Origin of the sequence: Lacrimispora struthionigena, assembly GCF_048627165.1 — a bacterium.
GTDB lineage: Bacteria > Bacillota > Clostridia > Lachnospirales > Lachnospiraceae > Lacrimispora.
Genome location: NZ_JBMBWP010000001.1, coordinates 1,844,840 through 1,902,510, shown reverse-complemented (window position 1 = coordinate 1,902,510; position 57,671 = coordinate 1,844,840). Strand labels below are relative to the sequence as shown.

51 protein-coding genes and 2 tRNA genes (2 of these 53 running past the window's edge) are annotated in these 57,671 nt (G+C 41.5%); 15 read left to right on the top strand and 38 right to left on the bottom strand.

Annotation, left to right across the window (positions count from 1 at the left end; all coding sequences use genetic code 11):
- Positions 1-542, bottom strand: the 5' portion of a protein-coding gene (locus ACOAOT_RS08530; protein WP_420216582.1) for a carbohydrate ABC transporter permease. The gene continues 235 nt to the left of window position 1, outside the view; only the first 542 of its 777 coding nucleotides appear in the window; it begins with the start codon at positions 540-542; its stop codon lies beyond the left edge, outside the window.
- A gap of 73 nt (positions 543-615) precedes the next feature.
- A complete protein-coding gene (locus ACOAOT_RS08525) occupies positions 616-1,977 on the bottom strand; it encodes an ABC transporter substrate-binding protein (RefSeq protein WP_420216581.1) in 1,362 nt (453 codons plus the stop codon).
- A gap of 327 nt (positions 1,978-2,304) precedes the next feature.
- On the opposite strand from ACOAOT_RS08525, the gene ACOAOT_RS08520 reads away from it, so the two are divergent.
- Positions 2,305-3,165: a helix-turn-helix domain-containing protein gene (locus ACOAOT_RS08520; RefSeq protein WP_420216580.1), complete on the top strand. Its 861-nt coding sequence runs from the start codon at positions 2,305-2,307 to the stop codon at positions 3,163-3,165.
- Here ACOAOT_RS08520 and ACOAOT_RS08515 read toward each other — a convergent pair.
- From ACOAOT_RS08515 to pduL, 6 genes are all read right to left on the bottom strand, one after another.
- On the bottom strand, positions 3,162-4,688 hold the full coding sequence (locus ACOAOT_RS08515; protein ID WP_420216579.1) for a glycoside hydrolase family 43 protein: 1,527 nt from the start codon (positions 4,686-4,688) through the stop codon (positions 3,162-3,164). The two genes, ACOAOT_RS08520 and ACOAOT_RS08515, sit on opposite strands and share 4 nt — an antisense overlap.
- Positions 4,689-4,697: 9 nt before the next feature.
- Positions 4,698-6,209, bottom strand: a complete 1,512-nt coding sequence (locus ACOAOT_RS08510; RefSeq protein WP_420216578.1) for a sialate O-acetylesterase — start codon at positions 6,207-6,209, stop codon at positions 4,698-4,700.
- 191 nt (positions 6,210-6,400) lie between these two features.
- Complete coding sequence (gene rpmF, locus ACOAOT_RS08505; RefSeq protein ID WP_097006282.1) at positions 6,401-6,583, bottom strand: 50S ribosomal protein L32; 183 nt, start codon at positions 6,581-6,583, stop codon at positions 6,401-6,403.
- A gap of 2 nt (positions 6,584-6,585) precedes the next feature.
- Positions 6,586-7,113 carry a YceD family protein gene (locus ACOAOT_RS08500; RefSeq protein ID WP_104436140.1) on the bottom strand — a complete coding sequence of 176 codons (528 nt, stop codon included), beginning with the start codon at positions 7,111-7,113 and terminating at the stop codon, positions 6,586-6,588.
- 114 nt (positions 7,114-7,227) lie between these two features.
- The gene (locus ACOAOT_RS08495; RefSeq protein WP_420216577.1) at positions 7,228-8,421 is read right to left on the bottom strand and encodes an acetate/propionate family kinase; all 1,194 of its coding nucleotides are present in this window, start codon (positions 8,419-8,421) and stop codon (positions 7,228-7,230) included.
- Positions 8,422-8,441: 20 nt separating this feature from the next.
- On the bottom strand, positions 8,442-9,011 hold the full coding sequence (gene pduL / locus ACOAOT_RS08490) for a phosphate propanoyltransferase (protein WP_420216576.1): 570 nt from the start codon (positions 9,009-9,011) through the stop codon (positions 8,442-8,444).
- 162 nt (positions 9,012-9,173) lie between these two features.
- On the opposite strand from pduL, the gene ACOAOT_RS08485 reads away from it, so the two are divergent.
- Positions 9,174-10,439, top strand: coding sequence for a nucleotidyltransferase (locus ACOAOT_RS08485; RefSeq protein ID WP_420216575.1), 1,266 nt, complete (start codon positions 9,174-9,176; stop codon positions 10,437-10,439).
- On the opposite strand, the gene ACOAOT_RS08480 is transcribed toward ACOAOT_RS08485, so the two are convergent.
- The 9 genes from ACOAOT_RS08480 to ACOAOT_RS08440 form a co-directional block, all read right to left on the bottom strand.
- The gene (locus ACOAOT_RS08480) at positions 10,434-10,940 is read right to left on the bottom strand and encodes an NUDIX hydrolase (protein ID WP_420216574.1); all 507 of its coding nucleotides are present in this window, start codon (positions 10,938-10,940) and stop codon (positions 10,434-10,436) included. The genes ACOAOT_RS08485 and ACOAOT_RS08480 overlap by 6 nt on opposite strands.
- Positions 10,941-10,975: 35 nt before the next feature.
- The gene (locus ACOAOT_RS08475) at positions 10,976-11,320 is read right to left on the bottom strand and encodes a phenylpyruvate tautomerase MIF-related protein (RefSeq protein WP_420216573.1); all 345 of its coding nucleotides are present in this window, start codon (positions 11,318-11,320) and stop codon (positions 10,976-10,978) included.
- A 75-nt stretch (positions 11,321-11,395) separates the two neighbouring features.
- Positions 11,396-12,562, bottom strand: a complete 1,167-nt coding sequence (locus ACOAOT_RS08470; RefSeq protein WP_420216572.1) for a class I SAM-dependent methyltransferase — start codon at positions 12,560-12,562, stop codon at positions 11,396-11,398.
- 2 nt (positions 12,563-12,564) lie between these two features.
- Positions 12,565-13,929: a PFL family protein gene (locus tag ACOAOT_RS08465; RefSeq protein ID WP_420216571.1), complete on the bottom strand. Its 1,365-nt coding sequence runs from the start codon at positions 13,927-13,929 to the stop codon at positions 12,565-12,567.
- Positions 13,930-13,968: 39 nt separating this feature from the next.
- Positions 13,969-14,241 (bottom strand): ACT domain-containing protein, encoded by a 273-nt coding sequence (locus ACOAOT_RS08460; RefSeq protein WP_104436132.1) that lies wholly within the window; start codon positions 14,239-14,241, stop codon positions 13,969-13,971.
- 14 nt (positions 14,242-14,255) lie between these two features.
- The gene (locus ACOAOT_RS08455; RefSeq protein ID WP_420216570.1) at positions 14,256-15,053 is read right to left on the bottom strand and encodes an MBL fold metallo-hydrolase; all 798 of its coding nucleotides are present in this window, start codon (positions 15,051-15,053) and stop codon (positions 14,256-14,258) included.
- Positions 15,054-15,059: 6 nt separating this feature from the next.
- Positions 15,060-15,641, bottom strand: a complete 582-nt coding sequence (gene coaE / locus ACOAOT_RS08450) for a dephospho-CoA kinase (protein WP_420216569.1) — start codon at positions 15,639-15,641, stop codon at positions 15,060-15,062.
- A gap of 16 nt (positions 15,642-15,657) precedes the next feature.
- Entirely contained in the window at positions 15,658-18,189 is a 2,532-nt protein-coding gene (gene polA / locus ACOAOT_RS08445) for a DNA polymerase I (protein WP_420216568.1), read from the bottom strand.
- A gap of 8 nt (positions 18,190-18,197) precedes the next feature.
- Positions 18,198-18,548, bottom strand: a complete 351-nt coding sequence (locus tag ACOAOT_RS08440; protein ID WP_170823560.1) for an anti-sigma factor family protein — start codon at positions 18,546-18,548, stop codon at positions 18,198-18,200.
- A 181-nt stretch (positions 18,549-18,729) separates the two neighbouring features.
- Between ACOAOT_RS08440 and ACOAOT_RS08435 the strand changes: the two genes are divergently transcribed.
- The 9 genes from ACOAOT_RS08435 (at position 18,730) to upp (ending at position 27,161) form a co-directional block, all read left to right on the top strand.
- On the top strand, positions 18,730-19,746 hold the full coding sequence (locus tag ACOAOT_RS08435; protein ID WP_420216567.1) for a polysaccharide biosynthesis protein: 1,017 nt from the start codon (positions 18,730-18,732) through the stop codon (positions 19,744-19,746).
- Positions 19,743-20,873 (top strand): polysaccharide biosynthesis C-terminal domain-containing protein, encoded by a 1,131-nt coding sequence (locus ACOAOT_RS08430; protein ID WP_420216566.1) that lies wholly within the window; start codon positions 19,743-19,745, stop codon positions 20,871-20,873. The genes ACOAOT_RS08435 and ACOAOT_RS08430 overlap by 4 nt, the downstream gene beginning before the upstream one ends.
- Positions 20,874-20,876: 3 nt before the next feature.
- Positions 20,877-22,007, top strand: a complete 1,131-nt coding sequence (gene wecB, locus ACOAOT_RS08425) for a non-hydrolyzing UDP-N-acetylglucosamine 2-epimerase (protein ID WP_420216565.1) — start codon at positions 20,877-20,879, stop codon at positions 22,005-22,007.
- A 10-nt stretch (positions 22,008-22,017) separates the two neighbouring features.
- Positions 22,018-22,854 carry a glycosyltransferase family protein gene (locus ACOAOT_RS08420; RefSeq protein WP_420216564.1) on the top strand — a complete coding sequence of 279 codons (837 nt, stop codon included), beginning with the start codon at positions 22,018-22,020 and terminating at the stop codon, positions 22,852-22,854.
- A complete protein-coding gene (locus tag ACOAOT_RS08415; protein WP_420216563.1) occupies positions 22,855-23,847 on the top strand; it encodes a CgeB family protein in 993 nt (330 codons plus the stop codon).
- A 173-nt stretch (positions 23,848-24,020) separates the two neighbouring features.
- Positions 24,021-24,103 (top strand) — tRNA-Leu (locus ACOAOT_RS08410).
- A gap of 266 nt (positions 24,104-24,369) precedes the next feature.
- Positions 24,370-25,104: a DUF4163 domain-containing protein gene (locus ACOAOT_RS08405; RefSeq protein WP_420216562.1), complete on the top strand. Its 735-nt coding sequence runs from the start codon at positions 24,370-24,372 to the stop codon at positions 25,102-25,104.
- A 72-nt stretch (positions 25,105-25,176) separates the two neighbouring features.
- On the top strand, positions 25,177-26,502 hold the full coding sequence (locus tag ACOAOT_RS08400; RefSeq protein WP_420216561.1) for a uracil-xanthine permease family protein: 1,326 nt from the start codon (positions 25,177-25,179) through the stop codon (positions 26,500-26,502).
- A gap of 29 nt (positions 26,503-26,531) precedes the next feature.
- The gene (gene upp, locus ACOAOT_RS08395; RefSeq protein ID WP_097006321.1) at positions 26,532-27,161 is read left to right on the top strand and encodes a uracil phosphoribosyltransferase; all 630 of its coding nucleotides are present in this window, start codon (positions 26,532-26,534) and stop codon (positions 27,159-27,161) included.
- A 72-nt stretch (positions 27,162-27,233) separates the two neighbouring features.
- On the opposite strand, the gene ACOAOT_RS08390 is transcribed toward upp, so the two are convergent.
- From ACOAOT_RS08390 to ACOAOT_RS08380, 3 genes are read right to left on the bottom strand one after another with little or no spacing between them, the layout of a single operon-like run.
- On the bottom strand, positions 27,234-28,565 hold the full coding sequence (locus ACOAOT_RS08390) for a sodium-dependent transporter (RefSeq protein ID WP_420216560.1): 1,332 nt from the start codon (positions 28,563-28,565) through the stop codon (positions 27,234-27,236).
- Positions 28,566-28,572: 7 nt separating this feature from the next.
- Entirely contained in the window at positions 28,573-29,256 is a 684-nt protein-coding gene (locus ACOAOT_RS08385; RefSeq protein WP_277407485.1) for an LbetaH domain-containing protein, read from the bottom strand.
- Between the two features lie 12 nt (positions 29,257-29,268).
- A complete protein-coding gene (locus ACOAOT_RS08380; RefSeq protein ID WP_420216559.1) occupies positions 29,269-31,323 on the bottom strand; it encodes a DNA topoisomerase in 2,055 nt (684 codons plus the stop codon).
- A 196-nt stretch (positions 31,324-31,519) separates the two neighbouring features.
- On the opposite strand from ACOAOT_RS08380, the gene ACOAOT_RS08375 reads away from it, so the two are divergent.
- Positions 31,520-32,005 carry a YbaK/EbsC family protein gene (locus ACOAOT_RS08375; protein ID WP_420216558.1) on the top strand — a complete coding sequence of 162 codons (486 nt, stop codon included), beginning with the start codon at positions 31,520-31,522 and terminating at the stop codon, positions 32,003-32,005.
- Positions 32,006-32,034: 29 nt separating this feature from the next.
- Positions 32,035-32,712, top strand: coding sequence for a CPBP family glutamic-type intramembrane protease (locus ACOAOT_RS08370; RefSeq protein WP_420216557.1), 678 nt, complete (start codon positions 32,035-32,037; stop codon positions 32,710-32,712).
- 19 nt (positions 32,713-32,731) lie between these two features.
- Here the strand turns inward: ACOAOT_RS08370 and ACOAOT_RS08365 are convergent, their stop codons facing one another.
- The 5 genes from ACOAOT_RS08365 to ACOAOT_RS08345 all read right to left on the bottom strand — a co-directional run bounded on the left by ACOAOT_RS08365 (position 32,732) and on the right by ACOAOT_RS08345 (position 40,235).
- Positions 32,732-33,619: a DMT family transporter gene (locus ACOAOT_RS08365; protein WP_420216556.1), complete on the bottom strand. Its 888-nt coding sequence runs from the start codon at positions 33,617-33,619 to the stop codon at positions 32,732-32,734.
- 76 nt (positions 33,620-33,695) lie between these two features.
- The gene (locus tag ACOAOT_RS08360; RefSeq protein ID WP_420216555.1) at positions 33,696-34,754 is read right to left on the bottom strand and encodes an aldose epimerase family protein; all 1,059 of its coding nucleotides are present in this window, start codon (positions 34,752-34,754) and stop codon (positions 33,696-33,698) included.
- A gap of 66 nt (positions 34,755-34,820) precedes the next feature.
- Positions 34,821-35,909 (bottom strand): aspartate-semialdehyde dehydrogenase, encoded by a 1,089-nt coding sequence (asd, locus tag ACOAOT_RS08355; RefSeq protein WP_420216554.1) that lies wholly within the window; start codon positions 35,907-35,909, stop codon positions 34,821-34,823.
- A 160-nt stretch (positions 35,910-36,069) separates the two neighbouring features.
- Positions 36,070-38,304, bottom strand: coding sequence for a DNA gyrase/topoisomerase IV subunit A (locus ACOAOT_RS08350; protein WP_420216553.1), 2,235 nt, complete (start codon positions 38,302-38,304; stop codon positions 36,070-36,072).
- An 11-nt stretch (positions 38,305-38,315) separates the two neighbouring features.
- The gene (locus ACOAOT_RS08345) at positions 38,316-40,235 is read right to left on the bottom strand and encodes a DNA gyrase/topoisomerase IV subunit B (RefSeq protein WP_420216552.1); all 1,920 of its coding nucleotides are present in this window, start codon (positions 40,233-40,235) and stop codon (positions 38,316-38,318) included.
- 156 nt (positions 40,236-40,391) lie between these two features.
- Here ACOAOT_RS08345 and ACOAOT_RS08340 point away from each other — a divergent pair.
- Positions 40,392-40,462 (top strand) — tRNA-Gly (locus ACOAOT_RS08340).
- Between the two features lie 99 nt (positions 40,463-40,561).
- Here the strand turns inward: ACOAOT_RS08340 and ACOAOT_RS08335 are convergent.
- Positions 40,562-40,960 (bottom strand): tyrosine-type recombinase/integrase, encoded by a 399-nt coding sequence (locus ACOAOT_RS08335; protein WP_420216670.1) that lies wholly within the window; start codon positions 40,958-40,960, stop codon positions 40,562-40,564.
- 600 nt (positions 40,961-41,560) lie between these two features.
- Here ACOAOT_RS08335 and ACOAOT_RS08330 point away from each other — a divergent pair.
- Positions 41,561-41,845, top strand: a complete 285-nt coding sequence (locus tag ACOAOT_RS08330; RefSeq protein WP_420216669.1) for a DUF6076 domain-containing protein — start codon at positions 41,561-41,563, stop codon at positions 41,843-41,845.
- Positions 41,846-42,152: 307 nt separating this feature from the next.
- On the opposite strand, the gene ACOAOT_RS08325 is transcribed toward ACOAOT_RS08330, so the two are convergent.
- The 12 genes from ACOAOT_RS08325 to ACOAOT_RS08270 form a co-directional block, all read right to left on the bottom strand.
- Positions 42,153-42,740, bottom strand: coding sequence for a hypothetical protein (locus ACOAOT_RS08325; protein ID WP_420216551.1), 588 nt, complete (start codon positions 42,738-42,740; stop codon positions 42,153-42,155).
- Positions 42,741-43,167: 427 nt separating this feature from the next.
- On the bottom strand, positions 43,168-43,761 hold the full coding sequence (locus tag ACOAOT_RS08320; protein WP_277407480.1) for a lactate utilization protein: 594 nt from the start codon (positions 43,759-43,761) through the stop codon (positions 43,168-43,170).
- Between the two features lie 98 nt (positions 43,762-43,859).
- Positions 43,860-45,194, bottom strand: coding sequence for an FAD-dependent oxidoreductase (locus tag ACOAOT_RS08315; RefSeq protein WP_420216550.1), 1,335 nt, complete (start codon positions 45,192-45,194; stop codon positions 43,860-43,862).
- Positions 45,178-46,233: an SGNH/GDSL hydrolase family protein gene (locus tag ACOAOT_RS08310; protein ID WP_420216549.1), complete on the bottom strand. Its 1,056-nt coding sequence runs from the start codon at positions 46,231-46,233 to the stop codon at positions 45,178-45,180. Before ACOAOT_RS08310 ends, ACOAOT_RS08315 begins: the two co-directional genes overlap by 17 nt.
- Entirely contained in the window at positions 46,230-48,209 is a 1,980-nt protein-coding gene (locus ACOAOT_RS08305; RefSeq protein WP_420216548.1) for a heparinase II/III domain-containing protein, read from the bottom strand. The genes ACOAOT_RS08310 and ACOAOT_RS08305 overlap by 4 nt, the downstream gene beginning before the upstream one ends.
- A 12-nt stretch (positions 48,210-48,221) precedes the next feature.
- On the bottom strand, positions 48,222-49,829 hold the full coding sequence (locus ACOAOT_RS08300; RefSeq protein ID WP_420216547.1) for a response regulator: 1,608 nt from the start codon (positions 49,827-49,829) through the stop codon (positions 48,222-48,224).
- The gene (locus ACOAOT_RS08295) at positions 49,814-51,670 is read right to left on the bottom strand and encodes a sensor histidine kinase (RefSeq protein WP_420216546.1); all 1,857 of its coding nucleotides are present in this window, start codon (positions 51,668-51,670) and stop codon (positions 49,814-49,816) included. The genes ACOAOT_RS08300 and ACOAOT_RS08295 overlap by 16 nt, the downstream gene beginning before the upstream one ends.
- 99 nt (positions 51,671-51,769) lie before the next feature.
- Positions 51,770-52,654 carry a carbohydrate ABC transporter permease gene (locus ACOAOT_RS08290; protein WP_420216545.1) on the bottom strand — a complete coding sequence of 295 codons (885 nt, stop codon included), beginning with the start codon at positions 52,652-52,654 and terminating at the stop codon, positions 51,770-51,772.
- Positions 52,655-52,665: 11 nt separating this feature from the next.
- Positions 52,666-53,601, bottom strand: a complete 936-nt coding sequence (locus ACOAOT_RS08285; protein ID WP_420216544.1) for a carbohydrate ABC transporter permease — start codon at positions 53,599-53,601, stop codon at positions 52,666-52,668.
- A 75-nt stretch (positions 53,602-53,676) separates the two neighbouring features.
- Positions 53,677-55,125, bottom strand: a complete 1,449-nt coding sequence (locus ACOAOT_RS08280) for an ABC transporter substrate-binding protein (protein WP_420216543.1) — start codon at positions 55,123-55,125, stop codon at positions 53,677-53,679.
- 193 nt (positions 55,126-55,318) lie between these two features.
- Positions 55,319-55,594, bottom strand: a complete 276-nt coding sequence (locus ACOAOT_RS08275; RefSeq protein WP_420216542.1) for an acylphosphatase — start codon at positions 55,592-55,594, stop codon at positions 55,319-55,321.
- Positions 55,579-57,671, bottom strand: the 3' portion of a protein-coding gene (locus ACOAOT_RS08270) for a bifunctional diguanylate cyclase/phosphodiesterase (protein WP_420216541.1). Its footprint extends 73 nt past the window's final position; the window shows 2,093 of its 2,166 coding nt (coding positions 74-2,166); its start codon lies off the right edge, out of view; its stop codon occupies positions 55,579-55,581. Before ACOAOT_RS08270 ends, ACOAOT_RS08275 begins: the two co-directional genes overlap by 16 nt.

Genomic DNA, 57,671 nt, shown 5'->3' with positions numbered 1-57,671 from the left:
TGAGCCATATAAAGCATCATATTCTGTCCAACGTACTGCCACAAAGCAACACAACCGATCACCCACATAGGAAGAGGGATGAATCCTTTGGTGTCAAAAAGCCAGTTGGGCCCCTGAATACCAAATGTGCTCAAAAGATTATTAATTCCTATTTTAGGATTAAAAAGAAACGCCCATAAAAGACCAAGCGCAGCTGATGAAAGTACACAGGGAAGGTAGTAAATATTTTTAAATAAGTTCCTGCCTGCCTTAATATTGGTCAGTAGAACCGCCAGGAATAAACCAACGATCTGCTGGGTCACACCAGAGAAAAGCATAAAAAATATGGAGTTTTTCAAAGCGATTTTCATGGTCTCATCACTGGTGAATAAATCGATATAATTTTTCAATCCGACAAAATCCGGTTTCGTCAGTCCCGTATAATTACACAGGGAATAATAGATAACCTGGATAATCGGAACAAATAAAATCAGAGTAAATAAAAGGAATGCCGGCGCAATAAAAATAAAAGCCGCTTTTCTATCCTCCAATAGCCTGTTCATATGGCTGCCTCTCTTTCTATAATGAGGGTATGCAAAGGCGTTTATGCTTCGCATACCCTCATCATTCTGTCAATTATTTTTTCCAGACGTTTTTATTATAGAAATCCTGTACTTTCTGAAGTGCCTGCTGTGGTTCTGCATTACCGAGGAATACATCTACCATGGCTGCATCAAAGGTATCTCCTGCTTCTACGCTTGCCAGTGATTCATTATAAAATCCTAATGTACCAGTTACGTTCTTTAAGATATCGTTGATATAAGCAAACTGCTTTGGAGCTTTGTCATAGTCAATTGACACTTTGGTAACCGGAATCTTGCCAGCTACTTCTGCGGTATATTTCTGAGCAGTGTCATCGGTGAACATCTTCATAAGTGCAAGGGCTGCTTCTTTATGCTTTGTGGTTGAACTCATAACAAGATTATCTGTTTTTACGATCATACGGTTTGGATCTGAGCCGCCCTCAATAGCCGGGAACTGGAATACGCCGCATTTGCCTTCAAATTCCGGATTGTTTCCATTGATCTGAGCAATTGCCCATGATCCCTGTACCAGCATGGCTGCGTCTCCATTGTAGAAGTTTGCAGTTGCCTGATCATTGGAATCTCCAGCTGCAGTGTCCTGGAAATACTGGGAAAGTTCTTTTAATTTCGTTGCTGCATCAACAAATGTCTTACTGGTCCATTCAATCTTGCCTGCATTTACATCAACCAGATTATCCGGTCCGCCTTCACGGTCACAGAGATAACCGGCTATCATGGAAAGGCACCATGCAGTACCTGCAGAACAGGAAATTGGTGTATAACCAGCTTCTTTGATTTTTTTACATGCTGCAAGCAGTTCGTCATAGGTCTTTGGCACCTCAACTCCTGCCTTTTTAAAGATGTCTGTATTATAGAATACACAGGCAGCTGCAAAGTTGGTAGGAATTGCCATTATCTTTCCGTCATATGTAATACGTTCAAAAATACCATCTGTAAAATTACCATACCACTGCGATTCCTGGTTTTTCAAAATATCGGTCAAATCTGCTGCTGCACCAGATTCCACATACTGAGTCAGATTAGGACCTGGATTGCAGATAAATACATCAGGTGTATTGCCTGAAGTAACCAACGCATTTAGTTTTGTCGGGTATTCCTCCAGATTCGTTGTAACCACGTTGCAGTAATATTTCCCCTTATACTGTTCATTAAACCGGTCTATAACCTGCTTGTACCCCTTGCTGATTAAATCTTCTGTAGCATTTAAATCGTCCCAGAACATCCATGTAATCTGCTCTTCTTTCCCCGTTGCTGTAACAGATCCGGAAGTAGTCTCTGTGGTGGCGCCTGATGATCCAGCACCTCCGCCAGTATCTGTAGATACTGAACATCCTGAAAGTGACCCCAATACAAGTGCAGCTGCCAAAAAACCCGAAACAAATCTCTTTACCATACCTTTCCTCCTTAACAATCTTCGCATTATTTGAAGCAATTATGATATGTATTAACTCTATCAGAATTTTGTCCGTTTTTCTTTATAATTATTGCCTGTCTATTATCAAATATTGCTATTTGTAAATTTTATACATACTTTGCTTTTGAACGTAATATACATAATACACTTTTTTAACCAGGCTTTTTTGTGTTATTTAACTACCATAAAATTAAAATATGCCTATTTCACTATTTTATATTGATATTTATTGTAGTATATTTTATAATTTTTACAAACAACAAAAGCAATTATTCATTATCATTAATATTATGGGGAGGTTTTACTTTGATTGAAAATCTGAAAGGTACTCATGAGACTGTAAATTATAAAGAATATACCAATATCCGCCTATATGACAACACCCAGGCAGAAGACTATCCTTCCCACTGGCATACTCCCCTTGAAATTATTATGCCTCTTACAGGCAAATACACCATCGTTTTAAGCACTCACACCATTGAATTAAAACCGGGTGATATTATTTTGATCTGTCCGGGAGTCATTCACGCCTTGAAAGCGCCCAAATCAGGACGGCGGATTATATTTCAGGCTGAGCTTCCCATGTTTCATGAAATCAAAGAGCTGGAATCCATACTTACGCTTTTAAATCCTACGTTCCTTGTTACACCGGAACTTTATCCCTCTGTCCATGACCAGCTCCATCAGTATATGCTGGAAATTTTAGAAGAATACAGGAAGGACATGCCTCTCACAGAAACAAAGATTTACTCAAGGCTTCTGGAAATGTTTGCTCTGATTGGGCGAAACCATACCCAGCAGGTCAGTTCTCTTGATATAGGCAACATTCAGCAAAAAAAATATGCAGAGAAATTCATTTACATCTGCAATTATATCAGCAGCCACTGCACAGAGGAATTAACCTTAGAGGAAGTTGCATCCCTCCTTGGCTTCAGCAAATATCATTTTTCCAGGCTGTTTAAACAATTTGCAAATATATCATTTTATAAATATGTCAATAAAAAGCGGATAGCTGTTGCCGAAACGCTGCTGATTAATCCTCAGCTTTCTGTCACTGAAGTAGCACTGCGCTCCGGCTTTTCCAGCCCCTCCGCCTTTATACGTATGTTCAAAATCATTAAATCCTGTACACCTACGGAATTCCGCCAGATGTATATACAGAATTAATCAAAAAAGTGGACATGAAGCGGTCCAAAAACTGCGAAATGGTCAGAAGCTTCATGTACGGAAGAAGCATATACCCCTACAGTGCAGCCGGTGAATCCACCGGCTTTTTGTGAACAGAGATCCCCTATATGGAAGGGCTGACCTGCGATCTGATTATCAATTTCAACAGACATTGTCTGGTCATGCCCCAACAGCTTAATTTCATGAATCCTGCCGGTTACTTCTGTTCTGCCTTTCTCCTCCCAATCATCCCCTTTTCGAATGATCGTTACCGCTTCCAGCTGTCCTTCTCTTTCACAAATGACAACTTTTACATAATGGGTTTCATTGTAAAAATAAACAAGCCCCGCTTCCTCCGCTCCTTTTGGCTCAGACTCTATGGTTACCTGGATATGGAAAGTTCTGGATAAAAGCCGGATCCCTACATAGGCAGGAACGGACAAATCTTCTATGGTTACAGGGAGGTAAGGAAGTTGCAGGCTGCCGGCTCCGGTGATTTTTAGAGGCAGCCGGGATGGGTGATCTCTTAAACCAATAAAGCGCATATCAAGGGGATCTGTCCACTTCATATCGGACTCAGACGGTAAAACCTCTTGCTCTTTATCCGAAGAGGAAACCTCTAGGCACTCAGGCACCTTTCCCAAACCGGGACTCACCACCGGCCAGCCATCTTCCCATATTACATCTGTAAGAAATGTCTCTCTGCCTAATTCAGCACAACCATTTAAGGGTCTTGTACCAAGCATCACCATAAACCATTTTTTATCCGGAGTCTCAATCAGATCTCCATGCCCGATACACTGAACCGGGTAATTATGTCCCAAATGGCGGTGGGTTAAAATCGGATTATTAGGGCAGGCCTCATAGGGGCCATAAAGACTTTGACTTCGAGCTACCGTTACACTGTGATTAAACTCCGTCCCTCCCTCTGCAAGAAGAAGATAATACATGCCTCCAATTCGGTACAGATGAGGTCCTTCCGCCCATATCGTACGTTTCATGCTTCCATCAAACAATACAACTGGTTGTTTCACCAGCTTTTTCTCCTCTAAGTCAAGCTCCTGAATCCATATCTCACAATCACCGTAATAAGCCGGATGTTCCTTTGTGCGCTGACCGATATAATAGCAGGTATCTTCTTCGAAATACAGACTGGGATCAATTCCTGGCGCATTCTCCAGAAAAACCGGGTCTGACCATGGGCCTTTTGGATCTGTGGCAGTAACATAGAAATTTCCGCCTGCAGATACATTGGTGACAATTACATAGAACAATCCCTTGTGATACCTGATTGTGGGCGCATAAATTCCCTGGGAAACTCTGGCCCCAGTAAGACGAAGCTGCTCCTTCCGTTCCAGAACGTGTCCGATTAAAGTCCAGTTTTTTAAATCACTGCTTTTAAATACAGGGATACCAGGTGCATATGCAAAGGTAGAATGAACCATGTAGTAATCATCAGAAATCCTGCATATGGATGGATCAGGATAAAAGCCTTTTTGTATTGGATTGATTGTATTTACCATGGCAGCCTCCTAAATAACCACAGCGGCAAATGGCTTTACAGGAAGATCTGCTTCGTTAAACAGATTAACTTCACAGTACCCCTCTTTTGCAAACCTGATTTCAACCGGTTCTTCTGTCAGCGTTTCAAAAATCAGCAGCAAATCCTGATTCAGCTTAAAATCTTTTATTTCAATTAAAATACCGCCCTGTTCTACATACAGGCTATTAATAACGTTCCCGTTTACGTGCAGTTTTGATCCAGTATGGGAAAAATGCAGACGGATCTGGTTTCCTTCCCGCTCTCCCCCTGTAAATTCCGGAGATTCACATAATATATCTTCCCCATAGATCAATCCTCTTGCCAGAAGTGCCAGACGTTCCCCTACTTCCTTTTTTCTTTTCGGGTGGATATCCTCATACATTCCCAGGTCCATAATAGAGATCATACCTGTACCTGGTACGTTTTTTAATACCCGTTCCTGACTCTCCCTTACCACTGGATAATCCTCTCCTCCGATGCCAAGCCATTTACCAAACGGTGCCAGCTGAACATAGAGAAACGGCAGTTCATCCTGCCACAAGTCTCTCCAACAGCGAATTAGAGAAGCAAAGGTTTTATCATATATTTCCCCATGCCCTGCATCTGATTCCCCCTGATACCATAAAACTCCCTTTACAGAAAATGGTGCAAGTTCTTTCAGCATCATTTCATACAAACCGGAAGGACGGTAGTGGTGGTAAGGTCCCAATGGGAGAACGGGGGCATCCGCAGTTTCAGCCATCCACCGCTCCTGATCCTGCTGGTTCATGCCATACATCATTGCTCTCCAGGCAATCTGATGAAGGTAGGAATCCTCATACTCCCAGGCCTCAAGACTGATCCGTCTCATTTCTTCCTCATCAACAGCCCTCACGGCCTCCTCATATTCTTTTTTGAATACAGACAGAGGCGGATCATTTAAATACGATGCTTCCATCCATGCACAGGCCGGAGTTCCGCCCCAGTTACAGCCTATAATACCAACCGGAACACCAATCACCGGCTGAATGGATCTGGCAAAAGAATAGCCCGGAGCAGAAAAGCTCTCCCACTGATATTCCTGTTCTTTAAACCAGCTTCCGCATTCAGGAAGATCCCTGCTTTGACCGGGATAAGCAATCCTTTTGCAGTTAAACATACGGATCATATCGTTTCGCTCCCACTGCTTTATCTCATTCCAATGGGCATCATATCTTAAATAATATTCCATGTTTGACTGACCAGCTGCTATGTAAATATCACCAATGCAAATGTCATCCAAAACGACAGCCGGTTCCTTCCTTTCGTCAGCAAAAATCTCTATTTTTTGACCATATGCCGCTCCCTTTGCCGATAATTCGCAGTAAAACTTCCCTTCTTTTATATCTGCAAAGATGCTGTCACCACAGAAGGTGATTCTCAGCTTGTCCGTCCCCTCAGCTTCTCCCCATATTTTAATCGTCTTATTCCGCTGAATGATCATTCCATTTTGAAAGATTTCCGGTAATTTTATCTGTGCCATATTATACCCCCATAAGCTGGTCATTTTTCTTTCAGTATAGCACAGAACCCAATGATAAAAAACAAAATACTTGCGTCCTTATTATCAATATTAGCTGTATGGCTCACCTTTTCCCCACAACAAGAAAAGACAAGGACCTGAATAATCAGATTCCCTGCCTTTTTATGTTTTGAGCTATTTCCATACTGAAATTATTCAGCAACAGAAATGATTTCTTTCTTGTTATAAGAACCGCAAGCTTTGCATACTCTGTGTGGCATCATAAGCTCACCGCACTTGCTGCATTTCACTAAGTTCGGAGCGCTCATCTTCCAGTTTGCTCTACGTTTGTCTCTTCTAGCTTTAGAAGATTTATTCTTTGGACAGATAGACATGGTTACACCTCCTTAAACTGTTTAAAAATATCCTGGATGACTGCCATTCTCGGGTCAAGCGACCTAACATCGCAGTCACAAGTCTCATGATTGAGATTTGTTCCACATCTATTACAAATTCCCTTACAGTCTTCACTGCAGAGAACCTTCATAGGCAGATTCAGTATGAGTTCATCACAAACCAACTGGTCTACATCCAGACAATAACCAATTACATATGGCTGTTCTTCGAGATCCTCTTCACTCTCATCTCTGGTTTCACTTAAATCAACCATTCGAATGACATCAAAACTCAGCTCATTAGGGACAGGCTCCAGACAACGATCACAGGGAATCAGCAGAGTAAGTTCCACTTTTCCTTCCAGCTCCAGTTTCTTTCCACCCAGATTCATGATCCGCAGCACTACCGGTTTGGCATCTGCTATTTCATAATCTCCGTAGGGTCCATGATAAGTCTTCATCTCTATATCAAGTGTATAGGTTTTCTCTTTCCCTTCCAGGGTAAACAACTCGGTTAAATTAATAAGCATATTATAGTCTCCTAATACGCACCTATGTAATTATACATAGGGGCGCACTATTTGTCAACAAAATATTTCCATATTTCACATTATAAAAACTATAATGTGCTAATATTTAAGGAATTATACTAAAGCTTTTGTCTCTCTTGCAATTGCAAGCTCTTCATTTGTAGGAATTACACATACTTTTACCTTGGAATCAGGTGTGGAAATAATCATGCGTTCGCCTCTGTGGCTGTTAGCTTCTGCATCAATTTCTACGCCAAGATAGGATAAATAAGAACAGATTCCTGCACGGATCGGCTTATCATTCTCACCTACACCAGCTGTAAATACGATGGCATCTACTCCGTTCATAGCTGCAGTATAAGCGCCGATGTATTTTGCAACACGATAAATATATGCATTAATTGCTGTATCAGCCAGATGATTTCCCTCTGCCTGTGCTTTCTGAACATCACGGAAATCGCTGGAGATTCCGCCAGACATACCAAGAATACCGGATTTTTTATTTAAGATATCCAGTACTTCATTGACTGTCTTTCCTTCTTTATTGCAGATAAACTGAATCACAGCCGGATCAATATCACCACTTCTGGTTCCCATAATAAGACCTTCAAGAGGAGTAAGACCCATACTTGTATCCACGCACTTGCCTCCGATGGAAGCAGAGATGCTTGCGCCGTTTCCTAAGTGGCAGACAATAACCTTACCATTGTTGGAATCCAGATCGCAAAAGCCCAGTGCTTCTTTGGAAACGAAGCTGTGGCTTGTTCCATGGAAGCCGTAACGGCGAATGCTGTATTTTTCATAATATTCCATAGGGATTGCGTAAAGAGAAGCCTTCTCTGGCATACCCATACCAAATGCAGTATCAAAAACAGCTACGTTTGGTGTTCCTGGCATAGCTGCTTCACATGCCTCAATACCCATTAAGTTAGCAGGGTTATGCAGAGGTCCTAAATCGAAACAGTCACGGATCACTTTTTTAACATCTTCATTTACAACGATGGAATCACTGTAAATAGTACCGGCATGGAGAACACGGTGTCCTACTGCAGAAATTTCACTGGTATCTTTGATTACTCCATGCTCAGGATTAACCAGGGCATCCATAACCAGCTTGATTGCTACAGTGTGGTTCGGCATCTCTTCTTCTAATTCGAATTTGCCTATTCCTTCTGCTTTGTGAGTCAGTTTGGATCCGTTAATACCAATTCTTTCGCATAAACCTATTGCTAAAACTCCCTCATTTTCCATATCAATTAACTGATACTTTAAGGAAGAGCTTCCGCAGTTGATAACTAAAATTTTCATAAAACTAAATTCTCCTTCAATTATTTTACAATTTCGCCGTACTGTTCTCTGCCGCAGCCTGCTGCGTTAGATTCATCCGTATCAATGTGCATAGCCAGAGCATAGGACTCGTTTACACGTACAACTACATCTCCGAAAACAAGACTTCTGCCATTTGTATCAATTTTCACAGAAACGATCTCGCCGTTTTCAACTCCCAGTTTTTGTGCATCTGCAGGCGTTGCGTGAATATGACGCTTTGCTGCAATTACACCCTCTGTGATATCAATCTCACCTGCTGGTCCGACAATCTTACATGGTCCGCTGCCTGCAATATCTCCGGATTCTCTTACTGGTGCGGCGATTCCTGCAGAACGGGCATCTGTCAGAGAAAGTTCCACCTGAGTAGATTTTCTTACTGGTCCCAAAATGGAAACTCCTTTGAACTCACCTTTTGATCCCACAACAGTAACTCTCTCCTCGCAAGCAAACTGACCTGGCTGGGATAATTCTTTCTTCTTGGTTAATTCATATCCCTGTCCAAATAAAATCTCAAGATGTTCCTGAGATAAATGTACATGACGAGCTGATGTTTCAACGATAAAATTCATACTTATCTATTCTCCTGTTCTAATTGATCAATGCTTCTTCTTGATTCTCACTCTATTCTATGAGCATTCCTGAAAATTTTCAAGTGTTGTGACAAAATAATTTGCATTTTTTGCGAAACAATAGCATAATATAGGTTGAAAAAAAGAAAAAGGACGTTTTTTATGATAAAAGAGAAAAATTTGCATGCTGTAGGTATTATCGCTGAATACAACCCCTTTCACAACGGCCACGCCTATCATATCAGAAAAGCGAAAGAACTGTCAAATGCAAAATATGCTGTGGTAGTCATGAGTGGAGATTTTGTACAGCGGGGAGCTCCTGCTATCTATGATAAGTATACAAGGACTGCCATGGCACTTTCCTGCGGAGCCGATCTGGTATTGGAAATTCCGTCTGTTTTTGCTTCCGGAAGCGCGGAAGACTTTGCATCCTGCTCTGTGGCACTGCTAAACGGCCTGGGGGCAGTTGACACTGTGTGCTTTGGCAGCGAAAGCGGGGATATGGAAAAACTTTCCGCTATTGCTACTATTCTCGCCAACGAACCTGCAGTTTATTCAGATGAGTTACGTAAAGAGCTGAAAAAGGGGGCTACTTTTCCGGAAGCAAGAAACACCGCTCTTGTCACCAGCAAAGCTGTAGGGAAAGAAGATGCCTCGCTTCTGGCCTCTCCCAACAACATTTTGGGAATTGAATATTTAAAGGCCATCTATAGACAAAACGCTTCTTTAACACCTTTGACCATTGCAAGAAATGGAAGCGGCTATCACGATCCTCTTTTAACGCCCCATCGTTTCTGCTCTGCAACCGGACTTAGAAAGGCATTAAGGGAATCAGGAGAAGATTACAATAAGGCGGGGAATACAGTCTTCGATTATGTACCAGATCCGGTGAAATTAAAAATACAGGAAAGCAAACCTCTTTACTGCGACGATTTCAGTCTCCTGTTAAATTCCGCTCTCCTAAGGCTGTCTATGGAAGGAACCCCATTTAATAATTTTTCCGATGTGTCAGAAGAAATGGCTGCAAGAATTACAAAACAGCTTCCAGATTATCATTCATTTGAAGAAAAGATCAACCAGTTAAAAACCAGACAATACACCTATACAAGAGTGAGCCGTGGTTTGCTCCATATTATGCTGGGGACAACCGGCCAGCTGACGGAGGATGGCCGTCGGGCAGGCTATGCTCCTTATGCCAGAATTCTGGGTTTCAAAAAAGAATCTGTATCCCTGATGGGTGAAATAAAAAAGAGAGGGAGCATCCCTCTCATCGCCAAAACTGCTGGTGCAGAAACCAATTTAACGGGAGCAGCTGCCGCTATGCTCCGGCATGACTTCTATTCTTCTCACATCTATCAGACAGTATTACAGGCTAAATATAATATAAAAATTAAAAATGAATTTACACAATCCGTCGTCATATTATGACGGCGGATTGATATATTCTCTAATCCTGTCTTTATATAGAAGAAACCGGGATTTGGGTACTACAATTCCCTGCTTCCACAGATCAAGAAGCTCATCAAAAGTCACAAGCTTTGCGTCCACAACTTCCTCTGCCTGTAACTTAAGATCGTCTTTCGTGACATTCTGCCTGTTGATATAAGTATCCACAAACCGTTCCCTCTGTCTGATGCTGTGAATCAGCGTTAAATCCTCTTTTTCAGCATGAATTCCGGCTTCTTCCCAAAGTTCTCTTATAGCCCCTTCCACTGTGGTCTCGCCGGCAAGAACCGAACCGCCGGTACACTCCCACATTAAGCCGTAAGGCTTATTGGGATGCCGTCTGGTCAGCAGAATCTGATTCCTGTGATTTACGGTCCAGATATCAGCAATCAGATGATATTCCCCTTTTCCCAGCGGAACTCCCCGGACATGAGTCCTTCCTGTTGCCGCTCTGTTTTCATCGTAGATATCCCAAAGCTCCATAAGCGCTCCCCTGTCTGACGTGTCAACAGTTAAATTTAGAAGTTTGCTCCATTCCAGCCCCAGTGTTCTGCCTCTTCGTATTTAATATAGATCTTATCCTGGGCAATTCCAAGTACTTCTTTAAAAATTCTGGAAATCTCAGCAGTTAAATGATCCAAATCCCGGTCAGAAGCATGCCCGAAAATCTTAACTTCTACAAAAGCAAGCTTCGTATTGTTCTTTCCTTTAAAATAAAGAGAATAGTTATCTTCAAAACCAACCATCAGCCAGCTTTCTGACTTTCCCTGAATCAGACTGATTGCCTGGCCAAGTTTATCCTTAATCAGTTCTTTCTCTTCTTGGGATAATGCAACATTTACTTTTGAATTAATAAAAGGCATGGATTTTCCTCCTTTAATTATTGCTTATATCATAACATATATGACAGCAAATTTCACTCATAATTTTATATTAGTTTATTCTTTGTAAAACAAATCATAAAGAGTCAGATTTCCATGAAGAAATTCCATAATTTCATCAATTTGGCTTCGGTTATTTTTCTTTTCTCCCTGCTTAACAGCACGGATTAATATGTTCTTTGGTGTATGCTCCATATCAATAAATTCCAGTATCTGTGTTCTGTACCCCTGGTTCTCCAATATCTCTGCCCTAAGAGCATCTGTATACAGAGCTGCCATTCGTTCTTTTATAAGACCATACTGGAAAACAGGTGCCATCAGACTGTTCTCTATGTGTTTGTTGAGTTCATGCTGACAGCACGGTACGGATAATATGACAGATGCCCCCCACGAAACAGCTTTTGCCAGAGCAAAATCAGTGGCTGTATCACAGGCATGAAGTGTAACCACCATGTCCACCTGGCTGACGCCCTCGTATGATGCAATATCACCGTGATAAAATCTAAGTTTTTCGTACCCATAACTCTCACTTAACCGGTTGCAGTTGTCAATTACCGTCTGCTTTAAATCAAGACCGATAATGCGGATTAAGTATCCCTTCTGCACATGAAGATAATAATACATGGCAAATGTTAAGTAGGATTTGCCGCAGCCGAAATCAATAATTACATTTTCCCTGTCTTTGTGAAGTCTGGGAAGTATATCTTCAATAAATTCAAGGAACCGGTTAATCTGGCGGAATTTGTCATATCTTGATTTTATGATAGTTCCATTTTCCGACATGACTCCCAAATCAACTAAAAATGGTATGGGAGTTCCTTCTTTTAAAATATAATTTTTTTGTCTATTGTGATCCGTTACTACAGGAAGTGCTGTGATTTTTTGCGGAATACGCTTCATCTTAATACCAGGAACTCCTTTTTTGCTGATCAGAACCCTGACCTGGCCTTTTGCTGATTCCAGTTCCAGCTGCCGAAACGTTCCAGCCAGTAAATCTGCAGCATAGTCTGCACATTCCTCTTTTGTCAGGTTTTTATGAAATGCCTGGTTTCCAACCAACTCCTCGGCCTGAAACAGCAATAAATCCTTTTGCTTAAGAGGACGGATTTTCACTTTGGACATTCCCTGTTTTTCAACCGGATTGCTGATGATCATACGAATTAAATAATCATCAAGAAATTCCCTGAGCGCTTCCGTCACTTCTCTTTTATCGTTCTGTTCCATGGCTAATTCTTAAAGCTGTGAATCGGCGCAGGAATTCTTCCTCCGCGGTTTACAAACTTTTCACAGGAGTATTGATTGACTGGCATAACAGGAGCGTATCCTAAAAGACCACCGAATTCCACGGTTTCACCAACAGTCTTGCCGATTACCGGAATAATACGAACTGCTGTTGTCTTCTGATTTATCATACCGATTGCGGATTCATCTGCAATGATTCCGGATATGGTGGTGGCAGGTGTATCTCCAGGAATGGCAATCATGTCCAGACCAACGGAGCAGACACAGGTCATTGCTTCCAGTTTTTCAAGGTTTAATGCACCCATGGCAACTGCATCAATCATTCCCTGATCTTCACTGACAGGAATAAACGCACCGCTTAAACCGCCTACATAGGATGAAGCCATAACTCCTCCCTTTTTTACCTGGTCATTGAGCAGAGCCAGGGCAGCCGTTGTACCTGGGGCACCAACCCGCTCCAGACCAATCTCTTCCAAGATTTCAGCTACACTGTCACCGATTGCAGGTGTGGGAGCCAGAGACAGATCAATGATTCCAAATGGAATATTAAGTCTTTTGGATGCTTCCTGGGCAACCAGCTGCCCTACCCGGGTAATCTTAAATGCAGTTTTCTTAATGGTCTCGCAAAGAACTTCAAAGTCCTTTCCTCTTGCGGTCTCAATCGCCCGTTTTACTACACCAGGTCCGCTGACGCCTACATTGATAATTGCATCCGCTTCTGTAACACCGTGGAATGCACCAGCCATAAATGGATTATCATCCGGCGCGTTGCAGAATATCACCAGTTTTGCACAGCCAAGGGAATCATTATCTTTGGTCTCCTCTGCTGTTTCCAGAACAATTTTGCCCATTAAAGCAACTGCATCCATATTGATTCCTGTCTTAGTAGAACCTACATTAACAGAACTGCAGACACGGTCTGTACAGGCCAGCGCTTTTGGAATAGAGCAGATCAGATTTTTATCAGCCGTTGTCATTCCCTTGCTGACAAGTGCAGAATATCCGCCAATGAAATTAACACCAACTTCTTTAGCTGCGCGGTCAAGGGTCTGTGCTATGGTAACAAAGTCATCAGGAGTTTTGCAGGCAGCAGCTCCTACCATTGCAATCGGGGTTACGGAAATACGTTTATTAACAATGGGAATTGCAAAATCTTTCTCTATCTCTTTTCCTACAGATACCAGATTTTTTGCAACCGTGGTGATCTTGTTGTAAATCTTTTCATTCACCGCTTTTAAATCACTGTCGCAGCAGTCAAGGAGACTGATACCCATGGTGATAGTGCGCACATCCAGCAATTCCTGCTCGATCATCTTATTGGTCTCATTTACTTCAAACATATTCAACATATCGATAACCCATCCTTTTCTTAAGCCTCACTGCAGTAATCAGATCCGATGCATTTTAGTAAAAATTTCTTCTCTCTGGCATTTTACCTTTACACCAATCTCGTCTCCAATTTGTTCCAGTTCATCCGCAAGCTCTCCAAAAGGCTTCGCTGCTTCATTGATGTCAACAATCATCATCATATTAAAATACCCCTGTACAATGGTCTGGGAAATATCCAATATGTTTACCTGGTTATTTGCCAGATAAGTACAAATCTTTGCTATAATCCCTACTGTGTCCTTGCCAACTACTGTAATAATCGTCTTATTCATCATGCATCTCCTCTTTATATAGTGATAATTTCCGACATCTGATCCCGTTTTGCAACGGCTATGGAAAAATCAGATGCCTTAAATGGATTATCTCCTTCTGAGATTTCAAGCTTTACGGTTTCATAAGCAAGCTCTTCGTAATTATTTTCCTTGCTTAAATGGCCCAGCAGAATCTTCTTTAAGTTTTCGTGAAGAATGCAGCACAGCAGCCGTCCCGCATTTTCATTGGATAAATGTCCATGATCTCCCAATATCCTTCGTTTTAAGTAATAAGGATAAGGTCCTGCCTGAAGCATATTCACATCATGGTTGGATTCTAATAAAACAGCATCCAGTCCCTGGAGATGGTCGATAATGTACTGATTGTAATGCCCCATATCCGTTGCTACTGCAACCGATTTATGTTCATGCTGTATCCGGTATGCTACCGGATTTGCCGCATCATGGTCAATGGAAAACGGCTTGACCTCTAAATCTCCAACAAAAAAATCCACATCCGGGCGAATGGCGCAAAACAATTCCCGGGGATATTCTCCCAGATACTTCTGCTTGGAAATCTCCTCCAGAGTCTCCTGTGTTCCATAGATGGGAACGCCATACTTTCTGGCCAGCACTCCAAGCCCTTTGGTATGATCCGAGTGTTCATGAGTAATTACAATTCCTGTGAGCTCGCTGCCCTTTAATCCAATTTCATTTAAGCCCTGTTCAATTCTTTTATTGCTTATTCCGGCATCTACCAGAACATGAGTCGTATCAGAACCTACATAAATGCAGTTTCCGCTGCTCCCGCTAGCAATGCTTACCAGTCTCATCGTTTTCTATCCCCTGCTTTTTAATATTTCCGCCAATTGATCCTCTAAATCCTTAACAGAACCATGGTTTTCGATTATCCGGTCACAACGCCTTGCATATTCCTGTTCCGACGCCTGGCTTCTGATCATTTTTTCCGAACGTTCTTTTGAGTAGCCCCTGTTTTTTAAAAGCCGTCTCATTCTGACTTCTTCTGATGCATGTACATACCACATCTCATCATAGATATCTTCCGCTTCTTCACCCATAATTGCAAATTCTACCACAATAAGCCCGGCTTGGGAAGCGGAAATTTTTTGTCTGATTCTTTTCCACACCAGGGGATGAATGATTGAATTAATCTGTTCTCTGGCAGATTCATTGTCAAAAATCACTTTTCCCAGTGCAGTACGGTTAATGGTGCCGTCTGAATTAAGAATGGCTTCACCAAAAGTTTCTTTGATCCCCAGATATCCTTCTTCTCCCGGCTCCATCAGTTCATGGGCAACTTTGTCCGCTTCCATCACTTCTGCATTATATTTTGTTTTTAATATGGTGAGAACCAGACTTTTACCAGCCCCCACTCCGCCAGTAAGTCCAATTACTTTCATACGTTTCACCATCCTATTATTTGGCATCGAACCAGGATTCTCCAACATTGGCATCAACTTCCAGCGGTACAGCAAGGCTGGCAGCACTCTTCATCTCTTCCACCAACAGTTTTTTTACCTGATCAAGTTCTTCCAGCCGGGTCTCAATTAAAAGTTCATCATGAACCTGAAGAACTATTTTTGACTGCAGACCCTGTTTTTTAAGAGCACGGTCAACCCGAATCATGGCAATCTTCATAATATCTGCGGCTGTTCCCTGAATCGGGGAATTCATCGCTACACGTTCTCCAAAGGAACGCTGCATAAAATTAGATGATTTCAGTTCAGGGACGGGGCGGCACCTTCCAAACATGCTGACTGCATACCCGGTTTCTTTTGCATCCGCCACCAGTTTGTCCAGGAACAGCTTTACCCCTGGATAGGTTTCAAAATACTTATCGATATATTCGGTGGCTTCTTTTCTGGTAATACTTAAGCCTTCACTTAAACCAAATGAACTGATTCCATATACGATCCCGAAATTCACCGCCTTGGCATTGCGTCGCTGCAGGGAGGTTACTTCCGTCAAAGGAACATGGAAAACCTCTGAAGCAGTGATTGCGTGAATATCCTCGGCCTGCTGATAGGCACCGATCAGTCTTTCATCTCCAGACATATGAGCCAGAACCCTCAGTTCAATCTGGGAGTAATCAGCGTCTACAAAAACACAGCCTTCCTGCGGAACAAAGACTTTTCGGATCTCTCTTCCCAGTTCCATACGGATGGGGATATTCTGTAAATTAGGCTCTGTACTGCTGATTCTGCCGGTAGCGGTAATTGTCTGATTAAAGGTCCCGTGAATCCGTTCATCGGAACCAATATAGGCGGCCAGTCCATCGGCATAGGTGGAATTTAATTTTGTCAGCTGTCTGTAATCCAGAATCTGCTCTATAACCGGATAATCAGGAGCCAGTTTTTCAAGCACATCCGCGGCTGTGGAATAACCGGTTTTTGTTTTTTTGCCACCCGGCAGTTTCATCTTTTCAAACAGGATTTCTCCCAGCTGTTTGGGGGAATTAATATTAAAGGTTTCACCTGTCTGTTCATATATTTTCTGTTCTGTTTCCTTAATCCGGATCTTTAATCTGTCCCCGTATTCTTTCAGCCTGTCCCTTTCCACACGGATTCCTGTTTCTTCCATAGTAAATAAACTATATACCAGAGGCATTTCAATCTCATAAAACAACTGATCCATCTCAGCAGTTTTGAGTCCTTCTTTTAAAATGCTTCCGCACATAAAAGAAACATAAGCCATGGAACACATACAGGTTACTGCATGGGTTTGATTTTCAGAAAGTGCCTGGATTATCGTACGTTTCCCCAACAATTCTGTTTTGGAAGAAAGGGATAACTGGAGATAATCCTGTGCCAGATCATTGTACTCATAGGAGCTTTTTAACGGATCAATTAAATAAGCCGCCAGGGAAGCATCAAACACTGCTTTTTCATCAGACACGTTCAAGAACGGAAGCTGGCTTTTCAGATCAAGAACGGTAACATTGGCTCCGTGGCTTATGACTTCTTCTGCCTTTTCTTTCAGGTAATCTGACGTTAAATCCCCCTGGGCAATCAAACACCAGCTCTCCTCTTTTGACAGACATAAAGCCAGGGCAGTGATTTTTCTATCTGTTCCTGCCACCTGCAGACCGAGGCTCGTACCTGCAGCACATCTTGAAAAAACCGTCTCTGCATCAGCAAGTTCTGTAACCGCTTTTCCCTGCCAGCCATCAGAAGAAATCTCCTCCACTTCTTCCGGGAAACTTGCAGGTTCAAAATCCATATCCATAATTTCTGCAATTTCTGATTCTGCAATGGTTTTAACCTCATCGAGATGAATATCATAATCTGTTTTAAGACAAAGATATTGCACTTCTTTGTCGATCCGCTGTTCATACTCCGTTAATGCTTTCCGGATCTGGTCAGACTCAAGTTCCTCTTTCAGTCCATAGATTGCCTGCAAAGAGCCATACTGTGAAACAAGACGGCATGCGGTTTTTCGGCCAATACCTGCACCTCGTTCCAATGAAAACACCTCTTTTAACTGTTCTGGTTCAACACCAAACTCTTTTTTTACTGTCTCCACTGTCCAGTTTATTAACTCTGTCCCTTCTTCTCCCACACCAGGTATCCAGGCAGCGATATGCTGGCTTACCGCCATTAAAATGTTCTCATCTGCAGTGAGTACGGAAACGTCTTTTTCATCCGACACACAGTTTTTTGCCAGAGAACAAATAAGATCCAGAGAGCGGGCCCCCTCTTTTTCAAAAACTGGAATTTTTAAAGAAGCCAGTGTTTCCTTTAATCTGGTCTCATTATCCATCAGATCCCGGGCAGCTATCCCATTCTCATTCATACCGCCAAATACCGCTGCAATATAATCTGTCTGTTTTTCTTCTATAATACGAACCACCACATTGCGTATTCCTTTTACACAATTGGCTGGAACCGCATAATAAGCCTCTTTCAGCATGCTGGTTCCGTCAATCAGTACTGTTTTTTTTCTGTTCATCTGTTCTCCTATCCAAGCAAGCCCAACTGCAGCCAGATTCTGCACTGAAGAAGGACTGTAATGACAAGTGCCATGACGCACACGGTGGATACCGCATATCTTGCTATTTTTATCAGCTGAATGAACTGAAGTCTTTGTCTGGACTGTTCCAGAGCCGCCTCCAGTGCTCCCTTGATATTATAATTCCCTGTTTCAGAATCCAGCTGCATGATACCTGCTTCTATGGTAAAATATATTTCCAATTCTTCCATACAATTTAAACAGGTCTGCGTATGTTCCAAAAATTCTTTCAGTTCCTCATCTGTCAGTTCATCGTTTATATATGGAATGACCAGACGCTCTGCTTCCTTACATGTCATCGTCCAGACCCCTCCTTAACCATAGCTTTTTACTATCATACAATATATTTTACCGATTTTCAATTTAAATACCAGATGATTTCTAACGTGTCCATCATTACACACGATCAAAAAAACAAATTTAGATTAATAAACATATACTATAATTGACTTAACTTTTGATTGGAGAACCAGGAGACTTATGTTTAAAGACAAGACTCTGCTCATAACAGGAGGGACCGGTTCCTTCGGGAATGCCATGCTGAATCGGCTCCTCGATACAGATATAGGAGAAATCAGAATATTTTCACGAGATGAAAAAAAACAGGATGATATGAGGAAAAAATATAATAACAAAAAAATAAAGTTTTTAATTGGTGATGTAAGGGATATTACAAGTGTAAAAAACTGCGTGCGGGGTGTGGACTATATTTTCCATGCAGCTGCCCTCAAACAGGTACCAAGCTGTGAATTCTTCCCCTTAGAAACGGTCAAGACCAATATTTTAGGCACAGATAATGTGCTGAGTGCGGCCGTGGATGCAGGCGTTAAAAAAGTGGTCTGCTTATCAACTGACAAAGCCGTTTACCCTATAAATGCAATGGGCATGTCCAAGGCCCTGATGGAAAAAACCTTTATCTCCAAAGCCAGAACATCAGAAAATATAGTAATCTGCGGTACCAGGTACGGCAATGTCATGGCATCCCGAGGTTCCGTGATTCCTCTGTTTATTGAGCAGATAAAAAATGGACAGCCGCTCACTGTAACGGATCCGGATATGACCCGGTTTCTGATGAATCTGGATGATGCCATTGAACTGGTGCTTTTCGCATTTGAAAACGGAAAATCCGGGGACCGGATGGTGAAAAAATCACCGGCAGCTACCGTTGGTGATCTTGCTCAGGCACTCAAGATCCTGTTCCATGCCGATAACGAAATCCAAAACATCGGCATAAGAATGGGGGAAAAAATGCATGAAACGCTGCTTACCCGAGAGGAAATGGCATCAGCAATGGATATGGGAGATTATTTTTGCATCCCTGCAGATGAAAGCGACTTAAACTATGCAAAATATTTTAGCGACGGTAACCGGGATATGGGAACCATACAGGAGTACAACTCAAATAATACCCACCGGCTGTCCCCGGAAGAACTGAAAGAAACGTTGTCAGGCTGCAGCTATGTGGCAAATGAATTAAAGGAGTGGAACCATCTATGAAAATACTGGTTACAGGTTCAGGCGGATTTATCGGAAAAAATTTGTGTGTCCAGCTGGAAGTCGGGGGAGACTGCCAGCTCTTTAAATACGACATACAGACCAGCCCGGAGCTTTTAGAGCGCTATGCAGCAGACTGTGATTTTGTTTTTCACCTGGCCGGCGTTAACAGACCGGAGCATCCCTCAGAGTTTGAGGAAAACTATAAGTTTACCAGTGCGCTGTTAAAGGCTTTGAGAAATAGCGGTAAAAAAACACCTGTGCTCATGTCATCCTCTATACAGGCACAGCTTGATAATCCTTATGGTCTAAGCAAACGGAAAGCAGAGGATCTGGTAAAGGCATATGCGGATGAAACAGGAGCCGATATTTATATCTTCCGCCTGCCCGGGGTTTTCGGCAAATGGTGCGCACCTAACTATAACAGTGTAGTGGCTACCTTCTGTCACAACATCGCCCGTGGTTTACCCGTACGCATGGATGATCCCGATACAAAAATTTCACTGGTCTATATTGATGATGTGCTCCAAGGTTTTACAGCAGCATTGCAGGGCGATATCATAAAGCAGAACGGGTTCTGTCAGGTGGAACCCGTTCATCACACTACGGTCAGGGAACTGGAACGTACCATCAGGGGATTTCGGGATGGCAGGCAGAACCTTGAGCTGGCGGACATGGCCGAACCACTGACCCGAAAACTGTACAGCACCTATTTAAGCTATCTGCCTGTTGACCAATTCTGCTATGCACTTAAGGAACACAGGGATCAGCGGGGCGCTTTTGCTGAATGCCTTAAATCAGCAGCAGGGGGGCAGATCTCTGTTAATATTACAAGACCAGGCATGACAAAGGGCGGTCACTGGCACCATACCAAGACAGAGAAATTCATAGCCGTAAACGGTTGTGGCATCCTGCGCTTTCAAAAACTGGGCGGGGGGGATCTCCTTAAGTATCCCATATCATCAGAAAAACTGGAGGTAGTAGACATTCCGCCTGGCTATATCCATGATGTAACCAATACAGGCAGCAGTGACCTGGTGTTGCTGATCTGGGCCAGCCAGCTTTACGACCCTGAGCATCCGGACACATATCCTGCTGAATTTAATGATAATTCATGCAAAAAGGAGTAAGCAATGAAGAAACTGAAATTAATGACCATACTGGGAACCAGACCGGAAATCATCAGGCTGTCCGCCTGTATCAAAGCTTTTGACCAGTATTTTGACCATATTCTGGTTCATACAGGGCAGAATTGGGCGAAATCCTTAAATGACGTTTTTTTCGATGACCTTGAAATCCGTCCGCCTGATTACTGCCTTTCATGCCCTGGTGAAACTCTTGGGGATACCATTGGCAATATTATCGCAGAATCCTACCGGATTTTACAAAAGGAAAAACCCGATGCCCTGCTTGTGCTGGGAGATACCAATTCAGCACTGTCAGTCATCTCCGCCAAGCGCCTTAAGATACCCATCTTCCACATGGAAGCGGGCAACCGGTGCTTTGACTTAAATGTGCCTGAGGAAATTAATCGCAAGATCGTGGATCACGTATCTGATATAAACCTGGCCTATACAGAACATGCCAGGCGATACCTTCTGTCTGAAGGTATTACAAAAGAGCATATCTTTGTCACTGGCTCTCCCATGACCGAGGTACTTGAAAGCTGCAGGCAGAAAATCGACCAAAGCAGCATACTGAGCAGGCTTATGCTGGAACAGAACCGGTATCTGGTCGTATCCGCTCACCGAGAAGAAAACGTTGATGCAGAAGGCACATTTATTCCACTTATGCAGGCTGTCAATGCGGCCGCAATGGCTTACCGGATGCCTGTGATTTTTTCGGTGCATCCCAGAAGCCAGAAAAAAATTAAAGATTACGGCTTTGTCTTTGATCCGCTTGTACGATGCATGGAACCCTTCGGCTTTCTGGATTATTGCCAGCTGCAAAAAAGCTCTTTTTGTGTGTTGTCCGACAGTGGAACTCTTTGCGAAGAAAGCGCGATTCTCGGTTTTCCTGCAGTACTTCTTCGAACTTCCACGGAAAGGCCCGAGGCCCTTGACAAAGGTTCTGTCATTATTGGAGGAACAAACGAAAAAGACATCCTACAGGCCCTTGCGTTGTCTGTATCTATGGGAACCAGTAAGGAATTGATTGCTCCGATTCCCGACTATACAGATACCAATGTTTCCTGTAAAGTAGTCAAAATCATTGAAAGCTACACCAAAATTATCAATCAGAATATATGGAAAAAAACTATATGAGGTGAATAAAATGAGTCTTGTGCACACTCTGCTGTTCATGTTAAGACAGGGACAGGATATGAAATTCGCCCTCAGCTGTTTAAAATCTCTGGAAAAAAGCACCTACAAAACAATTGTCGTCTATAATCAGGGAAACCTGACTAATGATAATTTGAAAAATTTTTTACAAGAAAATTTTAAACTTGACTTTCACATTATTGGGGACGGCACAAATGTAGGCACAACAGTTGGACGGCAGAAATGTTTTGAATACATTTGGAATAATATACCAGATACACTATATATCAGCGAACTGCATTTAGACATGATCTTCTCTCCAAACTGGGAGACCCCACTGGTCACCTATCTTGAGAATAATGAAGAACCCCTGATCAGCTGCGGCATTGTGGATAAAAAAGGGGCGATGCCCTTTTTAAACAAAACTGCTGTTCTGCCTGAACAGTTATCACAATACGATGACTTTCTTTTGGGATTGCGAACTGACAGCGTAGTTCAGGGATTTACGAATCCATGTGTTCACGTTTCTGAAATACTCAAGAAAACAGGCGGCTATAATGCAGCTTTTTTAAAGGGACGCCAATGCTTTGAAGATGACAGTATGCTTCTTGGTTACTACTACTATTATGGAACTAAACGGAGCTGGTATCCAAAAGTCAATTATAATTCCGTGGTATATCACGAAATCGCCGGTCAGAGGATGACAGCAGGCGGTAAATCCGCAGACAATTTTGACGGCCTGGTAAAGCAATACGGCACCATGGGACTCAAAGCTTTAAGCGAATTGCACGGCAGTCCATGGCACAAACAATATTTTTTAACCCGTTATCAGGAAGGACTGAATAAATAAATGAAAGTACTCATTCTTGGAAACAGACTATTTTCATACGATATGCAGTGGGGATTTAAGCAGGCAGGCTGCGAAGCCTCCGTCCTCACGGCTACCACTGTGAATCAGATGGATCAGATTTTAACAAATTGTGACGCTGACCTCCTTATCACTCTGGGAGCACCTCTGGAACTCAAACATGATGTCATGTCATTTCTGGGAAATAACCGCCCTAAGTCTCTGAAGCATATCCACTGGGACACCGATGGCATATCCAGTACCTATTTCCTTTCAAAAACAGGAGACGGTATTGAGATGGATATCATTTATGCATCAAAACCTGATCTGGTGCTTACCATGTGTCCGGAAATGCGCCAGTTTATTATTAAAAAGGGGTTCCCCTGCGAGATGATGTATTACGCCTACTGTCCGGTCGTTCATCATCCAATGGAAGGCCTTAATACAAAAGAAGAATTTATTAATCTGATCGGCAATTCTTACGCAATGATATACCCATTCCATCCGGAACACTACCGCTATAAATCACTGCAGATACTCTTAAAACCGCTTCTGGAAAACGGATACCAGATACAGCTTTACGGAGACCCGGGCTATTTGCCCCTTATCAAACAAATATTAGCCATGGATACGCCTCAGATCCATTATCATGGGGGTATGGCCTATGACCGCACCTGCGCAGCATATAACAGCAGTTTTGTTAATCTTGTAACACAAAATCACCAGCAGACCATAACCAAGCGTACCTTTGAAATACTGGGTTCCGGCGGTTTTGTTCTGTCATCCGACAATGCTGAGATCAGAAACCTGTTTACTCCGGGACGTGATCTGGTTGTGTCCTCTTCACCCGAACAGACTCTGGAACAGGTAGAATACTATAAGAATAACAAAGAGGAATGGATGAACATACGAAAAAATGCGGCGCTGAGCGTACAGAACCATACCTACAAACAGAGGGCCGAGTATATTATTGAACAGTATAAAAAATGTTTATAACCTCTCTTCTCCCTGCCTGATACTTTCATATTCAATTACTCCAATTCCACAGACAGGGAGAATACTTTCACCGCCTGCTTTCCCGTTGCCGGGAATATATTTTGTTGATTTTCAATTTAAATACTTGCCAAATGGAAAATCCTGTGATAGAATAATGAACGTTGTAAGTGCAAGCCGGCATGTCGGAATGGCAGACGAGGCGGACTCAAAATCCGTTGATGGCAACATCGTGTGGGTTCAAGTCCCACTGCCGGCACTACACCCTTGGCAGGGAGCAAGACTTCTCAAAGCGGATTTATTCTGGCTTTGGGGAGTCTTTTCTCTATGTCCACATATTTTTCCTACAATTCCCTTAATTTTACATAATATTCTAGGAAAACCAGATGGTATTATGATATACTAATTTCAGAAAAAACAAATCAGATCCGAGGTGATTTTACGAAACGTCATATTCTTTTCATGGCTGCTCTTCTGTCTCTGTCTCTTAATGGTTGCAGTCACCGAAATTATGTAAAACCAGATTTGTCAGACATTCAGACAACAAGTGTCAAAGAAACAACTGCCTCCACCCAAACGTCTGTGATAGAAGTACAGAATGAATCCGAAAGTTCCGGCAGTTTAAGCACAGATCCCAAATCAAAAACAGCTACTTCGATCTACGTTTATAAGAATGACAAGGTGACCATTGAATATCCGGTTCTAAAAGAATTAGCAGATGAATCGAAATTGGAAGCCGTCAACAATCGGTTAAAAGACAATGCACTGGAAATTATTAAAGCTTATTCCATTGATCCATCAAAGGACACTCTTACTGTCAGTGCTGACATCGTTTCAGCTGACAGGAACAGAATCAGCGTTGCCTATACAGGCATGCTTTCTGCTGAGGGGGCAGCACATCCCACCAATGTTTATTACACCAGCGTCATTGACTTAAAGACCGGGAAGAACATCAGGCTGACGGACTACGTCGATCCAAAACTGCTGGCTCAGTATGTGTTGTCTGATCAGTGTAAGTTTTACAACACCTCTCCCGAGCTTAAGGAAGCTTTGATGAGTGCGCGGACTGATATGGATGAACAGACATATACCGACATTTTTCAAAATGCAGATTTTTCATCAGAACAGCTGGAAAAAGGAGCCACAGAGTTTCCGGAATCCTTTAGTTATGAGGATCAGGGGGGCATTATTGTCTCCATACCCGTCGCTTATGCTTTGGGGGATTTTGCGTTAATTGAATATACTCCTGAGACAAAATAACAAAAAGAGTTGCCATTTATCCCTTTCTCTGATAAAATAGGACGGAAAAATAAAAAGAAACGGGGTATTCTCATGAGTAACAACGCAAAACTGACAACCCGAGACTATCTGCTCAGCATTCAGCATCTTTTCGCCATGTTCGGCGCAACTGTGCTGGTACCCTTACTGACAGGTCTCAATCCATCGCTGGCATTATTCTCTGCAGGCGTTGGCACCTTAATATTCCACTGCTGTACTAAATTTAAGGTTCCTGTGTTTCTCGGTTCATCCTTTGCTTTTCTGGCCGCGGTTACCGCAATTATCCGACCGGAAGGAACCGTGATCCCTGAGAACGTACCTTTAGTACAGGGTGGAATTATTTTTGCCGGTCTGGTGTATTTAATCTTCGCATTTATTGCATTCATCATCGGCGCTGAGAAGATCAAAAAGATTTTCCCTCCCGTTGTGACCGGTCCTGTAATTGTAGTCATTGGAATTAACCTGGCTGGCACGGCAATCAGTGATGCAACCGGTAATTTAAGTCTGGCTGACGGTGTAACACCTGCTATCGCGCTGAACCTGGGAATAGCGATATTCACATTATTCGTTGTTATTCTCTGTTCCATTTTTGCCCATGGATTTTTCAAGCTGGTACCCATCCTGATCGGAATCGCAGCTGGTTATATCCTTTGCATTGTGTTAGGGGCATTTGGAATCTTCCATATGGATTACTCAGCCATTTCAGCTGCATCATGGATTAATATCCCGTTTGTAACAAAGGATCTCAACGGCGTAACCTTTATGTCTGTTCCAAAGTTCAGCTTAGGTGCTATTCTTTCCATCGCACCCATTGCCTGCGTTACTTTCATGGAGCACATTGGTGACATCACCACAAACGGAACCGTTGTAGGAAAAGATTTTCTTAAGGATCCGGGACTTCACCGCACTTTAATGGGCGATGGAATTGCCACTCTGCTTGCAGGATTGCTTGGCGGACCTGCCAACACTACTTATTCAGAGAATACAGGTGTTCTGGCAACGACTAAAAACTATAACCCCAAGCTTCTTCGTGTGACAGCTGTTTTTGCAATCATTCTGGGTCTTTTTGGAAAAGTCGGTGCAATTCTTCAGACTATTCCGGGTCCTGTAAAAGGTGGTGTGGAGATCATGCTGTTTGGTATGATTGCCGCTGTAGGTATACGCTCTCTGGCAGAGTCTAACCTGGATTTCACACACAGCAGAAACTTAACTATCGTTGGTCTGATCCTGGTATTCGGACTTGGACTTGCCCAGCTTGGAGGGCTTAACGTACATGTCGGTTCTGTAACATTAAACATTTCAGGTCTTTTCATCGCTGTTATCATAGGTGTCTTTATGAACCTGATACTGCCTGAAACCCCTGATACAGCAAGAGATTAAGAAAGGATTATACTATTATGGATTTATTAATGGACAATGTAACTGTTTTTACCCACCCGCTGATTCAGCACAAAATTTCAATCTTACGAGACAAGAGAACTGGAACCAATGAATTCCGTGCGCTTATAGAAGAAATTGCCATGCTGATGGGATTTGAAGCATTAAGGGATCTTCCCTTACAGGATGTGGAGGTTGAAACCCCAATTGAGACCTGTATGACTCCCATGATTGCCGGTAAAAAAATGGCAGTTGTTCCGATCCTCAGAGCAGGTCTTGGTATGGTGAACGGAATCCTTGCTCTTGTACCGTCTGCCAAGGTAGGACATATCGGTTTATATCGGGATGAAAAAACTCATGAGCCCCATGAATATTACTGCAAGCTTCCAAGCCCGATTGAGCAGAGAACCATTGTTGTTACCGACCCCATGCTTGCTACCGGCGGTTCTGCTACTGCAGCCGTTGATTTTATTAAGCAGTACGGCGGAAAGCACATTAAGTTCATGGCCATCATTGCTGCTCCAGAAGGTTTAAAAAGACTTCATGAAGCACATCCGGATATCCAGATCTATGTAGGTCATTTAGATCGTCAGTTAAATGAGAATGCATATATCTGCCCAGGTCTTGGCGACGCTGGCGACCGTATATTCGGTACAAAATAGTAAATATAAAAAAACCTGTATTTTACGCCTGAAAACAAGGCATGAAAATACAGGTTTTTATGTAATACAGGATCAACCGATCCCTTTGTATACAATACTTAATATGAATACAAGTAGTGCAAGTGAGACATAAATGTATTTTGCAGTAAAAACAAAATAATTACCTAGTGGTTTATTTCGTCCTTTATTTAACTCTTCCATGATCTTCTCATCTTTAAGTACCCAGTAGATTATCACGGCACATAGCACTGCGCCAAATGGAACCACATAGATCGTAATATAATCCATCCAGGCACCCATATATGGCTCGTATTCAATGAAAAGGCCTATAATAAAAACAACTGCGCCAACAAATGCAACTGCTGCTTTTCTGGGGAAATGCAGATGTGTCTGAATCGCTTCTGAGCAGACTTCAAACATATTAACCAGAGAGGTCACTCCCGCAAATAATACGGAAAGGAAAAACAATATTGCAATAACTCTGCCCGCTGGAATCTGTTCAAACACTTTAGGTAAGGTTATGAACATCAGAGGAGGTCCGCTGGCCGGATCCATCTGAAATGCAAATACAGCAGGAATTATAGCAAAACCGGCTAAAAGAGCAGCAACGGTATCCAGCAAAGCAGTGGTAACTGCCGCTTTGGGTATATCCTCTTTCTTATCCAGATAGCTTCCGTAAATAACCATTCCTGAGCCTGTAATGGATAGGGAAAAGAAAGCCTGTCCCATAGCCATAACCCACGTTTCCGGTTTTAGCAAAAGTTCCCACCTTGGTACCAGCAGATATTTATATCCTTCAAAAGCCCCGGGAAGGAAAAACACCCGGATCGCAATCAGTAAAAACAGAATAAAAAAAGCAGGCATCATGATTGCATTTACTTTTTCAATGCCTTTTAATACACCGCCTGCTAATATAGCTACCGTCATGATAACTACAAGCAGATGCCACGGAACGCTGCCAAAATGTCCAGTTGCCTGGGAGAAATATTCTGAAGCTTCCCCCTTCATCATAACACCGGACAAGGATCCCCATAAATACCTTAACACCCAGCCCACGATTATGGCATAACCAATGGCTATACCAAAGGAACCAATCAAAGGGATGGCACCCAGAAAGGAACCGCCTTTTTTTCCTCTCGTCTTAAGAGCATAATCATAGGAGCCAATGGGACCTGTGCCGGTGAGCCTGCCAAAAGCAAACTCTCCGGATAAGCCAACGAGACCAAATAAAAATACAAAACCAAAATACACCAGTAAAAAAGCAGCTCCTCCATATTGTCCCAGCCGATAGGGAAACATCCAGATGTTTCCCATACCAACTGCGGAACCAACAGAAGCCAGAATGAATCCAATTCTTGAACCGAATTTTCCATTTCCTGCCTGGGCATGTTTACTTTCGCTCATGTTTTATTTATTCCTCAGTAATTTTCTTTTCTACGATTTCTCCCTGCTTTTTGTAGATGGAATTACCCTCTACACAGCCTCTGACGCAGGAAAGCGGATAAATATCTGCTTTTGGTCCGATCACTGTACCAGGATTTAAAATAGCACCACAGCCGATTTCTGCGTAATCTCCAAGGATGGCACCAAACTTCTTAAGTCCTGTTTCAATATCTCCATCTTCTGCATGTACGGTAACAAGAGATTTATCTGTTTTTACATTGGAAGCGATGGAGGATGCACCCATATGGGACTTATATCCTAAAATGGAATCTCCAACATAGTTGAAGTGAGGAACCTGTACGCCATCAAAAAGAATAGAATTCTTTACTTCTGAGGAGTTTCCAACTACTGCGCCTTCGCCAATAATTGCGTTGCCTCTGATAAATGCGCAATGACGGATCTGTGCGTTCTTGCAGATAATTACATGCTCGCCCATACATGCTGTTGGCGGAAGATTTACAGACTTATGAATCCATACTGCTTTTCCTACATGAACATATTCATCTTTTGGAAGACGCTCTCCAAGAGAAACGATAAACTCGCTGATCTTAGGAAGAATTTCCCACGGATAGGTGGTCTGTTCAAATAATAATTTGGCCACTGTATGATTGGTATCAAATAAGTCCTGGTTTGTCATATCTTCTTTTTTCATGTTAATAATCTCCTATTTTTGTTTTTTATAATTAGCTGCCGCAGCATCAAATACATTACGCAAATCATAATGATTATTGAGCTTCAGTACCCAAGCGGTACGTCCGGCAACAAAATTCTCCAGTTTCTGCATATATTCTTCTGAGGTTATGCTTCCCTCTGAGACATAAGTTAATCCCTTTTCCCAGCTGGCTGTCAGTTCTGGATTAAGCAGCTGTTTTATGGAGGCATTCACTACATCATAGATCATCTCTCCTAACAGCGTAGGCACAATCACCTGGGTCTTCGTATTTAAAGAGAGATATTCTATATTAAAAAGCTTTTTTAATATCTCTGCTCTTGTGGCACTGGTTCCAATACCACTACCCTTAATCTGGGCACGGAGTTCTTCATCTTCAATTAACTGACCCGCATTCTCCATAGCAAGAATCATGGATCCTGATGTATAACGCTTTGGCGGAGAAGTCTCACCTTCTTTGATAATCAGCTTTTTAACAGGCAGCTGCATTCCCTTCTTCAATGAACCAAGCATGGCAATAAAAGCTGGATTGTCCATTTGCTTTTGTGATGTTTCAGAATTATTCTCATCCTGATTTTCACTGTCAGGGAGAGGTTCTTCCGTCTTTTCCTCTGCTTTTTTCTTGCTGCCGGAACCATCTGCCACTTTTAAGTACCCCTCTTCCAGCATTACCCGGAAGTTGGAATAAAAGTGCTCTTTTTCTTCAACCAGCTCAAGCGCATACTTTTGATAAATGGCCGGCGGATAGAAAATACTTAAAAACCTTCTTGCAACCACTTCATAAACCTTAGCCGCAAGGGGTGTTAAGCCTCTTAAGGAGGAAAGACCCTGACCAGTGGGTACGATGGCATAATGGTCCGTAATCTGCTTATCATTGACATATCTTGTTTTATCAATTGATTTGTAGGATCCTCTGTTTAATACTTCCTCTGCCGCGTCCTTTAAAGGCTCAAAACCTTTCAGACCACTGATGTTCTTATAGATTTCCTTTGCTACTGCGGTGGAAAGAACTCTGGCATCTGTTCTGGGGTAAGTGACCATCTTCTTCTCATAAAGCTCCTGAACTACCTTAAGAGTCTCATCAGGACTAATCTTAAACATCTTAGAACAGTCATTTTGAAGTTCAGCCAGATTGTAAAGCAACGGCGGATTCTTTGTTTCCTTCTTTTTTTCAATTGATGCAACAACTGCTTCCATGGGATCTGATGCAGAAAGTATCCCTATCAGCTCCTCGGCATGCTTTCTTTCTTTAAATCCATTCTCTTTATAGAGGTATGGCGACTCATAAAACTTAGACCCCGGAGCGCTTTTCCATTCACCGTCAAAATCAAGATCTTCTCTGGTAAACGTACCGATAACGCGGTAAAACGGTGTCTTTACAAAGTCCCTGACTTCCCGCTCTCTCCGCACCACCATTCCCATTACACAGGTCATGACCCGGCCAACGGAAATAACAGTATTCTTCCCGCTCTTTAAATAATTTGAAATATTCTGTCCGTATCTTAGTGTAAGCAAACGGGAAAAATTAATTCCCATAAGATAATCTTCTTTTGCACGCAGATACGCAGAAGCCGAAAGATTATCATATTCCGTTTCGTCTTTTGCTTCCCGTATGCCTCTTAATATTTCCTCTTCTGTTTGGGAATCAATCCAGACTCTCTTCTGCTTCTTATCCTTCACCCCCGCCATCTGGGCAACCAGTCTGTATATGTATTCTCCTTCTCTTCCGGAGTCAGTACAAACATAGATTGTATCCACGTCAGGTCGGTTTAGCAGACTGCTTACAACTTCAAACTGTCTGGCTGCACTTGGAATTACTTCATATTTAAATTCTTTTGGAAGAAACGGCAGGGTGGCTAAGCTCCATCGCTTATATCTGGGATCATAGATTTCCGGATAGCTCATCGTGACCAGATGTCCCACGCACCAGGTAATAATCACCTGATCTGCTTCTATGTATCCGTTGCTGCGTTTTGCGTTGATTTTAAGCGCATTTGCGAACTCCTGAGCCACACTTGGTTTTTCTGCAATGTATAACGATTTAGACATATAACTCCCTACTGCTTTGTGATAGTAACCGTTCTATTATACCATTAAACTTCATGAATAGCAAATATTTCTGACAACTCTCACCAAAAGGCACATCAAATTTTATTATAACATTGATAAATTTTAATATCAATGGTACAATAATTAACAATTTACTTAAAATTCCATTACACGAAAAAAAAGGAGTGTTTTTCTTATGTCTGTACAAAAAGTAAAAGAATACTTCAAAGAATCTGGCCGGGACTGCCAGGTTATGGAGTTTCCTGTTTCCAGTGCAACCGTAGAATTAGCAGCAAAAGCCCTTGATGTGATTCCGGCAAGGATTGCAAAAACCATGTCGTTTCACGCTTCTGAAGAAAACAGCTGTATCCTGGTGGTTACAGCCGGCGACATGAAAATTGACAATGCAAAGTTTAAAAAAACATTTGGAATTAAATCAAAAATGCTGTCCGCCGACGAAGTATCTGCCTTCACTGGTCATGAAATCGGAGGAGTATGTCCCTTTGCCAATCCTGATTGTGCAACCACTTACTTAGATGTGTCTCTTCAAAGATTCTCTTCTGTTTTTCCGGCAGCCGGCAGTTCTAATTCAGCCATAGAACTGACCAACGAAGAACTGTTTTCATTTGCCCAGGCGAAAGAATGGGTTGATGTATGTAAAGGAATTGAAGTTTCCAATTAATATAAAAGAAAATAAAACCGGGGGGCTTTATGACAGCAAACAACAAAGTAACTTTACAGATTGTATTGATTTATATTTTTGTATTACTGACGGGATTTTTATTGAGGAATTATGAAACAAATATACATTATCAATGGGTTTTAATCTTTATCAGTATTTTTGAAATTGCATTGATATGCTACATAACAGGAAAAGTGGATGGAGAGCCGCTTAGCAGTATTGGTTTGCGAAGCATTTCTATTATGGATATTGTACATGGTGTAGTGCTGGGGGTTATTCTTTACCTTCTTTACACCGTTCCGGTGGAGTTATTTACAGATGTGTCCGCAACTGCTGATCGCCCTCTTCCATTTAGTGAAATGCCTTATTTATACACCCTTCTCCTCATTTCATTTATTAATAAAATTACAGATGAATTCATATTCAGAGGATACATCTTCACAAAATTGAATCAGCTTCTTTCATCTAAATGGTCTGTTATTCTTATCAGCTTCTTACTTATTTATGTTATTAATCAGTCTAAGACTTTAAGGTTTAATGGAGTAAATATGTATGGAGCATTTATTACAACAGTTCTGTATTGCTATTACTTATACTCTTTTTCAAGAAAAAGTATTATTCCATTGATCATTTCTGATGGTCTGCTAATCATACTGAGAGCAGGATACGGATATATCATATGGGAGGCGATCTTCAGCTTCTTCTAAAACATAACTCCCGCTGGATTTAAGCAGCGGGAGTTTGTTTTTTGAATTCCGACAAGATAACCGACAGAAACAACAAAGCACAGCCTGTCAGTAATTTTAAAGTTACCGGCTCTCCCAGCAAAAAAACGGAGAACAGCAGACCAAATACTGATTCAAAAGACAGAATAATGGAAGAAGTGTTGGGACTTAAATGCTTCTGTCCCATATTCTGAAGCAGAAAACAGATCATTGTGCTGAAAATGCCAAGGTAAAGAAGGCTGACCGTCATAGAGTGATCAATTACAGACAGATCCAGTCCTCCCTCTAAAAACGGAGCAACCAACCAGCTTAACCCGGCTGCAACTGCCATCTGCATCACCGTTAGTATAATAGGATCATGGGTTTCAGTATACCGGTCAACAAATACAATATGAAAAGCAAAAAATATACCACAGATAAGAGTCATAAAATCACCAATATTCACTCTTAAATCACCCTCCAGAGAAATAAATCCCAGACCAATGACTGCGATAACTGCCGCTCCAACATTGTTCTTTGAAGGTTTTTTTCTATTAAAAAACCAGTGCAGGAAAGGAACAAGAATGACGTATAATGTAGTAATAAAAGCATTTTTACTGGCAGTGGTATACTTTAGTCCATAGGTTTGAAAAAAATAACTGATAAACAGAAAAAATCCCAAAACCAGACCGCAGATAATATCTGTCTTTCCAACCCTCTTCAATCGTTTCCAAAATACCACCGTAAGTGCTGCAAAAGCAATAGTAAACCGCAGTGCCAGCAGATAGGTTGGTGATATGACATCCACCGAATTTTTCATTACCACAAAAGCACTTCCCCAAATTACAGTGGTGATAATCAGTCCTATGACTGACAGTGCTTTTATCCCTTTTTCATTCCCTTTATTCATAAGTATACAATTATGTCCTTTCACAAGCGTACAGGGGCGCAATAATCTGCGTCCCTGAATTGATAACAATGCTTCTCTAAATTGTTGAAAACTTATATATTGTTGTTGTCTGATATTCCTGTCCCGCTTTTAGAATCGGGGAAGGGAATTCAGGAGTATTCACCGCATTGGGGTAGTACTGGGTTTCAAAGCAATAACAGCAGCGTTTGCTGTAAACGGCTCCACCCTTACCAGGCATCTGGTTATTTAAAAAGTTTGCAGTATAAAACTGCATTCCTGGAAGATCGGTATACACTTCCATTCTGATTCCTGTTTTATCAGACTCTGAAGCTGCGCATAAAGCCAGTTCTTTTGACGGATGATTTAATACCCAGTTATGGTCATAGCCGCTTCCAAAAACAAGTGCTTCATAATCTTCATTGATATCCTGCCCGATGGTTTTCATAACAGTGAAGTCCATGGGGGTTCCCTTAACAGGAGTAAATTCGCCTGTAGGAATTGATATTTCATCAGCCCTGGTATATGTATCTGCATCAATCCATACTTTCTGATCTAATGCACTTCCGCCATCATGTCCATCCAGATTAAAATAACTGTGGTTAGTAAAGTTTGCCACTGTATCCTCATCACAGATCATGTGATAATCAATCTTTAAGCCATCGTCTGGTGTGAGGGTATATGTTATGGTAATATTGGCATTGCCGGGATATCCCTGATCTCCATCTGGTGAAAACAGGGAGAAACTCACACTGGTTCCCATATCATTTTCTTCTGCCTCACTGTCCCAAAGACGTGATTGGTAAAGATCCAGACCGCTGTGTAGGTTATTGGTACTGTTATTAGCTGTAAGCTTATATTCTTTCCCATTCAGCATAAACTTTGCACCGGCAATACGGTTGGCATTTCTTCCAATGGGTGCACCAAAGTGAGGCGGGTTGAGCAGATAATCCGATACACTATCATACCCTAATACCACATCCGTTTCCTTTCCGTTCCGATCAGGCACATTCATGGTTACCCAAACTGCACCCAGATTTGTAAATGAAGCAGATACTTTGTTTTCATTTACCAGTGTATATAAATACACCTCTCTGCCATCCGGCATGTTTCCCCAAAGTTCTTTTTTGTATGCCATCTTACTTCCTCCATATACCTATTTTATAAAGGCTCTCTCCTGGACAGAGAGAGCCTCATAATCCAGTTAATCTCTGGCTTTGATATACCCTTTCGCAGTCAAAAGCTCTGCACAGAGTACTGCGCCGCCGGCTGCCCCGCGAACGGTATTGTGGGACAAACCAATAAATTTATAATCATACACAGAATCTGTTCTTAAACGACCAATAGAAACTCCCATTCCGCTTTCAAAATCCACATCAAGGGCAACCTGAGGACGGTTATCTTCTTCTAAGTACTGGATAAACTGCTTCGGTGCACTTGGAAGATCCAGTTCCTGGGGAAGACCCTTAAAGTTCACAAGACGGTCTATTAATTCTTCTTTCGCCGGCTGCTTACGGAATTTTACGAAAACTGCTGCAGTATGACCATTGAGAACGGGAACACGAATGCACTGGCAGGTGATCACCGGCTCCTGTGCTTTTACAATCTCTCCATTTTCAATGGTTCCCCATAAACGAAGGGGCTCCTGCTCGCTTTTCTCTTCCTCACCGCCGATATAAGGAATAATGTTTCCTTCCATCTCAGGCCAGTCTTTAAAGGTCTTTCCTGCGCCTGAAATCGCCTGATAAGTTGTAGCTACCACCTCGTATGGTTCAAACTCTTTCCATGCAGTCAGAACCGGTGCATAGCTTTGGATGGAGCAGTTGGGTTTTACGGCAATAAATCCCCGCTCTGTACCAAGGCGCTTTCTTTGATCTTTTATTATTTCAAAATGCTCTGGATTAATCTCCGGGATGACCATAGGAACATCCGGTGTCCATCTATGGGCGCTGTTGTTGGAAACAACTGGAGTCTCAGTTTTTGCATATGCTTCTTCTATGGCTTTAATCTCATCTTTCGTCATATCCACTGCACTGAATACAAAATCCACACCTGCTGCAACTGCCTCAACTTCATTTACATTCATGACTGTTAAGTGTTTTACTGCTTCCGGCATGGGAGTTGACATCTTCCAACGGTCTCCAACTGCCTCTTCGTATGATTTTCCTGCTGAACGTGGACTGGCTGCCACAGTCACCACCTCATACCATGGGTGGTTCTCAAGCAGAGATATAAATCTCTGACCAACCATACCAGTAGCTCCTAATATACCAACTCGCAACTTCTTTTCCATCGCACTCTCCTCATTTCTTTTCATTTTGTAATACTATAATACGCTAAATTCTTAACTATCCTATAACAAAGTGAAAAAAAAATCAATATTTATTCGTCAGAAAAATACATTTGTGCGTGTCACGAAGACATTTCTTTAAAATGTGTGTTGCAGTAAAGCATTAAAGGCGAACCTTACTGCCTTTTCCATCTCTTTTGCCTATCTTTAAACGGTTTAAATGCACTTCTTTTTCTTTGTATTGTATCACCGGTTCATCTCCAAGGAGATAGACAGCTTCCAGACTCTCACCTGGCGACAGCTTAATTCCTCTTACTCCTCTGGCATTCTTTTTCATCTCCGGAATCTCATCAGAGGCAAAACGCAGAAATACCCCGGAAGAAGTCTGAAGAACTACATCCGTCTGTCCCCCATATGGCAATGCACAAATTACCATATCATCATCCACCAGTCTGGTTGCAGCCACAGTACGGTTATTGGTTTCAAATTCCTCACCTGGAACCATCTTAATCAAAGCCTGCCTGGTAGCAAACAAAAATTTATTCCCTTTTAATCCGCCTGCATGAGATAAATAAATGATCTCTTCCTTGGTCCCGTCATATTTACTTAAATTGTCAACGGGAGTCCCCTTATCACGAAGCTTTCCACCTGGAATATCCAATACTTTTATCTGATGTAAATTTCCAGTATTAGTAAAAATACAGATTTTGTCCGTATTCAGACAGTTTACCACAAAAGGATTCTCGGTTTCAATGGTTTCTTTATTTCTGTCATAAGTATTTTTATCCAGTATCTTACAATAACCAAATCTGTCCATTACAAAGGTAACTTCTGAAACAGTAACAGCTGCTTCATCATATACGGCTTCCTTTCCGTCTTCAATCAGAGTCTTTCTCGGGGTACCGTATTCTGCCTTAATATAATCCAGATCCTTTTTAATGACCTCATCCATATTCTTTCTGCTGGAAAGTATTTTCTCATACTCTTTAATCTTTGCCAGTGTTTCTTTGAATTCTTTTTCCAGCTGAAGAATCTCCAGTCCGATCAGCTTATATAACCGCATCTCGAGAATCGCACTTGCCTGCTTTTCAGTAAAGCACAGTTTTTTTGCATCTTCTTCAAAGCCCTTGACCCGGAAAGAAATATTTGAGATATCACCTGTCATCAGACAGTTTTTTGCATCCTTTAGATTCTTCGATCCTCTTAAAACTGCTATAATTAAGTCAATAATATCGCAGGCCTTTATAAGACCTTCTTTTATTTCTTTCTTTTCCAGTTCTTTATCCAGAAGAACCTGATATTTTCTGGTTGCATTTTTGTACTGGAAGTCCAGATAATTTTTTAAGATACCTTTTAAATTCAGTATTTCCGGGCGTCCTTCCGCTATTGCAAGCATATTGACGCCATAGGTATCTTCCAATTTTGTCTTTTTATAAAGAATGTTTCGGATTTTTTCCACATCCGCATCTTTACGAAGCTCTAAGACGATACGGATTCCTTCCTTGTTGGACTGATTGGAAATATCGATTACATCTGTAAGCTTTTTATTTTCTACCAGATCAGCAATATCTATAAGGAATTTATTGATTCCGGCTCCAACCATGGTATATGGAATCTCGGTAATAATCAGCTTGTCCTTATCGGCCTTTCGCTTGCCAAGCTCTACTTCGATTTTTCCCCGAAGCTTTATTTTACCCATTCCAGTTTCATAGATCGAGGGAAGATCGCTTTTGTTAGCAATAATTCCACCTGTAGGAAAATCAGGACCCGGCAGATATTCCATTAGTTCCCTTACAGAAATATCAGGATTATCTATATATGCCTGAACCGCGTCCACCACTTCCCCCAGATTATGTGGGGGAATGCTGGTACTCATGCCGACTGCAATTCCTTCCGCACCATTAATCAGCAGATTGGGAACTCGAACCGGAAGAACCTCCGGTTCTTTTTCCGTCTCATCGTAGTTGGGAATGAATTCTACGGTTTTATCCAGATCTTTCAAATAAACCTCTTCGGCAAACTTTTCCAGTCTTGCTTCGGTGTATCGCATGGCCGCTGCCCCGTCACCCTCAATGGAACCGAAGTTACCGTGCCCGTTTACCAGGGGAACACCTTTTTTAAACACCTGGGACATTACAACCAGAGTATCATAGATGGAACTGTCACCATGGGGATGATATTTACCCATGGTATCGCCCACGATTCGTGCTGATTTTCTGTGTGGTTTATCATGATTTAAATGCAGTTCGCTCATATCGTAAAGTACGCGGCGCTGCACCGGCTTTAATCCGTCTCTCGCATCCGGGATAGCTCGTGCTGTAATGACACTCATGGAGTAGTTCATATAGCTTTTCTGCATTTCCTCGGAATACTCTGTCTTAATAATTTTTTCTGCCATATTCCTTCTCCTTACGCATCGATCTCCGCTTCATCCGCATGCTCATAAATAAACTGTCTTCTGGGAAGTACATCGCTTCCCATAAGCATTTCCGTTATTTCTGAGGCCATCCGTGCATCTTCAATTTCAACCTGCTTTAATACACGCCGTTCCGGATCCAGGGTTGTTTCCCAAAGCTGTTCTGCATCCATTTCTCCAAGACCTTTATAACGCTGAAGGGTAAATTCGCCGGTATGTGTTCTTCTGTAACGTTCCAGCTCTTTTTCATCGTAGAGATACTGTTCTTCTCCCCGTTTTGGAATCACTTTAAACAGTGGCGGCATAGCGATATAAACATGACCATCGTAAATTAATTCAGGCATAAACCGGTATAAAAATGTTAACAGCAGCGTATCAATGTGACTGCCATCTACATCGGCATCGGTCATAAGAATAATTTTATCATAACGAAGCTTTGTAATATCAAAATCATTGCCGTAACCTTCAGAAAAGCCACACCCGAAGGTGTTAATCATTGTTTTAATTTCAGCGTTGGCCAATACCTTATCGATGGAAGCCTTTTCCACATTTAAAATTTTACCCCGAATGGGCAATATGGCCTGGTACTGCCGGTTTCTGGCCGTCTTGGCAGAGCCGCCGGCCGAATCTCCCTCGACAATAAATATTTCACATCTGGAAGCATCCCTGCTTTCACAGTTTGCCAGCTTACCGTTGCTGTCAAAAGAAAATCTTGACTTGCTGAGCATATTGGTTTTGGCCTTTTCTTCTGCTTTGCGGATCTTAGCTGACTTTTCCGCACAGTTGATAACGGATTTAAGCACTTCTAAGTTCCGGTCAAAATATCTCTGCAGCTCATCGCCTGCCACAGTAAAAACTGCCTTTGTGGCGTCTGCGCTGGCAAGCTTTGTTTTCGTCTGTCCCTCAAAGATGGGATCGGGATGCTTGACTGCAATCACTGCAGTCAGACCGTTTCTCGTGTCAGCTCCTGTAAAATTCGTATCCTTTTCTTTTAATATACCGAGTTCTCTGGCATAACTGTTAATCAACTGGGTAAAACGGGTTTTAAAACCGGCTAAATGGGTTCCGCCCTCCTGGGTGAATATGTTGTTACAGAAACCAAGTATATTTTCTTCAAAGGTATCAACAAACTGTATGGCTGCTTCCACTTCCACTTTATCAACAATACCCTTAAAATAAATCGGGTCATGGACAGCTTCTTTTCCAGCGTTTAATTCCTTTACGTAAGCAACGATTCCTTCCGGCTCATAAAATTCCACCTTTTCCTGTTCTCCTGCTCTTTTGTTAGTATAAGAGATATGAAGATTGGGATTTAAGTATGCCGTTTCGTGAAGACGGCTTTTCAGCCATTCCGCTTTGAAACGTATCTTTTCAAATATAGTCTCATCAGGAAGGAAATTGATTTCCGTTCCAGTCTCTCTGGTTTTTCCCAACGTAGGAAGCAGGCCATCCACCAGCTCCACCGTTGGTATGCCCCGCTCGTATTTGTCATAATGAATCTGACCATCTTTATATACTTTGACACTCATGTAATCAGACAAGGCATTTACCACGGAAGAACCTACACCATGAAGTCCTCCACTGGTTTTGTATGCATCGTTGTCAAACTTACCGCCTGCATGAAGGGTAGATAAAACCACTCGTTCCGCTGAAACACCTTTTTTGTGCATCTCAACCGGAATACCACGTCCAGAGTCTTTGACTGTACAGGACCCATCGGCCTCCAGTGTCACCCAGATCTGATTACAGAAACCTGCCAGGTGCTCGTCCACTGCGTTATCAACAATTTCATAAATCAGATGATTCAGTCCCTTTGTCCCAACACTTCCTATATACATTCCCGGACGTTTCCGTACCGCCTCAAGGCCTTCCAGCACGGTAATACTGTCCGCGTTATACTGCGTTTTCGCCATGTTACTCCTCCACATCTTGTATTATCAAATCCCATTATACAATGGTTTTTCCATTTTTGGCAAGTTTATGGGGGATTTTTTACCAATTTTCAGAAAAACCTATTGTAATAATAAAGTCTATTGTGGTATAATACGGAATGTGTCAAACAACAGCATGCAGATATAGTTCATTGGTAGAACATCAGCTTCCCAAGCTGAGGAGGCGGGTCCGATTCCCGTTATCTGCTTAAAACCTTTTATTTACAAGGAAAAAGAGGACTTCTGGAATGATCTGGATTGCCCTCTTTTTTTCTGTTTGACACCACTTTGACACCACTTTGATTTTTTTACAGTATATTTTCTATTTTTTTCATCTCCTCCGCCTTTATATCTGGCAGTACATGTGAGTACAAATCTGCAGTCATAGCCAGACTGCTATGCCCTAATATTACCTGCATAACCTTTAACGGGATTCCTTGCTCTAATCCCCTTGTCGCAAATGTGTGACGTAAGGTATGAGGTGTCACCGGGTCAAACTCTGTCCCTTCTTTCCTTATTGCATTGACTATCTTCTTCATATCCACCCGGATTCCAGTATCCCAAAAGGCTCCACCGTCTTCGTAAGTTAAGATCATGTTTTTCAGGTTATCTTCTTCTTTCCATTTATCGCCCAATTTCAACCGATTTTCAAGCTGCCTATGCCTGAGTTTTTTCAGAAGTTCTTCTATATTATTAAGCATTGGTATATCCCTCCGACTGCTCTCAGTCTTTGGGCTATCCTTATACCGGCCTGATCCGTCACGAAGATAGACCAGAGGGGCTATACTATTATTTTATTCAAACAACTTAGACACAGATTTTGAAATATATAATCACCCATATTTGTCTTACGATAATATGTTTTTAGATTATTGCTTAAAAAACAATAATGTAAGGGAGTTCTTTACAAATTACACTAATTATTTTGAGCTACAAAATAAATTCAGGCAAGCTACTGAGATATGTTTAACCGATAATGCTACAAAGATGCTGGGATTATCACCGTTAGATAAATTTTATTGCTATGAGATTTTGAACAACACTCCCTTGCATGTCCCTTTAAAAACTTCTCTTGTTTTCTTACAAGACTACAAATATGATTAAGGTCCCCAGAGAAGTTAGTTGCCTTTGTAAAGGTTGCCTTTGTAAAGGAACGTGGCGGAGGCAGAATGGTGCTTGGAACTGAATGTAATTGTGCACACGATTTTCTATTTTATGAGTTTTTCAAGTTAATGGAAAACAATATAAATCTTTCTATATGTCAAAATTGTGGTCGATTTTTTTAAGCAAAGGGGAAATACAAAACCATCTATTGTGAAAGAATTGCTCCGGGAGATACAAAAACATGTAAGGAAGTGGGGGCAAAAAGACTAAGAAATGAAAAAGAAGCTTCCAATCCTATATTGAATGAATATAGAAAGGCTTACAAAAGAATGTATGCCCGTGTTTTAAATCATAATATGTCCAAAAATGATTTTCGTTTATGGACATATGAAGCATCTACACAACGTGATTCTTTTTATGCAAAATATAATTCCGAACCATCAGAAAACCTACTTAGGGAATTTAAAAATTTCCTAGGTAATAAATAGATTAATTCAAATATCGCCGCACATCGATTCAGCTCAATACAACACCACCTTTCTTTGCATTTAATAAATTAAAAGCGTAGGAACAGGAGAATCCAAAACTTGAATATCCTATTCCTACGCCTTGATATGGCTTCCAGGCTGCGATCTGGGGTGCTCGTTCATATTTTGTTGACTTATAGATATTATACCAGAAGGGGATGGGGTATGTAAGCGGAAAGCCCTGTTTTATGGGGTTTAACAGCATTTTAATAGTCTATTATTGTAACTGTTCTCATAGCTTGCCTAAGATAAATCCATTGCTTATTCACTAGTTTCTATCTTCTAAAATATCCTCAATACAGAAAAGAATATAATCATCTATGTTCTTGTATTCACTGGGTATAGCTAAATAGCAACCTACTACACAGAAAATAAATAATAATATGTAACCTATAATTGCTCTATTATATTGATTTAAATCAAAGTTAGAAATAATCCCTAAATATATAGCTATACAACTTAAGATTATTGGCATTACAGTATTTATCCCTAATTTTGTTTTAGTTTCTTTCTCAACTTTTAACTTTAATCTTATAGGCTGTAGTTCGCTTTTATGCTCTTGAAATAAAAATTTTAGAGTATCATACTTCACCTGCTCGTTGTCCCAATATACTTTACACACTTCACGAGCAACATAAAGAAATTTCCAATTACTAATTCTATAATCTTTTATGCAACAATACATTGGAGTACCTACTAAAAGTAAAAGAAATATACCTGCAAATATAAGTCCTAAAATATTTTGTCCTTCTCCACTAAGCCACAAAGCTATACTACATAATACGAAATAGAATCGTGTCAAAATTATTACTCTTTTATTGTACTGTTGCTTAATATCATCTAATACTTTTTTCATTCAAACCTCCAACAATTTTCTACAATCATATACCATAATTGCCCGAAAGGAAAGCACCTAGTTTCCCAGGTGCTCCCTCTCACTCCTTTACTTTAATATATGCCTTTTTAAACTAACCTTCCTGGTTCTTGTAATCTTTACTGATAAATCACTATTTTATATCCTTACATCTCGAAGTAACAGTTTAAATTGATATACTTCATTCCAAGTCCGCCTTTAAGAATGAACTTATTCTCAATATATATGTAATGAAAGATAACTAGATATCCCCAAAATCCTATTAATAGAACAAGATAAATTATAATAAAGGTAAAGAGGACCTCCTTAATATTCTGGATTGTCCTCTTTTTTGTTTCTATTGTCCATTTCTGGAATATTAGAAAAGGCTGCTTACAATTCATGTAAAAGGTACGTAATTTTGATTAGATTAATACCCCAATTCCTCATCCACAAAGATAATTTCACACTTCATACTCAATGGTACACGTTCGATTACCGATATAATACGGCAAATCCGGTTAGGACTGTTACAATCATAACATTTATCTCCCTTAACCGCACATGGTGTTTTTGCTCCCAATCGTTTGGCATTCAAGGGGGCAGCTATATTTTTACACCGGGAATAAGCTTCACCAATATTCGCTGTAATTTTATTTCTGCCTATAATGATATAGCAGGATTGTGGTCCAAAAGCAGTCATTGCAACACGATTTCCTGTAGCGTCGATATTTACAATCTCCCCAGTCTCCGTTATTGCGTTTGCACTGGATATATAAATATCTGCGCAATTTGCAAGTCTTCGCACTGCCATGCCTGGAACCTTATTGTGCCATACAACAGCATTTTTCTGTTGCAGGGCCTCAAACAATCCCATTTCCTTCAAAGTTTCACTTCCACCAAATCCGATGGTTTGATTTTGCAAAAGATCGGTAAGGTAACAACAGGCATCTTCCTTTGTAGAAAAAAACTGTGTTGTAAATCCATGCCGCTCAAAGTTCTTTCTTATCTGCGAATATTCCATAGACACATCTCCGTTTTAAATACATTTCTTATCTGTTTGTATATAGAAACAGGATACCATCAAACCTGCAAACTATCAACATTAACATTCTATGTACTCTAATAAGTTAATCTTTCTTCTGCGGGAAATTTCTGTTCCCTTAACAACTTTCTTAGTATATCACTATCAATATCACCAAGGTCAATTCCTCCTGCTTTTATACCCAGCGCCGCAGCCGTACCTGCTGCCTGCCCGGTAGCAAAACAGGCACTCATAATACGTATGGAGGACATCATGATACGATCCGCACTGATAATCCGTCCTGCAACAGCTAAATTTTTAAGCCCTTGAGGGATTAAACAGCGGTATGGAATCCCATAGAATTCGCCATTCTTATACTTGGAAGTCTGATATAGTTTTTCATTCTTTCCGCTTTTTTCAGGCAGTGCTGCATGAATGTCAATTGGGTAGGAATAATAAGCAATTGCATCCGGAAAATCGGCTCTGTTTAAATAATCCTCTTTTGTCAATGTATAGCCGCCTTTTATTCTTCTTGATTCCCGTATCCCAAGGCCGGGGCCACTGGAAGCCAGCACACATTTCTCCATCCCTGGGACGTATTCTCTAAAAAACGTTATGAGCTCTGGTAAGTTTCTTCTGGCTTCCATTTCAGCCTGGCTTATGTTCCATGGATCTAAAGGCTTTAAATCATATACATGACCGAAATTTAATCCTGCTATACCATCTGCCTGTAAAGCCATCCCCCCTACCTTGGTCTCATTGAATGGAAAACGCCCATCTTTTTTTGCTTTTTCCGATGCAACCGAAAGATTTCCGTTTTCCCCTTCTTTTTCCACGTAGTCCATAAACCGATTCACATCGATGTTTGCAACACGGAAACAAAGTGTCCCTGATTGTACCCTGCCGTCCTCATCTCCATATTCCCACATCGCTCCTGCCATCGCTGCCAAATCCCCATCTCCGGTACAGTCGATAAAGTAGTCAGCCTCAATCCATTTAAATCCCCCTTTGTTGTAGACTCTGACTGCTTCGATTTTACCATCTTTATATCTGACTTCTGTGACTGTTGTGTGGAACAGCACATCACAGCCGCTGTTCATTACCAGATTATCCATGACTCGTTTTAAATGCTCCGGATCGATGGGATACCAGTCTATTCCTTCTATGCGGTCTGGCTTCCGGTCATAAAAGGGACTTTCATATCCATCTTTTTTTAGCGCCTCTAAAATTTCCCGTCCAATTCCTCCAATTAAATCCTGCTCCCCATTTGTAAAAGGACCAAATGCAGGTACACCGGCTATGGTTGCCATACCTCCGAAATAGGCTTCCTGTTCAATTATCAATGTATTACAGCCATTTCTGGAAGCTGCTACAGCCGCTGCCACGCCTGCTGGACCTCCACCTGCCACGATTACATCATATTGCTCTTTCATGCTGCAAAACTCCTTTTCCTCTTCCAGTTAATTGGTCTGCCAGATTTGCCCCCATACGGATATGTCCGTTGTCAGAAGGGTGAAGCAGATCCGTACTCAAATATGTGAAATCCTTTAATATCTCTTCCCCTTTCACCAGATGAAATCTGTGATCTCCCACTGTTAATGCCGCCTGTCTTACTATTTCCTTAAAGCTGCGGTAATGCCGGTAATAAGCGGAGTCCTGATCCAGTGCCATAAGGCCTTTGTTGGGAAACATATCAATCACAAAAATATCTCTGGCCCGGCTTTTCTTTAATGTCTCCAGAAGATATTCCACACGCTTGCAGGTTTCTTCCTCATCAAAAAACAGTACCATATTCACACCAATTTCCAGAGAAAGAACATCCACAGAAAGTTCTGCCAGATAGTCAGCCACTTCCCGTTCACATAAACAGGAGCCAGAAAGGCCTTTGTTCATCACATCCCAGCCCGCTGTCACCGCCGCCTGGTTTATGTAACTGTTGGAATAAAGGTTCGTCACACTTCCGCATGTAATGGATGATCCGTAAGCTGCCCATAAAACAGCCGGTTTTTCTTCCTTATTGGGCGGCCTTAGGGTGTTATCATAAGTGTCAATATAATGAAAATAGATGGCTCCATTCATTCCAAACTGAATCCGCCAGATCCATGGGGCAAATTGTTTTCCAGTCAGCATATTTTTATTTACAATCTCATAAACAGGAGATTCTTCCACATGTAGTACGGTGCAGACTCCTGCCTTTAGCACTTCTTTTTTATGGAGTAAGTCCCCTTTATAAATGAGCACATCAATATCCTGCTCCACCGCTGTCAGTGCGACATCAAAGTATTTGGACTCCGTTACAAACCTAAGTTCACAACCATGGGCCCTGTCAGCCCTAAATCTTGCGTTCCTGTTTTCCGCCACTCCCAGGCTTCGGCTTAAATCACGGGGAAAGCGGCAAAGTTTCTTTCCGCCCATTCCTTCCACGTCTTCCAAATGATCCACATTATGGAACTCGATGCCATAATCAATCATATTCTTAACTTCCTTTCTCTTCCGCCTGCCTCCTTTACATGAATCATCATAATTCCGTCTGATGCTTCAAATGATACTGCGTCCACTTTACAGGCTCCGTCGCTGCTGGTAATCACATGAGCAAACATTGCCTCTCCTCCAAAAGAGCGCTCTATCCTGTAGTTAATATCCGATACCGAAGGATTATCCGGCCCCTTTGCGCTAAATACAGTCTGACCAAATCCATAGCCAAATATATGAGTTGTCACTTCCCCATCCTGATAAGCAGTTACGATGGAACCGTCTGCAATTGTCTCTTGAACGGAATGAAGATGCTTAAATGGCTTCTTTACAGAAAAACCTTCTGCTGGCCGGCCGTTAAACGTTAACAGGTTCTCTCCCGAAACATGGATAACCCAGTCAATTGCTAAATCAGGATCTGCTCCTGTTATCAGAAAAACCTCTGCAAAATAATCATCTGTCCAGGCAATTTTTCTTGTCATTTTAACAGATCTGTAATGTTTTTCCTTCCACTGTACAATGGTAAAGCTATCGGGCATGGTATAAGGAGCAGTCCAGTCTGCTTCTGCCTCTGCATAAATAACCCCTTCCAGTTCCTCATACCGCTTTAAGACTGCGTTTACCGGAGCCTGATTTTCTTCCCCAATCATCACGGTGTTGTGAGACCCTGTATTTTTATAATAATCGTAATGCAATAAGGCACCATATCCGGTAGTACCAAGATCGGGAGAGATCCGCTTTCCATAAGCCAGATAACTAATGTCCAGACGGTCGTAATGGTCGTGCTCCCCGCCGTAGCTGTCATGCTTAAACAGCAGATACCGCCCATTGGAACCTCTTAATATGGTATTTCCACTGAGTCCTTCATTTACATGATAATTCTTAGACAAATAACTGCATGGGGGCAGCTCATCCACACCATAGATAAAGGCTTCCATATTATCCCGTTTTTCATTTTTATATAATTGGTTTAAAATATATAAAAGTTTCTCCCCTCCCATCTCACGATAAGCAAACTCATAGAGATAGAGACTGGAAGATGTGTGTCCGTAGTTTGTATCATTTAACATTGGAATCCTAAATCCCGGCTCTAAATAATCCACTAACAACTCCATCATGGCCTTATAATTGGGATGGCTGATATGGCTGTGGGGAGTATGCAAAGCAAACTTTTCATATGCAAAAAAACTGGTTAACGCGTAAAAATGGTAACCAAAGGCCCCTTCAAACCACATATGATTGGGAAGCATTCCATGCTCCAGCTGATAAAGAAGGCCATACGGTTCATAAACGGCAAATTCAACATAGGAATCCATATGAAAAATCAGACCGATAATGGCTATGGCAGAATTAATAATTACCTCATGATTATGCAGCTGATTATGACGGTGCTCCATGAGAAATTCAGCACCTGGAAGCAGCATCCCATCCCGGATAAAAGTCTGCTCTGCCTTCGTCATTATATCGGATAAAAGATCATAGGTCATAGCAAAGCTTCTGAGAAAATTGGCCTCATCAAGAGTCTGGGCGCCTGATTTTCCAGGACCATTGTAAGGGATGTCTCCATGCACCTCGTAATCTTTATAGTATTTGGAATACTCTGCCATGATAGAGATTGCCTTTTTTGCATAAGACTCTTCTTTGGTAACCAGATATAAGAGTCCCATTTTAAATGCAGCAGTATAATTTCTGGAGTTTATGATTCCCCACCAGGTGCTGTCGTAAGGCTCCCCTGTAAATACCTGACCACAAGCCGGGCATTTATGGTAATGCCCATTCATTCTGTCAAATTCCAGCTGAACCGAACATTTGGGACAGTAATAATAGAGGAACCAGTTTGCTATTCCAGTTTTGGGAACAAGAACCGGCTCTGCCATTACCTCTCTTACTTCCTCTTTTAACTGACTGATTGCTTCAGGCCAAAGCTCCCCCTTTTTTTGAAGCTGCGTAATTTGTGCTTTTGTAAACTGTATCATGGTATCCCTCCCTTAATATAACCGTTCTTCTTCTACTGCCTTTTTAAATTCCGTTGGCGTACAACCGTAAAATTTCTTAAAACTGCTAGCAAAATACCTTTGATTCTCATAACCGCACTCTTCTGACACTTCCTGTATTTTTAAACTGGTCTTCTGAAGAAGCATTCCGGCATGCTCCATTCGTTTCCGTATCAGATATTCTCCAACCCCTTCACCTGTATGCTGTTTGAAAATCTGGCGGACGTAGCTGGAACTAAAATGTACCTTGTCAGCAACCCACTCTAAATCCACCGTGCTGTCTTTTATATTATTTTCCAGTAACAGTTTCATCTGTTTTACCACTGCACTGGATTTTGTTTCCTCTGAATAATCAGAGATCACCAGACAGCAGGTTTCTATATAGTTTTCCAGCATTTCCTTCATGTCCATAAGGCTGCCATAATGGATCCTGTCCTGCATCGAGGCTGCAGGTTCCAGAATCTCCCGGTCAAAACCGTCATGTTCCATATCATTTTGAATTGCGTAAATCAGTTCCTTTACCGACACACTGATGTAGTCATTTTTCTTATTGGACAGAGATGCATAGCTTTTAATTAGACCTTTCAGTTGTAACAGCGCTTCGTCTTTTTGCCCCAGCCGTACGGAAAGGCGTATCTGATTTTTCCAGTCTCTGATTGACGAGCTACTGCCCTCCTCCTGTTTTTCATGCTCTTCTCCATAAAATAATATAGGGTGTTCTGTATTAATCATTCCCCGCCAGACCGCCATCGCTTCCTGATAAGAAGCACACAGTCCCTCCCTGCTCTTATAAGGAGAGCCTATGGCAGAAGTAAGCTGGATCTGATAATACTTTCTCAGACTGGACTGTATCTTTTCCATACCTTCTTTTATCTTGGCGGTGAAAACAGCTTCCCTGTCTCCTGTCCCGCACCAGATCACTACCAGATGGGCTCCATCAAAGCTAACTGCATAAAGACGGATGTCTGTTGGAAAATAACCTTCCCTTATCAGCAGCAGAAAGTCTTCTACACTTTCCTGACTTTTAAAATCCCAGGTTCCGCCTGCAAGACGGAGTATGCCTGCCAGATAATAGTCTCCTGTTAAGTTCATACCAAGCTGCTCATAGTCCGTATCTCTGCATTCACGTCCTTCCAGAAGATCCTTACATACCTTTTCCCTATAAAGACCTTCTCTGATAATCGCCTGTTCCCGAAGCAGGCTCATATTTTGCTGAAGTGTTTTCTGACTGTCTAATTCGTTTATCATCTTCTCTAAAACTTCCTCCAGCTCCTGGGGCAGAAACGGTTTTAACAGATAATCCTTTACACCAAGAGAAATAGCCTGTCTGGCATAATCAAATTCATCGTATCCGCTGATCACAACATATTTGCTTAAAAGGCTGGCTTTCTGCATCTCCTTAATTAATTCCAAGCCATTCATGAAAGGCATGGATATATCTGTGATTAAAATGTCGGGTTTTAAAAGAAGAGCTGATTTTAAAGCTTCTTTTCCATCTCCCGCTACTGCAACCACTTCCACAGCTAACGAGGAGCTTCGAATGTTTTTTACAAGTAAATCCCTTACATAATCCTCATCATCAACAATCATGATTCGATACATGAGTCCACCTCCCCATCTGTGACTGGAAGTGTAAGCATTGCTTTGGTCCACTGACCTTCTACACTCTCAAATTGTAGCCCGTAATTTTCTCCGTAAAATAAACGGAGCCTTTCATTTACGTTATAGATTCCATAACCTTCCAAACGGTCAGTTACCCCTTTTTTTAATGTCTCATTCAGAACCTTTAATTTTTCTTCTGGAATTCCTGCTCCATTATCCCATACAATCAGTTTTAATATTTTCTGTGTTCCTTCGCCCCGTGGTTCTTCATAAATCCGTATCAGTCCTTCCCCCTTCTTCTCTTTGATTCCATGATAAATCGAATTCTCTGCCAGCGGCTGTAAAATCAGTTTGATTACCCTTATATCCAGCCATTGCTCCCCTACTTCAATCTGGTAATTTAATTTTGAATGATAGCGGATTCTTTGAATATCAAGATAACTGGTGACATGTTCAATTTCTTCTCTTAAGGTAATAATTTCCGCTCCTTTACTCAGTGAAATCCGGAAGAATTTCCCAAGAGAATTAGATAGAATACTGATTTCCTCCGCACCCTGGTCAGCAGCCTGCCACGTGATGGCATTTAGCGTGTTATAGAGGAAATGGGGATTAATCTGAGCCTGCAATGCCTTTAGTTCTGCCTTTCTCTTCTGCTTTTGTACTTCGGCTGCATGATCCCGCTCCCACTTTAACTCTTCGATTGTTTCCTCCTGCTTCCTTACCAGGTTTTGGATTTCTCCGATCATATAGTTAAAACTCTTTGCCAGACTCCCAACTTCATCTTTAAACGGATAAAAAAAGCGGGTATTAAAATCTCCTTTTTCAACCAGGCTCATGCGCTTTTCCAGTTTTCTCAAAGAATTGGTCAACTGATAGGATAATAACAGGATGGCAGCCACACCAATCAAAAAGATCACTCCCAGGGTCTCTAAAATTACATCTCTTAAACTCTGTAAGCTGCCAAGCAGAGTTTCTCTTGATTTCAGTCCAAAGATCTGCCAGCCATTTTCAGAAAGTTGATTGTAAGTCACTAAATATGTACTTCCTTCATACTCATAATCACTGGTGAAGACCGCTCCTTTTTCTCCCTCTTTCGGGACCAGTTTCATCAGTTTTGCAGAGTCAATGCCTTCTGAGCCGATAATTGTATTACCAGCCTGATCCAGAATAATAATCTTATCAAAAAACTCATATTTTCCTGCCAATAAATGTTCCAGTTCCTTTGTCTTTAACTGAAGGATTAAATATAAGCTGCCCTTATACCCCTCCACACTAAACCTTCTCACACAGGGAATGATCTGATCCGTATCCTGAAAGATCTGATCTGCTTGTGACGGAAACCACTGGATGGCTTTCCCCGGTCCACCTATATAGGAACTGTAATACTCCGACTCTTTAAACTGAAACTGCCAGTTTCTCATCCGGACAAAATTGTCAAATTCCCGCTTGTCCGTATAAATATAGGAGGAATGCAGGAGATTTTCCCCAGTCTCCAAATCCTTTAAAAATGAAGATACGGTCCCCATGGTTTTTATCAGATTCAAATCATTGGGATTGTTTAAATAATCAGAAAAGCTGACTACAAAGGTATAATTGGTCAGCATACCCTGAGCTCTCTGCCTGATCACTCCAAGCCGCATATCAAGGGTATCCACAATCTGTGTCAGTACACTTTCCGCACTGACCCTGAAATTCTCCTCGATATCATGAGACGTATAACGATAATAAGAAAAACCGCTGATTGCTGTTGTTAAAAAGAACATAATTCCAAATATCAGAATAATCTTGCTACGAAACCGCAGGTTTTTATATATTTTTTTCATCATTATTTTCCTTTTCATATCGCCTTTCCTGGTATGTATATAAAATATTATTTTATCATACCATCCGAAAGACTGAATAGCCAGAACACAGACTGTTCCGGCTATAAAATAAAAAGACTAACCTTTTACCGCACCGGCCGTCAGCCCTGCAATAAACTGTTTATTGGAAAACATGTATACAATCAGAATCGGGATAATCGCTATGGAAGCACCTGCAAGCATAATGTGCCACTCCGCTGCCGAATTAACGGAATACTTCAGCTGAACCACCGCAACGGTCAAAGTCTGAAGCTTTGGTATGGAAATTGTCATAATTAAACTGGTAATATAATCATTCCAAGCGTTCCGGAAGGAGAATAACGCCACAACTGCAAGAATTGGCTTGCTCAGCGGAAGAATAATGCGGGAATACACTCCGTAAATGCTGCATCCGTCAATAATGGCGGCTTCATCTAATTCCTTTGGGATACCTTTGGTAAATCCCATAACCAGAAATACATTGGTGGCCTGCCCCCCGGTCAGGGCAATCACCAGCGCAAATATGGTTTTGTTTATTTTCAGTGCACGGAGCAGTTCGTAAATGGGATAGAGGGTAACGGATCCCAGTGACACAAACATCATTGACATATAAAGTGCAAGCAGAATCTTTTTTCCTGCAAAATCTTTTCTTGCCATAGCAAATCCGGCAAGGGAAGTGGTAGTCACTGCGAGAATCGTCACCGATATGCTGACCACAACGCTGTTTAACGTATATTTAGTAAAATCAGCCTGTATAAACGCTTTATAATAGTTTTCAAAATGCCAGACACTGGGGAAGAAACCGCCTCCCTGGGTCAGTTCGGCATTGGTCTTAAACGATCCAAGAACAGTATAAATCACCGGATACAGGGTAAAAACAATCATAATCCCCAAAAAGACCCATTTCGAAATCAACGCAGCCCGGGCTTTGTCAGACAGATGTACTTTTTTCATTTTCGTATTCTGTTCATATGCTTCTGTCATAATCTGCCTCCTTAATAAATATCATCCAGTTTCTTAGAAACTTTTAAGTAAATCACCGTAACCACACCTGCAATAGCAGCAGAAACTACGCTGACTGCCGCGCCGTATCCATACTGGGGGACCGTTGCTTCTGCAGCTGAAATTGGAAAGAAATACCGGTATCCGTAAAGAGACATGACCATGGTCGCATTATTGGGACCGCCCTCGGTAAGTACCATAACATTGGTTATATCATTGAAGGCAGATGTAATTGCAAGCATCATAATGATCTTTAAAATTGGTCCCAGCATTGGAACAATGATATACCAGATCGTCTGAAGTTTGCCCGCTCCATCAATTCTGGCGCTTTCAATGGCATCCTCCGATACCTGCTGGATCCCTGCTATAAAATAAACCATATAGTTTCCGACGCCGCCCCAGACGGCAGTCAGAATGAGTGTCTTCATGGCGTGATCTTTACCAAGCCAGTTGACTGGACGGCTGATGATTCCCGATTCCAGAAGATATTTATTAACTTCACCGTTATAAGCATTAAACAATAAGTAAAATACAAGGCCCATAACGGCAGAGCTCATGATTGTGGGCAGAAACATAATGCTCTGGGTGACTCCATTTCCCCGTTTCTGCTGATTTAAAAGAAATGCAAGGAAAAAGGCCAGGGGGATAATAATAAGAACTTTTCCAAATCCGTAAGTAAACGTATGAAGTACACTTTCCCAGTACACTTTATCCCGAAATACTCTTGCTAAATTAGCAATACCTACAAATATCGGCTTCCCGGTTCCATAGCCGCCATATTGATAGAATACATACTTTAAGGTCCATACAACCGGATACAGAGAACAGGCTGTAAAAAGAATCAGATTTGGCAGCAAAAAAGAATATGTCTGCAGGTTGTGTTTTAAAGTCTTCTTTATTCTCAGATTCCTGCTTATCGTTTCTTTCATCTGTGTACTCCTTTCTTAACGAAAGAGGGGCTGCCTCTTTTTTGAAGTGGCCCCTCTTTTCCATTACTTACTTATTTACTGCAATTTTGGGTTCTGCGGATCGTAACCAGGAATCTTTACTTCGTAGCCTGTGTTATTTTTAATCGCATCCTGGTAGGCCTTGTTATAGCGATCAGTTAAATCCTTTAATGCTGTATCTGGATCTGCATCTCCATAGTAAATTGATTCACAGGTCTTAAACATATCCTCGCCTTCCACGACCATGCCGGAAGCAAATGCTGAGTGAGGTGGCTTTGGAAGAAGTGAATCTATATCGGATATCAGCAGCCATTTTTTATTCTGGAAATCAATACTTGGTTTTGCTTTTGCAATAACACTTGGCAGAATGCTAACGCCATAACCGCCTTCATAGTATCCAACCAGATAATCTTCATTGGTGAAAATATCTTTGTATACTTTAAATGCCTTCTCTAAATTAGGGCTCTTTGCATTAATAACATATCCGCCGGTTCCGGTGAAATACTGTTTTCCAGTTGCTTTGCCTCCAACGGTTGGAATGGGAACACAATCCCATTTATCAGAATCCATTGGGAACTGATTCTGGTATACTCCTGGCTCTGCATGGCTGTAAGACATGTACATACCAATTTTTCCTGCTGCAAACTGGGTTCTTAACGGGTCAATATCAAGGGACTCACATCCTGGGAATGCACTGTCTGCAGAAAGCAGTTCTTTCCATAACTTGAGGGATTCTGCCCATGGTGTAAAATCATATTCTCCCTTTGCAAAATCGTATCCATTTACAAGTCCTGTTTCACGTTGAAGTCCGATCAATAAGGACCTCTGTAAGCCAGAGCTTGCACTCTTCATATTTTCAGCAAATCCATAAATTCCCTCACCAGACAGCTTGGAAGTGATAAGTTTGGAATCTGCCACCATTTCCTCTAACGTTTTTGGAGGCTCTGCAATCCCTACACGTGCGAATATTTCTTTATTATAGAAGAGGCGGCAGGTCGTTCCAGTGGTGGGAATAAAGTAAAGCTTTTCATCCAGTTCGTTATAACCAGGAAAGATGACATCCTTGAAATACGTCTTCATATTTTCATCCATAAAGTCATAGAGGTTTGCCCACTGACCTTCATTCACGTATTTATCAAACATCTGATCCTGCTGAACCATGATATCAGGCAGCTCACCGCTTTGTACTGCCATATCAATGGCCTGAACGTAGTTGTCCGTATAGAGCTGGTAATTTACCTGAATATTATCTGTATTGGTTTTGTTATACTCGTCAACCTTTCCCTGTACATAGGATGCGTCATGGCGATCCTTGGACCAGATGTTAATCACGGTTTTCTCCCCGCCCGCTGCCTTTGTGTCAGATGACACCGCTGTTGTCTCCGGTGATGCTGTCGTCTGGGCATTTGTTGTTTCAGTCGTTGCTGTTTTGCCTGAGCAACCTGCCAGCGTACCCGCTGTCATGAGTGCCGCAAGTGAAATTGCTCCAATTCTTCTTAACCTCATAAGATGTTTCCTCCCATTTCTTATTTATGGGTTCATTATACGGGAAAAATGAATGACCGTAAATGCAATATCCGTCTATCCCATGTTCAAAATCCGATGTTGCAGTTCATAGTCTGTACACATTCTTGTAACACAAAAATCCCAGTAAATACAAGTTTCCTTGTAAATACCGGGATTATAAGAATTATCTATTTCATCTGACCTGAAACCCAGACTCATGCTTTACAGGTATTAAATCCGCCTCGCACTGATGAATTTCTATAAAACGTTCCCCTTTTAATATCTCAAATAAATGATCAATTTTCTCCCGTTCTCCCTGTACTTCCATCTCTACACGGCCGTCATCAAGATTTCTTACCCATCCCGTCAGTTTTAACTGAATAGCAAATTGCATGGTTCGAAAACGGAAGCCCACACCTTGGACTCTTCCATCAACATAAATGTGTTCTCTTATTATATCTCTGTGCATAGATTCACCGCCTTATTTTCATCTGTGGGAGACAGTGATTTTGTTTCACCAAGTAGTTTTTCAAAATCTTCTAACGGCATCGGTCTGGCAAAAACGTATCCCTGTATAATATCGCATCCAGCAGATTTTAAAAAGTCGACCGTCTCCGTAAACTCCACACCTTCTGCAATGGTTTTAATATGAAGTTCCTTTGCCATATTAATGATGTTGGAAATGACGATACGCTCTCTCTGGATATCATTACTTTTTCTAAAAAACATAATATCCAGTTTAACAATATCTATGGAAAGATTCTTCAAAAGATTCAAAGACGAGTAACCTGCTCCAAAATCGTCAAGGGAACAGATAAATCCTTTTTCATGAAGATTTGCCACCAGACCGTTAAATACGGTATCATCTGAGAGCATAACTGTCTCAGTAAATTCCAGTTCTAGTAAACCGTCGGGAATCTCATATTTTTCCTTGATACTGCTATAGTAATCTACAAAATCATCCCTCAGTATGCCCATTTTGGAAACATTTACAGCAAGGTTTATAGGCGGATTCCCAGACTGTAAATATTCATGAAGCCATTTACAAGAAAGTTCAAACATATAGCGGTCCAACAGGATAATCTTTCCTTCCCGTTCCATAATAGAAATAAACTGTCCAGGCAGTATGGTTCCTCTACGTGGGTTTTCCCAGCGAACCAGTACTTCTCCTCCTGCAATCCGATTATGATTCTGAATGGAGATCTTAGGCTGGACAAAAATACGAAACTCCTGTCTTTCTATGGCTCCTTCCATCTCTGATTCCAGTTCAGATTCATCCACAACCTTGTCCCGTATCTCCTTATCATAGAAACCAAACTGATTTCCAGGTAAGCTTTTTATGTATTTTTGCGCAATATTGGCCCGATTCACAATATTATCAATAGAAACATTCCGGTCTTCCTCTTCCAGGCAATATACCCCCATACATAGTTCGGTTGCAATTCGTTTATTATTGGTTAACTCCTGCTGGCGGAAAGCCTGAACCAGTTTCTGGAACCAGTTCTTTAGTTCTGCCCTGGATTCATATTGACAGAGTCCTGCAAAATTGTCCGCTGACACTCTGCAAAACAGAAAATTCTGGTTCGGACACTTTTGCAGCAAATTGGCAATGGTGATAAGAATCCGGTCTCCTTCCTCATACCCCAGCACATCATTAATAAACTTAAATTTTTTAATATCACAGTACCATACCGCATAGCTTTTCATGTCCGCGTTTTTAAGAATACGTTCCGCTTCTTCTTTAAATGCATAAAAATTATGGCAGCGGGTAAGTGAATCAGTATAGGCAATGTTCTCCAGAGTCTTCTGGTTCGCCGCAATTGTTCTGTACTGCCTGAAATAAAATAAAAAAAACAATCCGGAGGATAATAATATCAAAATTCCGATACCAACAGTCGTTTCTATATATCTGATTTCCAAATCGGATCTGGGGAAGGTATTTAAAAGATACCAGTCATTGATTTCAAGTGGTAATAATACAGCATGTTCCTGCCCCCTGACACCAATATTTAATTCAGAAGAAGTTTGCTGACCACTGGAAATCATATCGTAAATTTTATGTTTTATATCACTCCGGTCAAGTTCATCATTTCTATCACCGGATGCCGCGATTAAATTCCCCCGGTTGTCAAAAACTGCGCATATTCCTAAACTTGCATAAATCTGCGTATTCAGCAGCTCATTCAGTACATGGCGTACATTCCCAGCGTAAAGATAACCCAGTGGCTGGTTTTCATTCCCCATTATTAAAACGTTTAAATAATAATCTTCTCTGTCTAATCTTGTCCAGTCAAGCTGCTTTGAATATTCCACCCTCATACCTTCCATGGAAAGCTCCATACGGCTGACTATATCCGGCAGCTGTCTGGCATGATCAGAATCCATGCCTCCAAAACCTGCTGCTATGGTTTTAAGCAGGTAGATATCCCCTTCTATCCGACCTTTGACTGTTAACTGGTTTTGCTTTGATACGCTATTATAATAATCATTATTTTCTATATCATTCCTCTGCACCATATAAAGAAGAAAGCCGATGCAGCAAATAA

What these genes read in the sequence shown, in the direction of transcription:
- ACOAOT_RS08525 (WP_420216581.1), bottom strand. Translation starts at nt 1,977, where the DNA reads ATGGTAAAGAGATTTGTTTCGGGTTTTTTGGCAGCTGCACTTGTATTG.
- ACOAOT_RS08515 (WP_420216579.1), bottom strand. Translation starts at nt 4,688, where the DNA reads ATGGTAAATACAATCAATCCAATACAAAAAGGCTTTTATCCTGATCCA.
- ACOAOT_RS08510 (WP_420216578.1), bottom strand. Translation starts at nt 6,209, where the DNA reads ATGGCACAGATAAAATTACCGGAAATCTTTCAAAATGGAATGATCATT.
- rpmF (WP_097006282.1), bottom strand. Translation starts at nt 6,583, where the DNA reads ATGTCTATCTGTCCAAAGAATAAATCTTCTAAAGCTAGAAGAGACAAA.
- ACOAOT_RS08500 (WP_104436140.1), bottom strand. Translation starts at nt 7,113, where the DNA reads ATGCTTATTAATTTAACCGAGTTGTTTACCCTGGAAGGGAAAGAGAAA.
- ACOAOT_RS08495 (WP_420216577.1), bottom strand. Translation starts at nt 8,421, where the DNA reads ATGAAAATTTTAGTTATCAACTGCGGAAGCTCTTCCTTAAAGTATCAG.
- pduL (WP_420216576.1), bottom strand. Translation starts at nt 9,011, where the DNA reads ATGAATTTTATCGTTGAAACATCAGCTCGTCATGTACATTTATCTCAG.
- ACOAOT_RS08485 (WP_420216575.1), top strand. Translation starts at nt 9,174, where the DNA reads ATGATAAAAGAGAAAAATTTGCATGCTGTAGGTATTATCGCTGAATAC.
- ACOAOT_RS08480 (WP_420216574.1), bottom strand. Translation starts at nt 10,940, where the DNA reads ATGGAGCTTTGGGATATCTACGATGAAAACAGAGCGGCAACAGGAAGG.
- ACOAOT_RS08475 (WP_420216573.1), bottom strand. Translation starts at nt 11,320, where the DNA reads ATGCCTTTTATTAATTCAAAAGTAAATGTTGCATTATCCCAAGAAGAG.
- ACOAOT_RS08470 (WP_420216572.1), bottom strand. Translation starts at nt 12,562, where the DNA reads ATGGAACAGAACGATAAAAGAGAAGTGACGGAAGCGCTCAGGGAATTT.
- ACOAOT_RS08465 (WP_420216571.1), bottom strand. Translation starts at nt 13,929, where the DNA reads ATGTTGAATATGTTTGAAGTAAATGAGACCAATAAGATGATCGAGCAG.
- ACOAOT_RS08460 (WP_104436132.1), bottom strand. Translation starts at nt 14,241, where the DNA reads ATGAATAAGACGATTATTACAGTAGTTGGCAAGGACACAGTAGGGATT.
- ACOAOT_RS08455 (WP_420216570.1), bottom strand. Translation starts at nt 15,053, where the DNA reads ATGAGACTGGTAAGCATTGCTAGCGGGAGCAGCGGAAACTGCATTTAT.
- coaE (WP_420216569.1), bottom strand. Translation starts at nt 15,641, where the DNA reads ATGAAAGTAATTGGACTTACTGGCGGAGTGGGGGCTGGTAAAAGTCTG.
- polA (WP_420216568.1), bottom strand. Translation starts at nt 18,189, where the DNA reads ATGAACAGAAAAAAAACAGTACTGATTGACGGAACCAGCATGCTGAAA.
- ACOAOT_RS08440 (WP_170823560.1), bottom strand. Translation starts at nt 18,548, where the DNA reads ATGACATGTAAGGAAGCAGAGCGTCTGGTCATTCCATATATAAACGAT.
- ACOAOT_RS08435 (WP_420216567.1), top strand. Translation starts at nt 18,730, where the DNA reads ATGTTTAAAGACAAGACTCTGCTCATAACAGGAGGGACCGGTTCCTTC.
- ACOAOT_RS08430 (WP_420216566.1), top strand. Translation starts at nt 19,743, where the DNA reads ATGAAAATACTGGTTACAGGTTCAGGCGGATTTATCGGAAAAAATTTG.
- wecB (WP_420216565.1), top strand. Translation starts at nt 20,877, where the DNA reads ATGAAGAAACTGAAATTAATGACCATACTGGGAACCAGACCGGAAATC.
- ACOAOT_RS08420 (WP_420216564.1), top strand. Translation starts at nt 22,018, where the DNA reads ATGAGTCTTGTGCACACTCTGCTGTTCATGTTAAGACAGGGACAGGAT.
- ACOAOT_RS08415 (WP_420216563.1), top strand. Translation starts at nt 22,855, where the DNA reads ATGAAAGTACTCATTCTTGGAAACAGACTATTTTCATACGATATGCAG.
- ACOAOT_RS08400 (WP_420216561.1), top strand. Translation starts at nt 25,177, where the DNA reads ATGAGTAACAACGCAAAACTGACAACCCGAGACTATCTGCTCAGCATT.
- upp (WP_097006321.1), top strand. Translation starts at nt 26,532, where the DNA reads ATGGACAATGTAACTGTTTTTACCCACCCGCTGATTCAGCACAAAATT.
- ACOAOT_RS08390 (WP_420216560.1), bottom strand. Translation starts at nt 28,565, where the DNA reads ATGAGCGAAAGTAAACATGCCCAGGCAGGAAATGGAAAATTCGGTTCA.
- ACOAOT_RS08385 (WP_277407485.1), bottom strand. Translation starts at nt 29,256, where the DNA reads ATGAAAAAAGAAGATATGACAAACCAGGACTTATTTGATACCAATCAT.
- ACOAOT_RS08380 (WP_420216559.1), bottom strand. Translation starts at nt 31,323, where the DNA reads ATGTCTAAATCGTTATACATTGCAGAAAAACCAAGTGTGGCTCAGGAG.
- ACOAOT_RS08375 (WP_420216558.1), top strand. Translation starts at nt 31,520, where the DNA reads ATGTCTGTACAAAAAGTAAAAGAATACTTCAAAGAATCTGGCCGGGAC.
- ACOAOT_RS08370 (WP_420216557.1), top strand. Translation starts at nt 32,035, where the DNA reads ATGACAGCAAACAACAAAGTAACTTTACAGATTGTATTGATTTATATT.
- ACOAOT_RS08365 (WP_420216556.1), bottom strand. Translation starts at nt 33,619, where the DNA reads ATGAATAAAGGGAATGAAAAAGGGATAAAAGCACTGTCAGTCATAGGA.
- ACOAOT_RS08360 (WP_420216555.1), bottom strand. Translation starts at nt 34,754, where the DNA reads ATGGCATACAAAAAAGAACTTTGGGGAAACATGCCGGATGGCAGAGAG.
- asd (WP_420216554.1), bottom strand. Translation starts at nt 35,909, where the DNA reads ATGGAAAAGAAGTTGCGAGTTGGTATATTAGGAGCTACTGGTATGGTT.
- ACOAOT_RS08350 (WP_420216553.1), bottom strand. Translation starts at nt 38,304, where the DNA reads ATGGCAGAAAAAATTATTAAGACAGAGTATTCCGAGGAAATGCAGAAA.
- ACOAOT_RS08345 (WP_420216552.1), bottom strand. Translation starts at nt 40,235, where the DNA reads ATGGCGAAAACGCAGTATAACGCGGACAGTATTACCGTGCTGGAAGGC.
- ACOAOT_RS08325 (WP_420216551.1), bottom strand. Translation starts at nt 42,740, where the DNA reads ATGAAAAAAGTATTAGATGATATTAAGCAACAGTACAATAAAAGAGTA.
- ACOAOT_RS08320 (WP_277407480.1), bottom strand. Translation starts at nt 43,761, where the DNA reads ATGGAATATTCGCAGATAAGAAAGAACTTTGAGCGGCATGGATTTACA.
- ACOAOT_RS08315 (WP_420216550.1), bottom strand. Translation starts at nt 45,194, where the DNA reads ATGAAAGAGCAATATGATGTAATCGTGGCAGGTGGAGGTCCAGCAGGC.
- ACOAOT_RS08310 (WP_420216549.1), bottom strand. Translation starts at nt 46,233, where the DNA reads ATGATTGATTATGGCATCGAGTTCCATAATGTGGATCATTTGGAAGAC.
- ACOAOT_RS08305 (WP_420216548.1), bottom strand. Translation starts at nt 48,209, where the DNA reads ATGATACAGTTTACAAAAGCACAAATTACGCAGCTTCAAAAAAAGGGG.
- ACOAOT_RS08300 (WP_420216547.1), bottom strand. Translation starts at nt 49,829, where the DNA reads ATGTATCGAATCATGATTGTTGATGATGAGGATTATGTAAGGGATTTA.
- ACOAOT_RS08295 (WP_420216546.1), bottom strand. Translation starts at nt 51,670, where the DNA reads ATGAAAAGGAAAATAATGATGAAAAAAATATATAAAAACCTGCGGTTT.
- ACOAOT_RS08290 (WP_420216545.1), bottom strand. Translation starts at nt 52,654, where the DNA reads ATGACAGAAGCATATGAACAGAATACGAAAATGAAAAAAGTACATCTG.
- ACOAOT_RS08285 (WP_420216544.1), bottom strand. Translation starts at nt 53,601, where the DNA reads ATGAAAGAAACGATAAGCAGGAATCTGAGAATAAAGAAGACTTTAAAA.
- ACOAOT_RS08280 (WP_420216543.1), bottom strand. Translation starts at nt 55,125, where the DNA reads ATGAGGTTAAGAAGAATTGGAGCAATTTCACTTGCGGCACTCATGACA.
- ACOAOT_RS08275 (WP_420216542.1), bottom strand. Translation starts at nt 55,594, where the DNA reads ATGCACAGAGATATAATAAGAGAACACATTTATGTTGATGGAAGAGTC.